Source organism: Stenotrophomonas sp. AS1, assembly GCF_048957655.1.
In the GTDB taxonomy this organism is placed as follows: domain Bacteria; phylum Pseudomonadota; class Gammaproteobacteria; order Xanthomonadales; family Xanthomonadaceae; genus Stenotrophomonas; species Stenotrophomonas bentonitica_A.
In genome coordinates, this window is sequence record NZ_JARVXM010000001.1 from 403,701 (window position 1) to 456,411 (window position 52,711).

Genomic DNA, 52,711 nt, shown 5'->3' on the forward strand with positions numbered 1-52,711 from the left:
AACACCAATGCCGGCCAACGCGGGCCCGCGCCCGGATCGCCATTGAGGGCCACCATGGACTCCGGCGCTACGTGCGGAATCGCGTAGGCCACTGCTTCGAAATCGTTGATCAGCGCCAGCGAAGCCAGCCCCGAATCATGACGGGTCTGCGCGACCGAGACCGGCCACGGCAGATTGGTGTTGACCAGGTGATCGCCGTCCAGCAGGCCGGCAATCGCGACCACCGCATTGTCCGGCGCGGCGGGCAGCGTGGCGATGAAATCGGCCAGGATCGCGGCCAGGCTGGCGTGCTCGGCGCAGGCATAGCGCTGAAGACCGCTCAGCTGTGGCGCTGCACCAGCGCGCACGCTGGCCAACGCGACGCGGGCGAAGGTACCGCCGACGTCGGCCACGATCAGCCTGTCAGGGAGGGAATCCCGCTGCGCCGCGGTCGGCGACACCTCAGGTTGAGCCGGAACCGGTACCGCTGCGCTCACTCGCTTGCCTTGGTTGAATCGATTGAATCCCGGCGATTCTCAGGCATCGCCGGGGGATTGCAAAGCCGCGCCTGCCATACAGCGGCGTACTGAAACGACAACGCCGCGCTCAGGGCTTGGCGGTCTGCAGGCGGTAGCTGGTGCTGGCCGTGGCGGTCGGGCCATCGCCCTGCACCGCACGCACTTCCACCTTGTGCTCCCCCACCGCAAGGTGGGTGGGCAGTGCGCCGCGCCACAGGTGCGGCGACGGCGTGGCTTCGGGCGAGCGGTCGAACCCGCGCAGGCGCTCGGCGGTATCGTCGGCGACGTTTTCCTGCAGCAGGCGCGGGTCCGGCTGCTCGACGCGCTTCATCGGCTGCCAGGCGCCATCGTCCACGCGGTACTCCACCAGCGAATCGGCCTGGCCCATGAACACGTTGGCGTACACGCCCCACGCCGGATACGCGCCCTGGCGCAACACCTTCGGCGCATGCAGGGCGATCTGGTAATCGTCCGGCGCGCGCGCCACGTAATAGCGCAGCCCGTACTCGCCACCGGGCTTGACCGAGAGCACCGCGTAGCCATTCGGGGTGCCATCGCTCATGGTGGCATCAGGTATCCCGCTGCCGTCCTTCACCCCGGACCAGAACGCACCGCAGGCGGCGCCCACGTTGTATTCGTGCAGCGGCTTGCGGCCCTGCCAGCCCTCGGCGGCACCGTGGTAGTAGTGCTGCTGGGTGTGGCTGTGGCCGCTGAGCACCAGCACATTCGGGAAGTCCTTGAGCAGCGCGAACAGGCGCGTGCGGTCCGCATGACGGAACGTCTCACGGCCCGGCGCCGCATCGAACAGCGGGATGTGCATGCCGAGCACGACCAGGCGATCACGCGGCAGGCCCTTGAGGTAGTTGCCGAGGAAGGTGAACTGGTCCGCGCGCAGCCCGCCCACGTAGCTCGGCTTGGCCTTGGGGTCGTAGACCACGTCATCGAGGAACACGAAGCTTGCCCCGCCCTCTTCCACCGCGTAGGTATCCGGCCCGTAGACCGCGCGCCAGCTGTCCAGCGAATGGGCATCGTTGCCGGCGTCCATGTCCAGGTCGTGGTTGCCCGGCACGTGGAACCACGGCACCTGCAGCTGGGCGGTGACCTTGTTGATGTCCGGGTACAGGCTCAGGTCGTCGTTGACGATGTCGCCCAGCGTGGTGCCCAGCCGTGCCGGGTGCTTGCCGATGATCGGCTCGACGATGGCGCGCTGGTAGTAGCCGATGTCCTGGCGGCTGGCGGTCTGCGAATCGGTGAACACCAGCATCTCGAAACCGTTGCGCGCGGCATCGGTGCCCTTGGCCGGCTCCAGCGCGAAATCCCAGTTGCGGGTGGCACCGCTGGTGGCACGGATGCCGTCGTACTTCAGCTTCGGCGACCCCTGCGGCGCATAGTGGCGCCAGTAGGACGGCAGTCCGTTGGCAGCGGCCGGGAAACGGTACTCGTCCGGCTTGATCACGAACACCGTCTGGCCCTCGCGCACCGGCAGGCTGTAGCTGCCGTCGGCGGCGGTGCGCACGATCGTTTCACCGTTGGAAACCTGTACACCGGCCAGGCCGGGATCGGTCGGGCCGCGGCCCGGCTTGCCGTCGCGCTCCTGATACACCTTGCCGGTAACGGTCGTTTCAGCAGCCCAGGCAGGCGAAGTCATCAACAGCAGGCAAGCCAGCCAGGCGGCAGTACGGGTCATCGGGGGTGGTCCGGTCGGGGGTGGGGAATTGTAGAGCCGCACATCATCGCCTGCACCGCGTTTCACCGACGTTAAACGATGTGCAGCCCGGCCTTACCCCGCGTGGCGCGCCGCCAGCACCGCGACCGCATCGTCCAGCGACAGGCCACGCGCGCGCAGCAGCACGGTGAGGTGGAACAGCAGGTCGGCCGACTCGCCGAGCAGCGCCTCGTCATCCTGCGCCACGCCGGCCAGCGCCGTCTCCACCCCCTCCTCCCCCACTTTCTGCGCGATGCGGCGGGTACCGCCGTCGAACAGCGAGGTGGTGTAGCTGCCAGCCGGGCGCTGCTGCTCGCGCTCGCGTACCACGGTATCCAGCCGGCCCAGGAAGTTGCCCGGCGCCTGCGGGAAGCAGCTCTCGCTGCCGGTATGGCAGGTGGGGCCGGCAGGGCGCGCACTGACCAGCACGGTGTCGTTGTCGCAGTCGATCCGCATGGCGGTCACCGCCAGCACGTTGCCGGAGGACTCGCCCTTGGTCCACAGCCGCTGCTTGCTGCGGCTGAAGAAGGTCATCTGGCCCGTGGCCAGGGTCTGCTCCAAGGAGGCCGCATTGGCATAGCCCAGCATCAACACACGCAGCGTGTCCGTGTCCTGCACCACCACCGGCAGCAGGCCATCGCCCTTGCCCCAGTCCAGCTGCGCCAGCGCCTCGCGCGACGGCCGCACGTCGATGGAATTCACCTCAATAGACATCTCGAACCTCGATCTGCTGCTCGCGCAGGAACTGCTTGAGCGCGGGAATGGCGATGGCGCCACTGTGGAAGACGCTGGCAGCCAGCGCGCCATCGACGTCGGCCTGGTCGAACACATCGGCGAAGTGCTGCATCTCGCCAGCACCGCCGGAGGCGATCAGCGGCACCTGGCACAGCGCACGCGCCTGGCGCAGCTGGGCCACGTCGTAGCCGCGGCGCACGCCATCACTGTCCATGCAGTTCAGCACGATCTCGCCGGCGCCGCGGCGCTGCGCCTCCACCAGCCAGTCCAGCGTGCGTACGGCCACCGCCTGGGTCTTGTCCGGATCGCCGCTGAACCGGCGCACCCGCCATTCGCCATCCGGCTCACGTACCGAATCGATACCAACGACAACGCACTGCACACCGAACGCATCGGCCAGTTCCTCAATCAGTTCCGGCCGGCCCAGCGCCGGGGAGTTGATCGAGATCTTGTCGGCACCGGCATGCAGCACGCGCCGCGCGGTCTCCACATCGCTGATGCCGCCAGCCACGCAGAACGGAATGTCGATCAGGCGCGCGATGCGTTCGATCCAGCCCACATCCACCGCGCGCCCTTCCGGGCTGGCGCCGATGTCGTAGAACACGAGTTCGTCCGCGCCCTGGTCGCGGTAGCGCATCGCCAGCTCGGCGATATCGCCCATGTCCACGTGGTCGCGGAAGCGCACGCCCTTGACCACGCGGCCATCGCGCACGTCCAGGCACGGAATCAGGCGGCGGCTCAGCATGCCAGCGCTCCTTCCAGGGTCATGCGCCCTTCCAGCAGCGCCTTACCGAGGATCGCGCCGCCACAGCCGACGGCCTTGGCCTGGGCCACGTCCCGGGCATCGCGCACGCCGCCGGAGGCCTGCACCGCCACGCCGGGCAACAGCCGCGCCAAGTGCTGGTAAAGGTCGATGTTCGGCCCGGACAGCATCCCGTCGCGGGCGATATCGGTGCACAGCAGGTGCTGCATGCCGGCCTCGGCGTAGCGCTGGGCCAACGCCTCCAGCGTGTCCTCGGCGGTCTCGGTCCAGCCATGCACCGGCAACAGCCAGCGGCCGTCCTCGGCCTGGCGGGCATCGAGTGCGATGGTCAGCCGGTCCGGGCCGAACTCGCGCAGCCAGCCGATCACCGTGTCCGGCTCGCGCACCGAGACCGAGCCGACGACCACCCGGGCCGCACCGGCATCAAGAATCCGGGCGACATCATCGCGCGAGCGCACGCCGCCGCCGGTCTGCACCTTCAGGCCGGTCTGCGCCGCGATCGCAGCCAGCAGCGGCGCCAGCGTGTAACCGCCTGCCCGGGCCGCATCCAGGTCCACCAGGTGCATCCAGCTTGCGCCGGCCGCGGCAAAGGCCTGCGCGCGCGGCAGCGGGTCATCGCCGTAGGTGGTCTGCTGCGCGTAATCGCCCTGCAGCAGCCGCACTACACGGCCTTCGCGGATGTCCAGGGCGGGATAGACGATGAAACTCATGTGGGTTCGTTCTCGATGAAGTTGCGCAGGATGCGCGCGCCCGTATCGGCCGAGCGCTCCGGGTGGAACTGGGCGCCACTGTGCCGACCGCGCTGCACGACCGCCGCGAACAGCCCGCCGTGATCGCAGGCCGCCACGGTGTCTTCGCCCAACGGTGCCGCATAGCTGTGCACGAAGTAGGCACTGGCGCGTGCCGGCACACCGGCCAGCAACGGCGACTCGCGCAGTGGCAGCAGCCGGTTCCAGCCCATGTGCGGTACGCGGATGCCGGTGGCCGGGCGCAGGTGACGCACCACCCCGGGCAGCAGGCCCAGGCATTCGACGTGCCCCTCTTCGGAACCGTCGAACAGCAGCTGCATGCCCAGGCAGATGCCGAGCAGCGGCACCTGCAGGTTGCGCAGCGGCTCGACCAGTCCCTGCGCATGCAGGCGCGCCATGCCGTGCGGGGCGGCGCCGACGCCGGGCAGGATCACCCGGCTGACGCCCTCCAGCCCCTGCGCATCGCGCACCAGGCGCACCTGCACGCCCAGCCGCTCCAGCGCATAGCGGACCGAGCCAAGGTTGGCCCCACCCGCATCGATCAGCGCAACCTCCGTCACAGCGCCCCCTTGGTACTCGGCAACGCGGTGCCCTGGCGCGGCAAGGCCTGGCGCAGTGCACGGGCCAGCGCCTTGAAGCAGGCCTCGACCTTGTGGTGGTCGTTGTCACCGCGCACGCTCAGGTGCAGGTTGAGCCCGGCCGCATCGCACAGCGAGCGGAAGAAATGCGGCACCAGCTCGGTCGGCATGTCGCCCACGCGCTCACGCTTGAACTCGCCTTCGAACACGAAATACGGGCGGCCGCTGAAATCCAGCGCGGCACTGGCCAGCGTTTCGTCCATCGGCAGCGTGAACCCATAGCGGCCGATCCCGCGCTTGTCGCCGAGTGCCTCCCGCAGGGCCTGGCCCAGCGCCAGGCCGGTGTCTTCGATCGTGTGGTGCTCATCGATGTGCAGGTCGCCCTCGGCCTGCACGCTCAGCGCGAAACCGCCGTGCTTGCCGATCTGCTCCAGCATGTGATCGAAGAACGGCAGGCCGGTGTGGGTCTGCGGTTCGGCGGTGCGGTCCAGATCGACCTCGACCCGGATCCTGGTCTCCTTGGTGTTGCGCTGCACGCTGGCGCGGCGCGGTGCGTCGGCCAGCTCGTGCGCGATCGAGGTCCAGTCCCAGTCACCGCCGAACTGCTCGGTGCGCAGCTGGAAACCACGGATCTTCATGTTCTCGGCGAACTGGATGTCGGTCAGGCGGTCGCCCACCATGGCCGAGCGGGCCCAGTCGATGTTGCGGTCCTGCAGGTACGGCAGCATCAGCCCTATACCCGGCTTGCGGGTGGGCGCGTTGTCCTGCGGCCAGGTGCCGTCGATCAGCACGTCACGGAAGGTGATGCCCTGGCTGGCGAAGATCTGCAGCATCAGGTCGTTGGGGCCATCGAAGCTGGCCTGAGGGTAGCCGTCGGTTCCGAGCCCGTCCTGGTTGCTGACGATCACGAACTGGTAGCCGGCATCGCGCAGCTTGAGCATCGCCGGGATCACATCGCGCACGAAGCGCAGCTTCTCGTAGGCGTCGATCTGGAAATCGGCGGGCTCTTCGATCAGGGTGCCGTCGCGGTCGACGAACAGAATCGGGATCATGCGGCAGCCCTCCGGGCCATCAGGGCGGCAAGTACACGGTCATTCTGCTCGGGGCTGCCGATGGTGATGCGCAGCGCATCGCCAAGCTGGGGTGCAGCCCGCTGGTCACGCACCACCACACCGGCGGCGAGCAACGCGTCGAAGGCACCCTGTGCATCGGCAAAGCGGGCGAGCAGGTAGTTGCCCTGCGAAGGATAGACGCGCGCGACGCCGGGCAGCGCGGCCAGGCCGGACTGCAGGCGGGCGCGTTCTGCCTTGATCTGCGCGGTGCGCTGGGCGGTGACGGCCAGGCTCTCGGGTGAGAGCGCCGCCAGCGCCAGATCCGCGCAGGGCGCCGGCACCGGATACGGGGCCTGGCAGCGGCGCAGCAACTGGATCAGCGCGGCATCCGCGATCAGGCTGCCGATGCGCGCCGCCGCCAGGGCATGCGCCTTGGACAGCGTCCGCAGCACGGCGATGTTGTCGTAACGGCTCAGCAGCGTCGTTGCGGACGGTTGCTCGGCGTACTCGACGTAGGCCTCATCCACCACCACCAGTGCCCTGCCCTGCAACGCGGCGGCCACCCGCTCGATCTCCGCCAGGGGGATCACGCTGCCAGCGGGATTGGAGGGTGAGCACAGGAACACCAGCTTCGCCTTGCCGGCCAGCGCAGCGGCGATGACCGCGTCGATATCGGCGACCAGTGCATCGCCCTGGTCCACCAGCGGCACCTCGATCAGCGGCGCGTTCTGCAGGCGGGCGCAGACGGCATACATGCCGAACACCGGTGGCGTGGTCACCACTGCATCGCGGCCCGGCTCGCACAGCGCACGGACCAGCAGATCGATGGCCTCGTCACTGCCACGGCCGATCAGCAGTTGTCCGGGGGCGCAGCCGTAGAGGTCCGCCAGGCGATCACGCAGGGCGGCCGGCTGTGGATCCGGATAGCGGCGCGCGCCACCCTCGGCGTCGGCCGGGTTGGCCCAGGCCGATTCGTTGGCGTTGAGCCAGACATCACCGGTCAGCGCACTGCTGCGCGCCGAGGAGTACCCGGCAAAGGCCTGCAGGTCCTCGCGGACCAGGGACAGGACGGAAGCAGTGCTCATGCGGCCGCCTCCATGCGCAGGGTCACTGCGTTCTCATGGGCATCCAGGCCTTCGGCGCGCGCCAGCACACGCGCGCACTGCCCGATCGCGGCGATGCCGGCAGCGGTGGCCGACTGCACGCTGATCAGGTTCTGGAAACTGGCCACGCTGACGCCGCTGTAGGCGCGTGCCGCACCGGCGGTGGGCAGCACGTGGTTGGTGCCACTGCAGTAGTCGCCCAGCGCTTCGGGGGTGTAGTCGCCGAGGAACACCGAACCGGCGGCCTCCACCTTCTCCAACCACGCGCGCGGCTCGCGCAGCGCGAGAATCAGGTGCTCCGGCGCGTACCGGTTGCTGATCGCGAAGGCCTCATCAAGCGAATCCACCAGGATCAGGCGCGAAGACGCCAGCGCCTGCGCGGCGATCTGCGCACGCGACAACTGCGCCAGCTGCGCCTCGACGGCCGCTTCAACCCGATCCACCATCGCCGCGTCATCGGTCAGCAGCAGCACCTGCGAATCCGGGCCGTGCTCGGCCTGCGAGAGCAGATCGGCGGCGACGAACGCCGGATTGGCGCCGGCATCGGCGATCACCAGCACTTCGGACGGGCCGGCCGGCATATCGATGGCCGCCGCGCCGTCCTGGGCCACCTGCTGCTTGGCTTCGGTCACGAAACTGTTGCCCGGGCCATACAGCTTGTCGCAGGCCGGGACGCTGTCGGTGCCATAGGCCATCGCCGCAATGGCCTGGGCGCCGCCCAGCTTGAACACGCGGTGCACGCCGGTCAGGCGCGCGGCCACCAGCACCGCAGGGTCGGCACTGCCGTCCTTTCGCGGCGGCGTGCACAGCACCACCTCGCGGCAGCCGGCCAGCTGCGCGGGCACGCCCAGCATCAAGGCGGTGGATGGCAGCGGTGCACTGCCGGCCGGTACATACAGCCCCACTCGGGCGATCGGACGCACCACGCGCTCGCAGCGCACGCCGGGCGCGGTCTCGACCGCATAGCCCTGGCTCATGCCCGCCTGGTGGAAGGTGCGGATGCGGGCGGCGGCATCGATCATCGCCTGCCGCAGTTCGGCGGAGACGGCCTGCTCGGCGGCGGCGAATTCCGCCTCGCTCACCTCGAAGGTATCCGGCGCCACCCCGTCAAAGCGCAGGGTGATCTCGCGCAGCGCAGCATCGCCGCCTTCGCGCACCGCGGCGATCAGGGCCGCGACCGACTCGCGGGTGCGTGCCGCCACGGCCTGGACCGGGCGTTGCAGCGCCTGCGCCTGGGCGCCGGCATCCAATTGGGACCACGTCAAACGATTCATGCCAGCGACCGCTCCACACTCAATACCATCAAGCCCTGCGCGCCCGCGCGCTCCAGTTCCTCCAACCGCTGCCACGTCAACGCACCGTGGCACATGGTCTGCAAACGCAGGTGGCCGCCATCATCGGGCAGCTGCACCAGCGGGTCGGCGTCGGGCAGCAGGCGGGTCAGCTCGGACACGCGATCCAGCTCGGCGCGGAACATCAGCAGCTTGCTGTCCTGCACCTTCACCACACCATCGAGGCGGCGCAGCAGCATCGCCATCAGGCCGGCACGGGCGTCATCGGGCGTGCGGACCGGGCCGGCCAGCACCGCTTCGCTCTCCAGCAGGGTTTCAACCGGCTTGAGCTGGTTGGCGGCCAACGTCGCGCCACTGGAGACCAGGTCGCAGATCAGATCGGCCGTACCCAGGCGCGGGGCGATTTCGACCGATCCGGACAGCTCGACCACCTGCGCATCCACGCCACGCTCGGCCAGCCAGTCGGCCAGGATCGCGGGGTAACTGGTGGCGATGCGCTTGCCGGCCAGCTGTTCGACGCCGGTCCATTCCCATTCCTCCGGCACCGCCAGCATCAAGCGGCACTGGCCGAAGTTGAGCCCGCGCAGCGCCTGGTAGGCGTCCGGCAGGCCGATCCGGCGGCGCGCGGCCCCCTGCTCGTCCAGCTCGTTGCGGCCGACGATGCCAAAGTCGCATACGCCATCGGCGATCAGGCCGGGGATATCGTCATCGCGGACCAGCAGCAGGTCCACCGGCAGCGATTCGCCATAGCAGAAGAGCTTGTCGCGGCTCTGCCGCCAGCTCAGCCCGCAGGCGGTCAGCAGGCTGCGCGCGGGCTCGGCCAGCCGCCCGTTCTTCTGGATGGCGATACGCAGCCGGTCACGTGCCGGGGCGGTCTGGGTTGCACTCATGGGGAGGTCTCTACTCGGATTCGGGGGAGGACGGCGTGGCGGCGATGGCGGCGGCATAGCCGCCGTGGCCGTGGTCCAGCGAGCGCGCCACGCGCCCGGTGGTGGTCACGCTGACCCCGGTCAACTCATGGATCTCGCGATACGGCACGCCCTGCTGCAGCAACGGCACCACTTTCCAGCGGTCGGACAGCGCCTCCAGCTCGGCAGGCGTGCACAGGTCGCGCAGGAACGCGGTCACTTCCTCCGGATCGGACAGGGCAGCAAACGCACGCGCCAGCGAGGCCAGATCGGCCTGGGCATCTTTTTCGCGGGGGATCGGACGTAGTTTCATCGTATCAATGTAATAGCGTGCTATTACATTAGCGCAAATGACGGCACACGGTCAAACCGCCGCGCAGGCGGAATGGGCCGGTTCAGGGTCTGGAAACGAACAACGCCCGCGTTGGCGGGCGTTGGATGGGTATCCACGGAGAAGCGTGCCGACCAGCGGTCGGCACCTACCGGCAGCGGACCTCGGCACGCAGGGCGCCACTGCGCAGGCACTCGCCAAGCAGGCTGCCCTGGCGGCTCGGGATCGACTCCACCGCCTCCAACGCCCCGGCGCCGCCGGGACATTGGGTGTCGGCCAGCTCACGCAGGTCGCGTTCGAGCCCGTCGTGATCGATCACATGGCAGCGATCGACGACGAGCCGGTAATGCCCGGCGCCGATCCGCTTGCTGCGCAGCTGCGGATCGCTCTGGCAGCCGGCGAGCAGGAGCACCATCAGTGCCCCCGCCCCCAGCCGCTTCATGCCATCGCCTTGGCCTGCTCCAGCTCGACCTGCAGCGCGCTGGCCAATTCGTCGCGGGCGACCTCGAACTGCTGCTCGCGCAGCAGATCCTTGACCGCCACCACACCACGCGCCAGCTCATCCTCACCGGCCAGCACGACGAAACGGATACCCGCCTTGGCCGCGTATTGGAACTGCTTGCCGATCTTCTTCGGCTCCATCTGCACTTCGGCATTGATGCCGCCCACGCGCAGGCGACGGGCGATATCCAGCGACTCCGGCAGGCCGTTGTCGTCCATCAGGGCCACCAGCGCGTGCACGCTGCTGTCCTCGATACCGGCGATCAGGCCGGCCTCGCGCAGCTGCCAGAATAGGCGGGTCAGGCCGATGGAGATGCCCACGCCCGGCAGCTTGGACTTGCTGTAGTGGCTGGCCAGGTCTTCGTAACGGCCGCCCGAGCAGATCGAGCCGATCTGCGGGTGGTCGGTCAGCGTGGTCTCGTAGACCGTGCCGGTGTAGTAGTCCAGGCCGCGCGCGATCGAGAAGTTCAGGCAGTACGCGGTTTCCGGCACGCCCAGCGCCTTGACCAGCTGCAGCACTTCGCGCAGCTCGGCCACGCCCTGCTTGAGCGTCTCGCTGGCGGCCGCATCGGCCAGCAGTGCGTCCAGCTGGGCCAGTGCATCGGCATGGCTGCTCGAGCGCACGGCAACGAAGGCCAGGATGCGCTCGACCTGCTCGGCGGGAATATCAAAGCCCTCGCCCACCAGCGTCTCGCGCACGTAATCGGCGCCACGCTTGTCCAGCTTGTCCACTTCACGCAGCACGGCCAGCTGGCGCTCGCCATCGGCCACGCCCAGGCTTTCGAAGAAGCCGCGCATCAGCTTGCGGTTGTTGAGCTGCACCGAGAAATCACCGATGCGCAGTTCAGCGAACACCGCATGGATCACCGCCAGCACTTCGGCGTCGTAACGGGTGCTCAGCGTGTCCTTGCCGATCACATCGATATCGCACTGGTAGAACTCACGGAAGCGGCCACGCTGGGCACGCTCGCCGCGGTACACGCGCTGCATCTGGTAGCGGCGGAACGGGAAAGTCAGGTCGTGTTCGTGCTCGGCCACGTAGCGCGCCAGCGGCACGGTCAGGTCGAAGCGCAGGGCCAGTTCGGGCAGCGCCTTCTCTTCGGCTTCGGCGGCATTGGCCAGCGCGCCGGTGGACTGCACGAAATACACCTGGCGCTCGGTCTCGCCGCCGGACTTGGTCAGCAGCACATCGGACAGCTCGAACACCGGGGTTTCCACCGGCAGGAACCCGAACCGCTCGTAGTTGCGGCGGATGACGTCCAGCATGCGCTGGAACGCGATCTGCTCACGCGGCAGCAATTCCATGATGCCGGGCGGCGTACGGGGCTTGATCACTTGCGGGACTCCTGCGGAAACGGGGGGATGAGCGAGCGGCATATTCTAGCCGCAGCCAGCGCGACGGGCCGCATCCCGCGTCAGGACCGGGCCAATGGCGGCATGAAGTATCATAGGCAGGCCCCGCTTGCTGACCTGACATGACCCGGCCCCACTCCGGTACCGCGCTTTCCGCTGTTGAAGACCCCGCCGCCCCCGGTTGCTCGCCCCTGCGCGACTGCCTGCATTGCTCGGTACGGCACCTGGCGGTCTGCTCGGCGCTGTCGCCGGATGAAGTACAGGCACTGGAGCGGGTCACCGTCTCGCAGGCGCTGCCGCTGGGTTCTACCCTGGCCCGTGCCGGCGAGCCGCGCCAACATGTCTATACGATTACGGCAGGCGCGCTGCGCCTGGTCCGCACGCTGGCCGACGGGCGCCGCCAGATCAGCGGCTTCGTGTTGCCCGGCGATTTCCTCGGCCTGAGCGGCAGCGACCACCACCGCTACGACATCGAGGCCATCGCCGACAGCCGGGTCTGCCGCGTGGCCCTGCCGCAGATGAAGGACCTGCGCTCGCGCTTCCCCCACCTGGAACGGAAGCTGCTGCAGCGCGCCTGTCAGGAACTGGATGCCGCGCAGGATGCCGCGATGGCGCTGGGCCGGCTGCAGCCGGCCGAGAAGGTCGCCGATTTCCTGCTGCGCCTGGCCGCGCGCGAAGCGTTGCTCGGCGAACCGGGGCTGCGCGTGACCCTGCCGATGGGCCGTGGCGACATCGCCGACCATCTCGGCCTGACCATGGAAACCGTCAGCCGCACCTTCACCAAGCTGCGCCAGCAGGGCCTGATCGCCCTGCCCCATCTGAACACCGTCGAGATCCTCGACGAAGCCGGTCTCCAGAAGCTGTCGGCCGACGAGTCTTACTGACCCCGCATCAGCCGCGCAGCAGCACCTCACGCAGCGCGCCATACGCCGGCGCGCATGCCTCGGCCCGCGCCGGCCGCTCCAGCAACGCGGCCAGGGCCGGCGGCACCGGCAACGGCCGGCCGATCAACGGCTCCACCACCGACTCGAACTTGGCAGGATGCGCGGTGGCCGCCACCGCCCAATGCCCCTGCACGCCGGCAGCACGCAGGTGCTCCAGGCGCGCCACCGCGGTCGCCGTATGCGGGCAGAACACCTCGCCATGCAGGTCATGGCGCCGCTTGATCACTTCACGGATCGCCGCATCATCCACGGCTTCGGCCGTGAACGCGCCCCGCAGGGCCACGTCATCTTCGTTGTACAACCACCGCAGCCGCTCAAAATTGCTGGGCGCGCCCACGTCCATCGCATTGGCGATGGTCGCGACGCTGGTCTGCGCCTGGTAGGCATCGCCCTGGAAATAGCGCGGCAACACATCGTTGGCATTGGTCGCCAGGGCGATCTGCCCCAGCGGCAGCCCCATCGTCCGCGCCAGGATGGCCGCCATCGCGTTGCCCAGGTTGCCGGTCGGAATCACCAGATTGAGCACATGGCCGGTCTGCGCCTGATGTAGCAGTGCGGCGTGTGCGTAGTAACTCATCTGCGGCAGCCAACGGCCCAGGCTGATGCTGTTGGCCGAGCTCAGCGGCACCGCGTCCTGCAGCTCACGATCGCCCAGCGCCTGCTTCACCATCGCCTGGCAATCATCGAAGGAACCGGCCACCCGCAGCGTGTGGATGTTGTCGCCGAAGCAGCCGAGCTGATGCGCCTGGCGCGGCGAGACGCGGCCATCCGGGTACAGCACCACCACGCGGATCCCCGGCTGCCGATGGAAGGCAGCGGCCACCGCCGCGCCGGTATCGCCCGAGGTCGCCACCACGATCGTCAGCGGGCGCTCGCGCCCCTGCTGCAACCGGGCAAGACAGGCCGCAAGGAAGCGCGCACCGAAATCCTTGAACGCCGCCGTGGGGCCATGGAACAGCTCCAGCACATGGTCATCGGCGGTTGCCAGCGCGCGCAGCGGCGCATCGAAATTGAAGGCCTGCGCGCAGAGTTCGGGCAGCACCGTTTCCAAGGCATCGTCCTGGAAGTACGGTGCAAGCACTGCGGCCGCGGTCTGCGCGAAGCTCGCCTGCGCTGACCAGCTCTGCAACTGCGGGCGGTGTTCGGGCACATACAGACCGCCATCCGGGGCAAGGCCTGCGGCAAGCGCCTGGCTGAGCGAGGTGGCGGGAGCAGCGTGACGCGTGGAGACAAACTTCATCGGAGATCCCAAAGTAGAAAGAGTGGAGGCGTCACAGCAGTCGGGCGGCAGGAGCATTCAAGGGCGACACCCAGCTTTGGCTGTCGAAGCCTGCCTCGGCGAACGCCCGCTGGACCGCGGCCTGCGCGGCGAGTGCGGCCTCGCGGTGTTCGAACCAGGCAAACACGCTTGGCCCCGCGCCGGAAATGCTGGCGCCCATCGCCCCGGCGGACAGCGCGGCATCGCGCGCCGCCGCAAACCCGGTGATCAGCCCGGCACGGCGTGGCTCCACCAGCACGTCGCGCAGGCCCGCCCGGACCAGCCCGGCATCGGACGTGTAGCAGCCACTGAGCACCAGTGCCAGGTTCGCGCTCTGCGCGACGAACTCGCTCAGCGCGTAGTGCCCTTGCAGTGCAGCGCGTGCGCGGCGGGTCTCCAGCACCGCATCCGGATGCACCAGCAGGCTGTGCCACGCCGCCGGGACCGGCACCGGCACCAGGCGGTCGGCCGTGCTCAGTACCAGCCCGCCCAGCAGCATCGGCCCGAGGTTGTCGCCGTGGCGGCCGCCACTGGCCACCGCCTCGCCAGTCAACGCGAACGGATACAACGCTTCGCGCGACAACGGCTGCGGCAACAGCGCATTGGCGGCCACCAGCGCCGCCACGCAGGAGGCAGCCGAACCGCCCATGCCCGAGCCCAGGGCGATGCCCTTGTCGATCTCCACCTCAAAGCCGAAGGGCAGATCCAGGGCGGCGCACAGCGCGATCAGCGCAGCACCGGCAGTGTTGTCCTCGGCCACCAGCGGCAGGTCCACCGTGGTGCCGCGGATCGCGTGGATGCGAACCACGGGCTCGTCGATCCGGCGGACCGTGACCGTATCGCCAACGCCTTCGATCGCGTGGCCAAGAATATCGAACCCTACCCCCACGTTGCCGACCGAGGCCGGTGCGAACGCGCGTGCTTCAATGCTGCTGCCGTGACTCACAGGCGCGCTCCTTCGCCCACCGCCACGCGCAGCACATCGGCGAACACGCCCGCGGCGGTCACCTCCGGCCCGGCACCCGGACCCTGCACCACCAGCGGGTTATCGCAGTAGCGGCGCGTGGTGAACTGCACCACGTTGTCGGTCAGGCGCAGGTTGGCGAAGGCATGCGCCGCCGGCAGCGCGACGAGTCCTACTTCAGCGCCGTCGGGGGTCAGGCGTGCCACGTAACGCAGCACCGCACCCTCGGCCCTGGCGACGGCCAGCCGCTCGGCAAACACCGCATCGATCTGCGGCAGGCCGGCCATGAAATCCTCCACGCTGGCCTGGCGCAGCGCTTCGGGCACCAGGCTCTCCACGCGCACCTGCTCCAGGCTGAGTTCACGGCCCGCCTCACGCGCCAGGATCACCAGCTTGCGCGCGACATCCACGCCGGAGAGATCATCGCGCGGGTCCGGCTCGGTGTAGCCCATGCCACGCGCCTGGCTGACCAGATCGGAGAACGGCACCTGGCCGTCGTATTTGTTGAACAGCCACGCCAGAGTGCCGGAGAAGATGCCGTCGATCGCCAGCACCTCATCGCCGGTATCGACCAGGTCGCGCAGCGTGGTGATGACCGGCAGCCCTGCCCCCACCGTGGCCTCGTAACGGAAGCGCGCGCCACTGCCGGCGGCCGCCTCGCGGATTGCGTGATAGCGCTCCAGCGGACCGGCGCCGGCCTGTTTGTTCGGGGTGACCACGTGGATGCCCGCGGCCAGCCAGCCGGCATAGCGGTCGGCCACATCGGCGCTGCCACTGCAATCGATGATCAGCGCGTGCGGCAGGTGGGCAGAGAGCAGATGCTCGGTGAACGCCTCCAGGTCACTCGGCTGCGCTGGGCCGGACAGCGCCGCGCGCCAGTCGCCCTTCAAGCCCCGTTCGTCCAGCACCATGCGGCTGCGCGAGGCCACCGCACGCAGCCGCAGATCCACGTTGGCGCGGCCCAGCAGCTGCACCTGGGTGGCCTGCAACTGATCCAGCAGGGCCGCCCCCACGTTGCCCGGGCCGATCACACCGACCGAGAACGTCTGCGGCGACAGCCAGAAGCCGGCATGCGCCGCACGCAGGGCCTTGGTCGCATGGCGGCTGTCCACCGCCACGGAGATGTTGCGCTCGGACGAGCCCTGCGCGATCGCCAGGATGTTCACCTGCGCGCGGCCCAGCGACTCGAACAGGCGCGCAGCCACGCCGGGCTGCCCGGCCATGCCGTCACCCACCGCCGCCAGCACGCTCACGTTGTCGGTCAGCTGCACGCGCTGCACCTGGCCCAGGCTCAACTCATGCGCGAACGCCTGCAGCAGCGACTCACGCGCACGTACCGCCTCGGCCTGTTTCACCACGCAGCAGATCGAATGCTCGGAAGACCCCTGCGAGATCATCACCACCGACACATGTGCATTGCGCAGCGCCGCGAATACCCGCTCGGCCGTGCCAGGCACGCCGATCAGGCCGGTGCCTTCCAGGTTGATGACCGCCAGGTCCGGGCTCAAGGTCAGGCCCTTGATCGGGCCGGAGGCGGTGCGTTCGGCGGTGATACGTGTTCCCGGATGGTCCGGGTGAAAGGTGTTGCGGATGATGATCGGCAGGCCGCGCTCGATCGCCGGCGACATCGTCTGCGGGTGCACCACCTTGGCGCCGAAATAGGCCAGCTCGCAGGCTTCGTCGTAACTCAGCGCCTCCAGCTGGACCGCCTCGGGCACCACGCGCGGGTCGGCGGAGAGCACGCCGTCCACATCCGTCCAGATATGCAGCTCATCGGCATTGAACAAGGCGGCGAAGATCGCCCCGGAGTAGTCGCTGCCGTTGCGGCCCAGCGTGGTGATGCGGTCCTGGCGGTCGCGGGCGACGAAGCCGGTCGCCACGATGCGCGATTGCGGATGCTGCAGTCGCCAATGCGCAAGGCGTTCAGCGCTGCGCACCCAATCCACGTCCACCCCCAGTTCGCCGCGCTCGATCACCAGCACATCGCGCGCATCCAGCACGGCGCAGTCTTCGCCCAGCATCTGCAGGTACTTGCCCAGCAACTGAGCCGAGTACACCTCGCCCATGCCCTGTACCCGGTCCAGCACTTCGGTGGGCAGGCCACCGATCACCGCCAGCGCGCCCAGCACCTCGGCCAGCTGATCGAAGCGCTGGTCCAGCCATTCCACCGTCGCGCCGGCGTGTTCGCCCAGCAACGCCACTGCGGCGCCACGGTGGCGGGCACGCAGCGCATGCCAATGCTCGCGCCAGGCCGACCCGTCTTCGGCCGCCAGCGTGGCCACGCCGATCAACGCATCTGTGACACCCTTCATCGCCGATACCACGGTGACCTGCATCGCCTCGTCACGCGCCAGCAGCAGCTGCGCCACGTGACGATAGCGCTCGGCATCAGCGACCGAGGTGCCGCCGAACTTGTGGACGACGGTCGCGACCCCGGCACGCGAGGCGACAGAAACGGCAGGCTGGGCGGAGGGTGGAGCGGAAGCGGCGACAGAAGACATGCTGACCTCGATGCGAGGCCCCGCGGCATATCAGGCTTGAGAGTTTCCCCCGCCACCTGATCTGGGTGCGGGGCCGTGGTTTTCGGAAATTACGCGAAGACGACGGGCCGCACCGGGCGAGTGGTGGCGGTGGTAATGATGGTGGTACCGGTCGACACGGTCTGCCCGCCCGCGGAGGCGGGAAGGAGCAGCTGGACGTGGGCGGCGGCGATGACCATGGGCCAAGAAAACTACGCCGCCGCCCTGCTTGTCAAGTGCTGCGCTGCAAAAGATCGCGGCACGTAAACCGCCGCGATCGTCGGCCAAACAGTTGCGATTGTGACCATCCAGATACAGCAAGGGCTGCCCTATCCCACATGCTCGGCCACTGCGGCAGGCGGACGATGTGCATGCGCGCACATCAGCACGCCGGCGATCAGGCAGACGATGGCCAAGGTTTCCATCAGGGTCGGCCAGCGCTGCTGCCAGGCAAACCCGTACAGCAGCGCAAACAGCGTTTCGAACACGATCATCTGGCCGGTCAGGGTCAGCGGCAGGTGGCGGCTGGCACGGTTCCAGCAGGCGTTGCCGAGCACCGAAGCGACCACCGCCACACCCGCACTGATCAGCCAGAAGTTCAGCCACGCGCCGGGCGCATGCACCGTGGTGCTGGTCAGGAAGGCACTGGGCACCAGCACCAGGGCGAGGCCGCCGGTGGTGATGCCTGTAAGCAGCGACCAATCGTGCCCGGACAGGTCCGGCCGGCGGGCCAGCCAGCGGCTGTTGCCGATCGAGTACACCGCCCAGGACAGCAGCGCGCCGATCGCGCACAGCAGGCCCAGCAGGCGGCGCCCGGCAGAGCCCTGTGCATGCTCGGCCATCAAGGCCTCATAGCCCACCAGCGCCACGCCAAGCAGGCACAGCAGCAGCGCCGGCGCCAACCGCCGCAGTGGCACGGCGCCCTCCTCGCGCACGCCGGCGAGGGTCACCACCACCGGGATCAACCCCACGATCAGTGATGCGGCCGCGCCGCCGGCCCACTGCACGGCGTTGGCCAGCAGCAGGAAGTACACCAGGTTGCCGGCCAGGCTCAGCCACAGCAGGCCGCGCCACTCGGGCCAGGCCAGCCGGTCCTTGAGCTGCCGCCAACGCGGTGCCAGCAGCAGCACGGCAATCAGGCCGTACACCAGGTAGCGGCCGGCCGAGAGCTGCACCGCATTGAAGCTGTGCAGCATCGCCGGGGCCAGGAACACCACGCCCCATAGCGCGCCGGCGGCGATGCCGTTGGCGATGCCCACTCCCATCGATCGATTCATTGCGGCTCACGCATGTGCATTGGCCGCGCAGTGTAGAAGCCGCGCCCGGCGGCGTCTTGACCCAGGCTACTGCCGCCGGAAGGCCTGCGGCGTCAGCCCGGTCTCCCGCCGCAGGGCGCGGGTCAGCGCGCTGTGCTCGGAGTAGCCGGCATCGAGCGCGATCGTGGCGATGCTGTCGGCACTGGTCAGCAAGCGGTGCTTGGCCCAGCGCAGCCGGCAGGCACTGAGCCAGGCGTGCGGCGGCACGCCGAACTCCTGCACGAACGCTGCATGCAGGCGGCTGCCACTGATGCCGACCAGCGCGGCCATGCGGGCCACGTTCCAGTCCGCGCCAGGGTTGGCGGACAAGCGGGTGCACAAGGCATGCAGACGCGCCGCGCTGCCGGCGGGGGCGTACTGCTCCAGCAGTGTGGCCAGCAGCGCATCGCTGCCCTGCGGAAGCGTGCCGGACAGCCCCTGCCGCAATCGCTTCGGCAGGGCCAGCCAACGCTGCCGGCGCAGATGTTCCAGGGTGTCGTCATCGATCAGCCCCGCCGGGCAATCCACGATCAGCATCAGATGCTCGCCATCACCGGTCTGCGCATGCCCCTCGCCGGGCGCCACGAAGGCCCCCTGCAGCACATCCAGCCGGCCGCCGAAGGCGTCGACTTCAAAATCCAGATCACCGCGCAGCGGCAGCACCCATTGCGCAAAGTCATGCCGGTCCACATCGCTGGACGTTCCGTAACACCGCAGGTGGCAGGCGCTGGCAAGCATGGCGATAGTCTGCGCGCAGGGCGAAGGGCGCTGCAAGCCACCGCATCCGCGTACCATGGCGGCCGACCCGTACAACATGGAGCGTTCACCGTGGCCTGCAGCATCGTTCCCCTCAGTGACCGCCCCGACCTGCTACCCGTGCTGGCCCAGTGGTATTTCCAGGAGTGGGGAAGCCACGTACCGGGCCTGACCCTGCTCGATGAACAGCAGCGGCTGGAAGTCTTCCTTCAGGACGACGAGTTGCCCCTGCTGCTGATCGCCCTGGACGACGGGGTTCCGGTCGCCGCGGCGCAGCTCAAGTTCCATGAACGTACCGAACGCCCCGAACGCCTGCACTGGCTGGGGGGCGTCTACGTGCATCCGGCGCACCGCGGGCGCGGCCTCGCCGAGAAGGTCATCAGGGAATTGCTGGCACGCGGCCGTGCGCTCGGGGTACGAGATGTCTACCTGCAGACCGAAGCCGATGATGGCGGGCTGTATCGCCGCTTGGGCTGGGCACCGCTGGAATCGCTGCAGCATGCCGCCGGCATGCCGGTCCGGATCATGGTGCGCAGCGCCGCCGCCGACCGCATCGACTGAACGCGCGGCCGCGGCAGCCCGGTGGGGTAGTGAATCAATGCGTGGCCGATGAACGCGTCAGCGGAAGCGCACCGGCTGCGGCGCCGGACGGTCGGCCAGCGAGCCGAGCGTGAACGTGTACCCGGCCTCCTCCAGCAGCTTGCGCATGCGCAGCTCGGCACGCTTTGGGTAGGCGAGCGAGGTGGGGGCATGCAGCGCGTAGGAGGTCGATTTCCCGGGCAGCGTTTCGCGGGTCACCGAAGACTGATTGGTCTCGCACGCGTTGGCCCACAGGTCCATCAGCACCTTCGGGCCGATGGATTGATTGTTGCTGAGACGAAGCGTCAGCCAACGCATGTGTTCCATGACAAATCCAAGCGGCTCTTTGTCCCGAGTATGCACCAATTCCCCTGCTACCGTTCGGGGCCGTCCGGTGCGCTGGCGGCCACCGGCGGTGTCGGGCAAAAACGAACAGCCCCGGCAGGGCCGGGGCTGTTCGGGTACCGCTTCAGGAAGCGGGCCACTGGCGACCATGGGGCATCGCCAGCGCACCGCCTGTCTGAAACTCAGTGCTTCATGGCGTGCTTGCGGTCGCGCATCACGGCATGGCATTCCTGCACCTGCGGCAGCAGGCGCTGGACTTCCTGGCGCGCGGCCGGCGAGGTGTCGGCGTCGGTCAGGGTGTCCTTGAACGCCTTCAGCAGGCGATCTTCGGACTCTTCCAGCTCGGCCACGTAGCCGTACTGCTTGTCGCCCAGGGTGGCGCGCACCTTGCCGTAGAACTGCTGCATGGAACCGACGAAGGTGCCATGGTCGGCCGGCTTGCCGCCGGCGGCGACAACGGTGGCGCTCAGCGAGCGGACGATCTCATTCTTGACACCGGCGATACGGGTGAAGAGCGCCGCCAACTCGGCATCTTCGACCTTGCCTGCGGCCTCGGTGTAGAACTCCTGGCCATCGCGGGCGATTTCGATCAGGTCGTTCAAGTTATGCGCGGTCTTCGATTCGGTATTCACTGCGATGTACTCCTGTTGGTCCGGTTTGACCCGTGTGTTGTTGTCGGGGTGAGTCGACTTTTCCGCATTGGCCATGAAGTCGGCGTGACACTGAAATGCGAGTGTTCAGCGAGCTCAACGCACTGCGCGATGAATGTGCACGGCGCGTCGTCGAGGCGCGAAATGCGTGTTACTTCCCTGCCCGCCTGCGCTTGATCCAGGACAGACATTGCCCGGCAATGGCGGTGAGCAGAATCAGGGAATTGGTCACAACGAAGACGAGCGATCCGGTTGCCGCGCTGTAGGCGATGAACAACACCGAGGCCGTGATCTGACCGACGAACAACCACGTCGATACCGCTTCGGGATCGTCAGCCGTCCACTGCTTCCAGATCTGCCGCCACAACGTGGCGATCAGCACGGCCGTCGCCGCCCAGCCGAGCAGGTCAATGGTTTCCATCAACGCGCCAGCAACGACAGCGGCGCCGCGTCGCCCACAACCACCTCGTCCGTCGCCAAGCCAACACGCTGTTCCAGCCGACGCAGGAACTCGCTGAAACCATGCGGTGCACGGGCGTGCCGACGTGCGCTGGTCATCACCCGCGGGCTGGCCAGGCGCGCCACCTGCATGCCGGCACCATGCATGGCCTGGATCAGCGCGACGTCCTCGCCGGTCGTCAGCGGCGCAAAACCGCCGCATTGCCGATACGCCACCGCGCTGAAGCCCATGTTCGCGCCGTGGACGTGCGGATGCCCGTCCACCGCATGCTCGCCCTGCAGGAACTGCTCGCGCACGGCCTGCGGATAGTCCAGCCAGTCACCCACGGCCACCACGCCACAGAACGCGCTCGCACCGCATTGCAGCTGGCGTGCAAGCCAGTCCGGCGGGACCACGCTGTCGGCATCGGTGCAGCCGATCCAGCGGGCGCCCAAGGCCAGGGCGCGCTCGCTCGCCGCCGCGCGCGCGACGCCGACACAGCCGGCATCCACCGTGATCACCTCTACTCCGAAGCGCTCGCAGATCCACCCGGTGGCGTCGCTGCAACGATCCAGCGCCACCACGATCACCACCTGCTCGTCGCGCAGGGCAGGATGCAGCGCAGCCACCTTGAGCGACTGCAGGCAGGCTGCGATCAATTGTTCTTCGTTGTGCGCAGGAAGGGTCACCGCGATCATCGCAGGCCCTCCCGCTCCGCCACCGAGGTGGTATCGGCCGACCAGCCTTCCAGCAGCATGTCCTCGTCACGATAGGAAAACAGCCGTGGCAGGCCGTCATCCAGCTGGGCATGCACGAAGCTGGCGCTGCAGCGTGCCTGCTCGAACGGCACACGCCAATGACAGGCGATCACCACGCCCTGCGGCGTGAGTGACCGTACCACCTGCGCGGCCGTTTGCTGCATGTCCTCCGGCGACAGGTAGTAACCCATCTCACCAAGCACAATCAGATCGAAGCGCCCCGCTGGCCAGTCCTGTGGATGACGCGCCTGCTCGATGCTGACATGCGCATGGCGCCGCGTCATCGCGCGCGCGGCCAGGACCGCGCCGTCGCTCAGGTCGGTCGCGAGCAGTTGATCGCAGCGCTCGGCCAGGGCGGCGGTAAGCACTCCGTTGGAACAGCCCAGCTCCCAGCCACGGGCGAAGCGCTCCCGCGGCAGGCTGGCCAGGGTGAGCGCGCGCTTGCGCTGCTCATACCAGCGGGTGCGGTACTGGAAGGGATCGTCCTTCTCGTACAGCGCGTTGAAGTAGGCGATATCACTCATCCGATCAGTACCTCGTAGTTCCGTTCGAAGCGCTGCAGCACGGCGGCCGGCAGGATGGGGTCGCAGTCCAGCCCCTCCACCGCGCCGGTCTGGGTCACGAATTGCTGGATGGCATCGCGCTTGCGGTCCAGCAGGGCGTCATCCAGCGCAACGCGCGTGGCCGACGCCCAGGCCGTCGGCGCCGCCTGCGGGTCCAGCCAGTGCCAGCCCCACACGGGATACTCCTTCAGGTCGGCACCGCGCTCACTGCATGCCTGGAGGCAGGCACGCGCCACGGCTTCATGGTCCGGATGGCCATCGAACCGCCACGGCGCCAGCACCAGATCGTCCCGCTGAAGCACGGCCGCCAACTGCGCGGCGATCCATGCCTCATTGGCCGTTACTTCGCCATCGCCGATGTGCCAGGAAATCCGCTCAACACCTGACAAGCCAAGGCAATGGAGCGCGTCATCCAGCTCTGCCGCACGGGCGATTCGCAACCGCTCGGGCGACCATGCCGGTTGGTCGGGATAGCAGGCCTCGCCATCGGTGACCGAGACCACCATGACCCGCAGCCCGGACTGGTGTGCCAGCGCCATCAGGCCGCCGCAGGCCAGCACTTCATCGTCCGGGTGCGGGGACACCACCACCAGGCGCTGCGCATCGCCGAACAGCGCGGTAGCGGATGCACGCGGCAGCGTCTGCAGCCAGGGCGATGCCGCCCATTGGGCTTCGGTGACGCCGCCGCCTTCAATCTGTCGATTCACAGCGTCCACGTGCGGCCCTCGCGATGCATCAGGTTGCCAAGGTGCTGCCAATCGCGGTCGGCGTGGCTCTGGCGGATGAAGACCGTCAGGTCGGCCCAGCGCCGGGCGTGTGCCGGGTCCATGCACATCGGCCCTGGCCCCAACGCCCTGCCTACACGGTCCAGAGTCAGCGAGGCAGCTCGCTCCACCGCGCTGCGTGCCCGCACGATCTCGCGCTGATGCGGCAGCCCGGGTTGTGCATCGATCAACGCGGCCAGTTCGCGCAGCAATGACGCACAGGGCGAGAGCGCCAGATCGATTTCGCCGAGCAGGCCGGATGCCGTACCCGGCTCATCGGCCCGTGCGCTGCGCAGCAACGGCTCGGCCAATGCACTGGCGCCACCGAACCAGCACGCCGCGATGCCTGCGCCGCCGTGCCAGAAACCTGGTCGCTGCAGATAGGCATCCGCCGCCCCGACCTCCACGGCCGGCACGTGGTCAAAGCGCGCCGTGCCACTGGGAACGCGCCCCATGCCGGTGGCCTGCCACGTCTGTGGCAGGAAGCTCACATTGGCGCGGCGCACGGACACCAGGAACAGACGCGAGCGACCGTCATCGCGCACCGTCACAAGGGCATGGTCGACCCAGCCGGCGCCGGAGCACCACGGCTTGTCACCGGACAGCGTGCCGCTGGCCCGATCAAAGCGCAGGGTGGCCGCCGGTCCTTCGGCCGCCCACACGGCGCCCAACCGATCCCGGTCCGGGGCGGTTGCGCCCAGTTCTTCCAGGATCGCCTGCGCGTCATAGTGCGCTTCAAGCACTTTGGCCAGACATAGATCGCGGGCGGCGATATGCGCCAGCGCCTGCCAGCGCACCAACGTATCGCCGCTGCCGGGACGCGGCAGCGACGGCTGGTGCTCGATCCACGCGCGGGCCTGGGCCTGCAGGTCATCGCCATCGGTCACCGGTTGCGGAGACCCCGGCGGCATAAGAGAAGCCACGGCATTCATATCAGGGCGTCAGGATCACCTTGCGGCAATCCTCCTCTTTGCGGTCGAAGATCTCGTAGCCACGCACGGCGTCTTCGAGCGACAGGCGATGGGTCACGATCACGCCCGGATCCAGGCGGCCTTCGCCAATATGGTCGAGCAATTCGGGCATCAACTTCTGCACATGGGTCTGGCCCATCTTGAAGGTGAGGCCCTTGTCGAACGCATCGCCAAGCAGGAAGCCGTGAATGAAGCCGGCATACACACCCGGGATGCTCACCGTGCCACCGCGACGCGTCGCCGCGATGCACTGACGGATCGCCACGCCGCTGCTGCCTTCCACCTTGAGGGTGGTCAATGCCGATTCCAGCGCACTGCCCTCGGCTTCAAAGCCGACCGCCTCGATCGTGGCATCCACGCCGCGGCCATTGGTCTGGGTGATGATGTACTCCGCCGGGTCCTCGACCTGGGTGAAGTCGATGGGGGTCACGCCGTAGGTCTGCTGCGCGAAGGCCAGGCGATACGGCAGATGGTCGACCATGAAGATCGTTTCCGCCCCCAGCAGGCGGCAGCACGCCGCACTCATCAGCCCGACCGGGCCCGCACCGAAGATCGCGACCGTGGAACCGGGCTTCACCCCGGCGTTGATGGCGGCTTGGTAGCCGGTCGGCAGGATGTCGGAGAGGAACAGCACCTGCTCATCGGCAAGCGCATCCGGAATGCGCAGCGGCCCGACATTGGCCTTGGGCACGCGCACGAACTCCGCCTGCCCGCCCGACACGCCACCATACAGATGGCTGTAGCCAAACAACGCCGCCGGGGGGCGGATGCCCTTCTGGTTCACCGCCGCGCCCTTGCCGGTGTTGGTCGTCTCGCAGGCCGCGAACTCGGCGAGACGGCAATGGAAGCATTCACCACACGCGATCACGAACGGGATCACCACGCGATCGCCCGGGCGCAGATCCATCACCCCGGCGCCCACCTCCTCCACCACGCCCATGAACTCATGACCCAGCACGTCGCCGGTGTGCAGATCCGGGATCTTGCCGCGGTACAGATGCAGGTCCGAGCCGCAGATCGCCGTGGCGGTGACTCGCAGGATGATGTCGTCGGGGGCGGCCAGCGCCGGATCCGGCACGGTATCGACCCGTACATCCTTGCTGCCGTGGTAAGTCAGTGCGCGCATAGCAAACTCCGTTGTCCAAGTACCTCTGTGGTACGTGGTACGGCGTGGCAGCGTCGTGACCGCCCCGTGTGCGGCGTGTCTACCCCGCCAGAGGGGCCGCGCTGCAGCTCCGGCACGCGGGGCGCTCGCCAGTGCGCGAGGACTGAATCATTCATTCTGCTGCGGCGGCAGGCGCCGCTCGCGCTGGTCGTTACTCAGCCGGCGGCGCCGAGGGTGTTTCCGGATCCGGCGGCAACTCCTGCGGCGGCGAGGCAGGCGCGGGATCACCCTCCGGTGGAATTTCCTGCGGCGGTTCCTGGGCAGGCGGATCACCACGGCCGGGCGCTTCCACTGGCGGCGTGGGTGGCATCGGGTCCGGCGTGGCGTCCGGCACCTGGGCGATCACGCTCTCCAGTGAAGAGGTGGATCCACTGCGTACTGTCGTGTCCATCGCGCATGTTCCTTCTGAAGGGCTGAGCTCGACGCTACGCGGCGCGCCGTCAACATCCAGCGACGGCGCCGCTGCCGGGCGAACGCCTCGGCTCAGTCATCGCCTTCGGAACGGCGCTTGTTCACCGTGATCTCGCCGGAGGTTTCCAGCACCGCCAGGTCCACCTGCCCGAAGCCCTCGCAGCCGTTGGCGCGCATCGCCACCTCCAGATCGGCCGGGCTGACATTGCAGCGTTTCACCTGGTCCCAGTAGATCGTGCCGTGCCGCGCCAGCACCACCGGCACCCCTTCCACGATCTCGTTGAGGCGCTTGCTGCGCGCGCCCAGAAAGCCGACGAACCAGTTCAGCCCGATCAGGGTGGCAGCCAGGATGAGCCCGCCGGGCAGCGAGGTGTCCTCACCGATCAACGAGTTCTGCACGGCCGTGCCCAGCAGCACGATCACCAGGATGTCGAACGGGGTGGATTGCCCCATTGAGCGCTTGCCGCTCATGCGGGTCAGCAACAGCACCACCACGTACACCGCAACCGCGCGGACGACGAACTCCCACCATTCCATTCCCAGCTCGAACATCGCATGCATGGCAGCAGCCTCCGTGTGGCGAGGTCTGGACGATAGGAACTCCCGGGTGAAGCCCATGGGAGCACCCGCCCTTCACAGGACACCTGCCGCTGCGTAACAGCGGCAGGGCTAGCGTCGGGGCATCACCGCCCTACCCGTTTGCGCAGGAGATATGCCATGCAGCACGACAAAACCCCGCCCGCCTCCACCGAAGACGCCCATGCCACCCACAACTGCCCTCCAGCGGACGGCAAGGTCGACAAGCAGCGCACCTCGGAGAACCACGACGAAGCGCTCGAAGAGACCTTCCCTGCGAGCGATCCGATCTCCCCGTTCGTCGCGGCCAAGCCGCCGAAGGATGACAAGGACGAAAAAGATCCGGATGCCGACCGCCTGAAGGCCGAGAACGACGGCTACAACCAGCACGGCCACGGCAAGGGCGGCAAAGCCGGTGAAGGTGAGCCGGACGGCGTGCGCGAGGACGATGGGATCACCCAGCCGAATTTCGGCCAGGGTGGGACGGCCGGCAAGCAGACGCTGGATCACTGATCAACGAGGACATGTCATGAACACGACACCGCGAGCCCCGGCCACGAAAGAAGATGACCAGCAGAAGAGCCACACGCCGGACAAGTTGAGGAACGATGACGCCCGGTGGAAGGACAAAGACATGCCGGAGGCGGAGCATGGGGCCAAGCCTGAGGATTATGAGCGGCCCGGGAAGGTGTAAATGCACCATTTGCTCAGCTACCATTCGCTCCCTAATTCAAGGAGGAATGGGTATGAAGAAGTGCGCACTGTTGGCTGCGATGGTGTTGACGGTTGCGGGGTGCGGCCCGACGGATCACGAAAAGCAGATCGCACGGGTGGAAGCTGGGCTCAAGGAGCACCTCAAGGACCCCGACTCCGCCAAGATCGTCGTCACGGACGTCTTCCCGATGTTCGACGGAGAGGTTGCCTGTGGGACCGTGAACTCCAAAAACAGTTTCGGTGGTTACACGGGGGAGATGACGTTCATCCTTCCGATGGCCGCGAAGGGAACGATGTGGAGTCCAAGCATCGCCGACAGCGAACTGCTTTCGTCAATGCTTCCGGATGACTGCGCCTTCATGAAGGCGTACGCCCAGCGGCCAGGCATGGTCGGCGTACCGGCCGGATTGGAGCAGCTGACGGCATTCTCGAAGGAATACAAGGCGTTTGCTGCCAAGAGTGTGAGCGAGGCATTGGAAAAGCAGCGCCGGGAATGATCATCAGGATCAGGGGGCGCACTCATGACCGGGGCGCTCTTTCGATCACACCCTTGCTCACCTGAAGGGCCCGGGATCCGGTAACTCCGCAGGGGCCATGAGCTGGGGCGCGGATACGCTACGACTATGGTTGGTGACCCCGGCCCGATTCGAACGGGCGACCTTCCCCTTAGGAGGGGGGCGACCCGCCTATATGGGTCAAGGGGTTCACTTCACCTTGTGCCAAAGCTGTGCCAGAACGGGGGGTCGAGGACCCTCCCTTCAGCCCTGCCGATCAGCAGCTTGGGAAGCTGGCGAGCAAATCAATTAATTCAATCGCTTACCCATCGTTTCCGCTCCGCAATCGGCTGCGGAAAGGGTCTGTTTTTGTCGGGTATTTCCGCCTGCGATCAGTGATTGCGGAGCGGATTCTACGCCCCGTGCTTTCGGTTCATGACCAAGCCGGAGCAAGCAAGACGAACCAGAAGGCCACAACGCATGCAGCCGCCATCAAAGCCGACAGACCGCTAAACATAAGTCGTCGCATCACCACCCTTCCTTGCGGCTGGGAACGCTGGGGAAAGCGAGAAAGCGGCCAGGGTTTGGCTCGTTGCACTGCAGCCAAGAACGCTGCGGCGTTAGGAAGCAACTCTCCTGCGGCTGCGGCCTCGCGCTGAATCCTTCGGGATTCAGCCGCCGCTCCAGCCATGGTGCAGATCAGGCTCCCAAAGAACTTAGAAATCAGCACTAACAGCAGCGCCACGCCAAGCCAAGGGGTGGCGGACTTGATGGCTGACATTGAAATCAGGCCCTGTAGCTTTGGCAAGTTTGCCGCAGCCAGACCAAGAGCTGCGGCCGTTCCGGCTGTGAACCAGGTAACGAATACGTCGAGCGAGCGAAAGCCCTGGTCTGCGGCAGCCACAAACACTTGACCCACATGGTGATCGGCAACCCCGGCGTCGTTCACGAGGTTAGGCCTTCTAGCTTGTTCGCTCATGACTTTCCCCGTTGGGGGCCCATAGCCCCAGCAATTTTTGTCGCACGATGGCCCCAGCCCCCTACCATGTCAAGGTCGCGGAAGATCAACAAAAACAACGACTAAGCCGATCACCCGCGATCATTGGTGGCCTACGGAAATCAACGACTTACCAGTGGCCTGGGGTCAGTTTGGGGTCAGTCCATCAGGCGGCCTGGTCGTCGTCCAAGGGCTGGAGCCGGTTGGCGATGCCGTCGAAGCGGGCGGCCTCGGCGCGGAGGCGGCCGGCGCCGCGGCGGCGTGTCGCCCTCGCCCGCCAGTCGCCGCTGTGATTGCTCTCCAGGTCGTCGGCCTGCTGCCATAGCGAAGCCGCCCTCGCGCGCGCCCAGCGCGCCTTGCCGATGCTCTTCTGATCCATGCAGCCACTGTCGCCGCCGGCGATCGCACGCGCCGATACGGAGGCAACGCCGGCTGACTGCCACGGCTACAGCTTCGGGTTGGGGATCGCGTTCAGCCGTCTCTGTTGCTGCATCTCGATGCGGGAGAGCTTGCGGGCCGGCTCATCCTTCGCTACCAGCTGCGCCACGGCATCTTTCAGCGGCACTCCCTCCAGCAGACGCGCCGCGCACCAGCGCTCGGCATAGCGTTTGCCCTGGGCGATGGTGGCCGCCCCGACCTCCTTGTCCTGCCACAGCTTCCTGCAGGCCAAGACGACCCGGACGCCCTTGGCACTAGGCTGCACACAGGCGATTTGGCGCTTCCCCCACCACAGCCCCCAGTGCTCGCCATGCTGCACCCAGCCCGTGGGGCGAGGTGCGGTCACAAAGCCGGTGGAGTTGCAGGGCGGGAGCATGGGCGCAGGATACGGACCGGGGTCTCAGATTCCGCGACGGCACGTCAGGGCCATGCAAAGGCGTTGGCCAAGCCAGTCAGACGGCGCCAAGATCCCGCACAATCGCCTCACCCCGCTGCAGGAAGGCGGCGATGATCCGCCCGCCGGCTACGTGCCGCCCCTCTTCAGCATTCACATACTCGGCTTGCCGGCGCCCAGCGGCCAGGATCGCGTCGGGATGGAAGCTATCGGGGAGATCCCGCAGCGGCTGACCTGGCGCAGCAATCCCGCCCACCAGCGCAGCGACACGTGCGTGGTGCTCGACATCTGACTTCGCGTACGCGCTGCCGACAATCCGGCCTTGGGCCTTGGACCAACCGACCACCACGATTTCCGCCTGCAGCTGATCGAGATCCATCTCGGCGTCTAGGGCTGCCTGAACGTAGTTGGGCCACAGCTGATCCATAACCGGCCCGACCTCCCGCATGATCTGTTCAATGCTGAAAGCTTTCCGGAAGCTGGCCTCAAGACACAGTTGATAGATGCGGAGGAAGAACTGCCCGGATCCCCGCCCAGCAACGACGATGTTGTGCTGGGGGATCAGCAGCAGCTTGGCCCCCTCTGAGACCTCCCCGCTTACCGCATCTTGAGCAAGGGTATCGACGGCCACGAATGCTCGCTCCGGCGTCATCAGGACATTGAGGATGCTCATGGGCGGCCGTAAGGAGTAGGTCTCGCAACTATCGCCTGCGGCCGGCAGAACTGTCCAACTGGGCTGGCGAGATCAGGCCGTGTGGAGGCGGTCGGAGGCTCGTTCGGCATGGACACGGGCCAAGCACATGCCCGGCACCGACCAGCGGCCTTCATCATCGCGTTCCACGTCCCAATGCGGGCCGGCCAGCGTCTCATCCAGCCGATGAGGCCTTCGCGCCGTGCGATAGATGGCGTCGGCAACCGCTTCCATTTCGGAGCCGAACCACCGGTAGCCATTGACGCAGATCGCCACGGGGTGATCGGAGGGATGGGGATAGCTGGGCACCAACTCCTGCAGCTGCCGCGCGGCCTCTCGGACGGTAATCTGGCGAAAATCCGGGGCGGCCGCCCAATGGTCGAGAATTCTCTCGGCGCCGGGCGTCATGGCGATCTCCTTCACTGGCCGGGCATCGGATAATCACGCGGGACCGGTCAAAGTGATGCGAAAGAAGCGTCCCTGACTGGGGCACGGGATCACACAATGTGCGGCCGATTCGTCCAGACCCCCATCCGGAACGCTGACACCCTGGGCTTCCCCCAGCTGGTCGGCGACCTGATGTCGATCCCCGAAAGCTACAACCTGGCGCCGACACAGCGCGCCTCCGTGATCCTCGATCGCGGCACCGGCCTGCAGGTCACCCGGCTGTCCTGGGGCCTGCTCCCCTTCTGGGCCAAGGCCAAGAAGCTGCAGGGCTCGACGATCAATGCCCGCATCGAGACAGTGGCCACCAAGCCGGCCTTCCGGTCGGCGTTCAAGAAGCGCCGATGCCTGATCCCCATGGCCGGCTACTACGAGTGGTCGGTCAACGCCGAGGACGGCAAGAAGGATCCATGGTTCATCCACGCGACCGGGCCGCTGCTGGCGGCCGGCCTGTGGGAAGACACCAGCCCTCTGCTAGACCCGGAAAACCTGGGCACGTTCACCGTGATAACCGGTGACAGCAGTGGCGTGTCGGCCGATATCCACGACCGCATGCCGGTTTGGCTGACGGCCGGCCAAGCAGATGAGTGGCTGGCGGCCGAGCCCGACGACGCGATGGCGATGCTGCTGGCCAGCGAGCCGCCGGCGATGGAGGCCTATCGCGTGAGCCGGGCGGTGAACACACCCAGGAACAACCGAGCGGAGCTGCTGGAGGGTACAGCCTGAAGCAAGTGCTGGCGCCCCCGCTGGCTTTCTCAATCAATCCACGCTGCCGCAGCTTTACCCATCGCAGCGTGCTCACGAATTCCCGGATGATTCGTGAAGTTGGCTCCGCAGTTGTCCAGCCGATGGATGCCGATGACATTGTACGCATCGTCAAAGAGACCCACGGTATCGATGAAGGCGGCGGACTTGCCCGTCTCAGGGGAGACGTACTCTGCAGCACGTCGTAGCGCGCGGTTGGTGTAGCGCCACTGATCATCCGTGTATCCCACGTCGATGAGGTTGCGTCGAGCCACCCCGGCAACAATGGCATCCCCACCAGCGGCATACACCGCGTCCAGGATCTGACGGACGTTTGCCTCAGTAGTAGCCACGCCAACCTCGTTCATACCGAAGTTGATCAGCACGAATGGCTTGGAGCCGCCCGATACTGCAGCCTGAATCAGCCCCGTGAGGGCAGCAAGGCGGACGGGATCAAGTCCGTTGGACGCGGCAGAATCCGATCGGGTTCCCCCGATGCCGAGGTTCTGAACGCTTACCTCCTGCCCATAGGCATCCTCAATCGCGGCAACCATGGCGCGCGCAAAACCCCATTTCGTGTGCACCGCCCCCGCCCCGTCGCCGAAGTCATACAAGGGGATCGCATCCGTCAGAGGCTGAATGGAGATGTAGCCGCCGCTGCTGGTCGCACGGTCCCGCGGGACGCCGTTGGGGACCGTAGTAGACGGTGTCGCATTCTGCATGGCTACGATGCTGTCTCCATAGAAGATCCCCACAACGGGCTTCCCGCTGCGCAGCGCTCCAAGAGTGGATCGCATTGCCGTAGCGTTGCGCCGGCGGTCCATTTCCCACTGCGCGGAGATATCCCTGTGCAGATAGCCGTCCTTCACCGCCCACACCGGGTGGACAGTCATCGACGCCCCCACTACCCGGAGGTAGGCGAGCGGGATTCGGGATGACACGCCGATCCCCGGCGCAAATTCCGCGGCGAACCGGGCCTTCTCGATTCCGTCGACGACGCCGAGCTGGAGGGTATTGGCATCCAAGTAGACCAAGCTGTAGCGGCTATTTGCCCAGTTGTATGCGACTTTCACGGGGACGTCCGCCCCTGCACTCGCGCGCATTACCGCTCCGAGAGGACCGTTGACCTGATAGTCAGATCCAAGGCTCAGGACAGCGCCGTCAGACTGTCGGGTCACCACCACGCCGCCCACATTCGCGTTGGTCAGCCGTCCGACCACAGGCGCATAGGCGAACGCCACGTAGTTGTTGAGCGACGCAGCCAGAATGCGCGATTCACCGGTGACGAGCCCAGTGCTCGCAGGAGTAATCCCCACTGCACCCGTTACGGCCAAGTCGGCACCGCCGCGACCCAGCCGCAGGCGGACAGCCAGCGACAGGCCGGTGACCTCGAACTCAGCAGAAGTCACAAGGTCGATGCTCCAGTGTCCAGTGGAATCCGGAAGCGCTTCCGGCCGTACAACAAGTTTGCGGCTAAGGAGAGACCAGCACAGCGAGAAGGCGCTATTGAGGGGCCCGAAGCCCGCACCGGGTGTGGTTTTGTACCAGCCGCGGCGACCTGCACTATCGCTTCCAGCAGCACGGTAGCCCTGCGAAGAGACTGCTACCTGGTCAGAGTCGGTGTACGCAATCCAGTCGAAGATGATGTTGCGATCGTCGACGCGGTACTCGGTCGGGAAAACGAAGGTGATGTCGCGGGCAACACCATCGCCCGCAGTACCTGCTTCGGCGACCGTGTAGGTTTTACGGAGCACCAACGTATCACTGGGATCGCCCCCCGGAACCAGAGCTTCATTTCCGCTAGCAGCACGCGTGCGAACGCTCAGGATGAGGTGCGTTGCACCCACAGCCAGTCGAGCCCTGGGAATGACCAGAGCAGAGAGCACCGAACCGACTTCAATGTCCATCCCCGACTTGATCATGGCCGCCCAGCCAGCATCGTCGGAAAGCCCAAAGTCAGCGGTGGCGACCTTGGCCGCCACTTCCTTCTGCAGGGTATCGAAAGCGGCACCAATCCCCTCTAGCTCCGTGCTGTTAGCCGTGACCACGCTGGACAGCTGCGGGATGCTGATCAGTTGTGCCCGGCCCAAGTTGATCGCCAGCGCGTTCGGAGCGTTGACGTTCGACCAGAAATTAGAGGAAGTGGAATTTCGATAGTAGCCGCGCCGCTCCTGCGTCCATGCACTGGCTACGAGATTGCGAACCGCCATCGGCTGCCGCTGCCCAGCATTGTCCACAGCGTCCAGTTCAACGAGGTAGGAGGTGCCAACTTCGACCTCGCGATAGTTGAGTGGGAGCGTCGCATCGACCAAGTCGGTCGCTCCAGGCACTATTCCGAGCTCTGAAGCCGCGATGTAACTGTCTTCAAGCAAAAGGTCGCCAGGCGCTCCAGGCCCGGAACCCGATCCCCCTGCCCCTGGAATAGCGCGAGACCAAAGTCGTACCCGGATTCGCGTGGCGGCGCTGCCAATCCCAATGGGTGCGGACACGCTGTCGAAGTAAGTACCGACAGCCATGTCCTCGCCAGCGTGGAAGGCGACGGACCAGTTCGCAAGCGCCAGCTGCAGGCCGAAAACACCAGTGGGCACTCGCGAGGAAATGGGGATAACTGAACCGCTGGACAGGGCTTGGCTTACTGCATCGGCGTAGCTGTTGAACACAGGAAGGTTCACTTTCGTTTCGAGTTCGACGCGGTCAGCCTTTTGAGATAGAACGTCGGCCGCAGCCCATTGCAGGCCCGAGGACACCATCACATAGCGGCCACTATTGGGGACAGTCGCTCCTGAGACCGGGTCGACGTGCGTGCCTTCGTCACCTACGACAGCCGCCTGGCGGTTCTGCGGAATCTGGCCTGCCTCTGCGGCGGCAGCCGCGGCCGCCCACGTCGGAAACTCGATCGTGCTCCCATCGGCAAGGAACTTCTGGAAATCAAACTCGATCCCAACCCAGCTCTTCCGCGTTGCGCCCTTTCGGTCAACCCAGGTATGCCCTGGGCCATTGATGCCGGCATCAAGGTTCTCGGCGTTGTCGTACAAATCCAGGGGCGAGCTCGAGCCCACCGGATTGCCGGTGTTGTATTTGGTCATCTGGGTGCGTCTCCGGTGGTGCTACGGCGCGGTCGCGTCGTCGTATTGGTAGAAGGCAGGGTCGTACTGCAGGGCGGCCAGCTCGACGGAGCCGTCTTCGCCTGGCGTGAGCTCGGCCAGCACGGCGTCATATCCAGCGCGCGTGCTGTCGCAGAAGATCAGCTCTGGGGGATCGATGGTCGGGTCGTCCATGATCCAGGTGTTGAAGGCGTGCTCGCCCGGCAGCGCCGAGGCGGCGATGGTGAGGCGGTGGTCGTCGACCCGGGTGGGCACGATCACGCTGGAGAGCGTCCCGTCCTGGAACCGAATCAGGCACCGCGGTGCCGCCAAGGTCCAGTCCAGATACTCGCCCACCTCGATCAGCACCCGGGTGCCGTCCAGGCGCGCCGATTCGATCATGGCGCTGGTGGTGCTGGATCCGGGAATATCGTCGAACAGCTTCACGCGGTCGCCGTACTGGTAGACCAGGCCCATCATCTCGGTCTTGGTCGTGTAGGTAAGCCGCTGGCCCTGGTGCTTCATGAGACGCCGCATGCCGATCCGGTAGGCGCGATCGCGCGTGCCCACGCCCTGCAGCTCGAAGGTCTCCACCTTCCACGGGGTGTCGCCGCCCGGAAGCCGGCATTCCACCGTCTCGGCCGCCCACGTCACCTCGTCGATGTAGGTCACGTCCACGCCGTCGAAGTCATCCGGCCCCGGTGAGGTGAACGCCGTGGTCAACGGCTCCAGCTGCCGTTGCGGTGAGATGCCACCGCGCCAGGCCTTGATTCCCTCGCGGCCGGCCGAGCACATGGAGTCGATCAGCAGGAAGTACCCCATGCCCGCCTGGGCAGCCATCTGCAGCAGGTCGAGGGCGCTGGTGCCCGACTTCTCCGCGCTGAAGTCGAAGAACTCCCCGCGCGGCGTCCAGTAGGTGTTCTCCAGGTGGGTCAGCGTATCGGTGTCGATCTGGTCGGCCGGCAGACCCAGCGAGCGCATCACGTGGGTCATCGCCCCGCTGATACTGCGCGCGGTGCCATCGTCATACAGCCGGGTCGCCTCGACGTTGAACCTGCGGTCCGTCTGCGCCGCCAGCTTGGTGCCGGTGGTCACCGTCAGGCCGATGGTCGTCAGGTCGTCGTAGCGCGTGGGCCGCTGTGGCAGTCGGGCGCGCAGGCCCTGCCAGAAGCAGGCATCGCGCGCCGAGTTGCCGCCGCGCTCGGTCACCCGTCGCACGCGCACTTCGATCTGTCCCGGCGTGCCCAGCGTGATGCGCTCGGTGAAGCCCAGCGAATCCTCGGAGGTGGCCGTGTAGCTGTGGGTACGCACTGACCATGGATCGCCCGACCCGTAGACACGCCACGCCACCCGCACGGTCACGGTGAAGGTGCGCTTGTTGCCCTTGTCGGTGTACCAGATCAGGCCGCCCGGGAAGTTGAAGTCGTACTCGAAGGCGTCGGTAGTCTCTCCGTTAGGGCATACCAGGAACGGCCCAAGCCATTCTTCGCTCTCCTGCAGACCCGTCGCCCGGTAGTCGGTTGCGGTCCGTGAGGTCCAGCCCGGCCAGCTGTTATCGACCACGCCGCCCTCGGTCAGCCGCTGGACCACCAGGGTGAGGCCGGAAACGGCAATGATGCGGTATTCGCTCTGGCCGCGCGACATGGCCAGCGAGACGCTGCCCGGGGGCAGCCCGCCGAAGGCAGTGCCGCCCGGGCCGTCATAGGCCAGCGTCACGCGGGGCAACGTGGCCGGGGTGCCACCGGTGGTGGCCACGCCCGCCGTGGCCGCCGGGCTGGGGCCGAACACCCCCGCCGGCAGTCGGCTGAAGCTGATGCTTCCGCCGGCATACGGGCTGGCCGCCTCGGCGATGGTGACCACCCCGCCCGACTGCGTCGCCACCAGGCCGCTGTCCACCAGCTGATCGTTGATCGCGGTGAGCAGCACGCCCAGGGTGATGTAGTTGGCCACCAGCGCCACGCTGTAGCTGGTGCCACGCCAGCCGATGCCGAAGGTGACCGGCGTGCCGCTGAAGTCGAAGCCAGTGGCCGCAGCCGAGCCAGTGAGCCGCGCGGGGCTCCCGCCTACACCTGGCACGGCCGGCGAACCGGGCGCATAGCTCGCCACGAACAAGCCATAGTCGGCGCCGTTGTAGGTCAGCAGCACCGGCATGCCCACATACGGGGCCAGCTCGGCTACCGCGCCACCGGCGATGACGGAATAGAGGCCGCTGGTGGTCGCGGTAAAGGTCGCCGCCACCTTCAGCGTCAGCACAGCGCCGACGGTCCAGGACGCCGGCACAGACGTGGCCGGCCGCTCCTTGCCGTTCGCATCGGTGACCGTCGCGTTGTTCAGCGTCAGCACGTTGCCCGACACGGTCACCGAATCAGCATTGAGGCTGGTGGCCACGTCCGCCGTGTCGCTCAGGTCCAGGCCGGCCGTGCCGGAGGCGGTGGCGCCGACCTCGGTCGAGTTGACCCAATTCTCGGAGCGCACGTCGCCGCCCACGTCGGCGCCCGGCGGGTAGATGGTCATCTCCACGTCGCTGCCGAAGGAACTGATCGGGGTGTTGCCCAGCCGCGCGGAGCCGAACGGGATCACATGCCTCCCTTTGCCCACGCACACGAACATCTGCGTGCGGTAGGTCTTGCCGCCGACGAAGCGCGACACCGGCTGCACCAGATAGTCGGCCCAGACCCGGCACCGCCCCAGGACCTCCCGTACGGGGCTGCCAAGGCGCGCGGAGTTCGCCCGTGCGGTATCCAGGCTGAGCGTGTCGCCCTGCCCGTACCGGCTACCCGAGGGCATGGTGGCCACCATGTAGATCGCGTAGGCAGCCATGACGGCCACCACGACCCAGTAAACGACCGCGTAGGCGCCTTCGTAGTAGGGGATCGGGTAGATCCGCACGTCGCTATCGGCTTCGATCCACGTAGAAGCCCACGCGTCCGCCGGCACTGCAGCGCCGCACACCTCGACCTCGATCGGGTGGGGCCCCTCGCTCGCGTAGCTCGGCACGTTGGAGCGCAGCCACCCATCGATCGTGGTCCTGCCGTGGCGATGGGTCTCCAGCGGCTCGCCCGGCATGCGTGAGGGGAAAATCCGGATCACGCGTAGTACTCCACCCGATTGAAACGGCACTCGAAGCGGGCGACCGGCAGCACGGTGACGTTTCGGCCGTCGTTGCACTCCAGCGCGCACATGCGGCCCTCGACCTCCACCAGCACCGCCACGTGGGTGACCACGCTGCCCTGATAGCAGAACGCCACCGCGCCCTCCACGAGGTCACTGCCGGCGTGCTGCAGGGCAGCCTCGTTCGCCAGTTCAGCCAGGTCAGCGCGCGTCGCACCCGGGTACTCGTCCCATGGCGCGAGGCCAAGGTCACGCCGCACCTCGTTGACGACGCCGTAGCAATCCAGCTCCGGGAACGTGCGGCCGCCGCTGACCCAGACCACGTCCAGGTACTTTTCCAGATCGATTTTCATGTGATGTAGCGCAGCCCCGGGTGCTTGGTGAGGTTGAAGCGGTCGCGCGGCCAGGCCGTGTCGAGGATGTTCATGAAGCCGGCTGTCACCTGGACCTCCGTTGCAGTCCACTGCCCGCCCTTGATCACCATCGACAACGGCTTCTTGGCCGGCGCCAGCAGGTCGTTGCTCAGGTAGATCCGTAGGGTGACGGTCATTTCGAGCCGGGCCGCCAGCGCCGCCCGGATCTCGGTGCTCACCACCCCATCGATGTTGGTCAGTGCGAAGCGGAGGTCTTGGACCCCGTCAGCGTTGCGTGTGGGCTTGGCCACATCCATGCCGCAGGCCTTGAAAGTCACGGTCTGCCCTGTCTCCAGCACCGCGGTGATGTCCTCCCAGCCCTTGGTGAGATAGTGGGTCTTGCTACCGACCGCGATCGCCAGGGTTTCGTGCTCCACCTCCGCGCCGCCGGAGGCGTACAGCCGTTCAAGAATGCTCATGGCCTGGGCCACTCCCTGTTTGCAGCCAAGTCGATGACGTTGGCCTGCAGGATTCCTTCGGGATACTCAGACCAGCCGTCTGCCAGCAGCGGCCGGGCGTAGATCTCCAGCGGTGCCGTGATCAGCCACAGGTTGCTGTTGGTCAGCGTCGGGCCGTCGTAGATATCGGTGAACCGGCTCTTGTAATAGTCCATCCCCAGCGGGCTGCGTAGCCGGCACGCGAACCACGCGACACCGTCGTTCAGTCCTTCCTGAAACCACTTCTCGAACAGTGCGGCTTGCCCGTCGTTCAACAGCCAGCGGACCTCGACGTTTGTCGGCGTGGCCGTATAGGCGCGGCGCGGCATGGATCGACCACTGACGAACGTGGACCGCTTCATCGGCGAGACGTGGCGCAGGCCGTAGCCTTCGCGCAGCGGCTCGGGCAGCCACTGCGGTTGCATGATCAGCGCCATTACCCGACCTTCCTTCTGACGTTCCAGTTTGAGCGCATGGCCCGGGACTGCGGCCCAGTGCCAGACGTGGTATCGGCTACGCGGTCCTTCCGCGCCAAGGTCACCGCCCGGGTGACGGTCTGCTCTAGCATCAGTCGCTCCCGCTCACTGATCGAGCCGTTGACGTTGAAGTTGAACTCGTTGTTATCGCCAGCACCGCCGCCGGTGCTGGTATCGCGGGCCACCCGCTCCAGGGTCGCATCCAGCTTCGCGCTGGTCGCGGCGGTCGTGACCCGCTCGCCCTTCTGCAGCAACCAAGTGCCGGTCTCGGGCACGCTATCGATGCCGTCGTGCGCCATGCCAACTGCCGAGATGCTCGAGATGATCCCGGCGGTGGCTGCGGCAACCGATGCGATCGCGGCCAGATTCGCCGGCCACGGATTTTTCGCCGCCTCCGCCATGCCCGCTTGGATCGCCAATGTTGCCTGTGCGATCGCGGCCGCCTTCTGCGCCACGAAGGCGACCTTGTACAGCGCAGACTGCTCGCCGAAGCTGTTTCGCATGATGTCTGTGACGCTGCCGAGGCCCTGCTGTGCAGCGGTCAACGTGACCTGCCAGCGGGAGTCTTCCAAGGATTGCAGACGTTTCTGGTGCTCGGCCCTCATCTGCTCTTCCTGAGCATCCCATTCGCTTTCGAGATCCGCACGCGCCTGCCGGTACTCATTCAGCGCTTCCAGCTGCGCCTCATACCTCGCGTTTTCCTGCTCCATCGCCTTGTCGATCTTGGAGAACTCTCCGGCCGCGCCGCCATACAGCGCATCAGGCCCAGCGAATCCGTCTGCACCCGTTCCACCCACCTGGTCCAGCGCGCGTCGAGCCGTCGCCGCGTAATCCGAATCATTCGCCGCGCCGGCGGCCGCCGCCGCCTGGATCACCTTTAGCCGCTCGCGTGCCAGATCGACGCCCAGGCTGTCCTCTCGGTTCAGCTCCTTGCGCAGCTTGGCGAATTCGTCCGTGGCCTTGGCGGCCTGCTCGTTGGCGTCCCTGACCGCGTTGAGTCGATCAAGCTCAATGGCACCGAGGCGCAGCGACTCCTGCTGCTCCGCATTGAAGCCACGGAGAGAGCCGGCCGCCAACTCGAAGTTGAGCTTCTGCAGCTCTGTAGCCTTGGATGACTTGTCAGCGCTCGTATCAAACAGCGCAATCTGTCGGCGCAGCTGGAGGTCAGTACCTTCGAACAGTCGCTGCAGCTGCTGCTGTGCGGCCAAACGCTTCTTTGCGTTCTCTGCATCGGCCGCTGCTGCCTCTGCAGCTTTTCGAGCAGCCGCTGCTGCTGCCTCAGCCGTCTCCGCAGTGGTATCGACCGTAGCAGTAACGCCTTTAAAGTTATCCGCCAGCTCAGCATCGCGATAGCGCTGCGTCAGCTCTCGCTGAATATCCAAACGCTGCCTGGTGAGAGCGTTTATGCGCTTGATGCGGTCTTCTTCGATCGCATAGGTCATTGCCTGGCCGCGAGGGGCAATGGATCGCTTCTTCTCCTCGTTAATCTGGCGAGTTAGGTCAGCAATCCTGTCATCCAAGGCCGACTCACTGACGCTTGAAATGGCGCCGCCAGCGTCCAGCCGCCTCAGCTCGCTCGCTTTTGAGATGAATTCAGCAATCGAGCCGGTGAGCCGGAAAAAGTCGGCCGCGGACTCTGCGGCAAAGGTGATTAATGTGTCAAAACCCTTCTTAGTTTCTGGAGAATTCAGAGTTTCGACAAGGCTGTTGACCGCACTGGCAGCTTCTTTCAGGCTCCCATCCTTGCCGGTGGTTACATCGTTGAGAGTGTTACTCAGTGCTTTCAGCGCACCACTGAAGGTATCGCGGGCCGCCTGCGCCGCGCCACCGTAGGACTCTTCGAGGATCTCCAGAATCATCACCTGGGCCTCGCCTTCCTTGCCGGCCTTCACCAGCTCATCAATGGTGCCCCGCACCTCCTTGGTGAATGCAGCGCCGAACCCCTGCTGCGCAAGTGCTGCTGCCGCCTTGCTAGGTGATTCCAGAGCTCGGCCAATGGTCTCAGCGGACTGGCTCACGCTTATGCCTAAGCGGGCCGACTGGTCGATGATGGCTTGCATCGCGCGGGTGATGTTGGTCCCCAAGATGCCCGAGTAGGAAAGCAGTCGCGTCTGGGCCTCAACTATCTCACCACCACTGAAAGTGGACTTCGACGACAAGGTGTCTGCCATGTCCAGCAACTGCTGGCGGGTGTAACCGGCAGCGCCACCGGTGGACTTGATAATTGCATCGAGCTGCGCAACCTCGCGCTCCGCCGCGGAACTGTTGGCGATAACTTTGGCTATCCCGGCGGTGAGCAGGGTCACCCCCCCGGCTATTGCCGTGCCCAGAGCGACGCCTGCCAGTTTCGCCTGCTTCTCTACGTTCTTGCGCCACTTCTCCGTCTGGCGTTCGGACTTGTCCAGGCCGGACGCAAAGCCGCCGATCTCGGCAATGACGTCGATGGTCAGCGTGCCGAGAGAACGTCGTGACATGTGCAGTTATCCCCAGCTCGCCATCGCCTCATCAAGGCCGATCGGCTCCGCTTTCTGGTATCGAAGGAAGTCAGTTACTTGGAATGCCGGGGCGGACGGCTTGCGCTTGCTGTTGGCGAACAGGCTGGCCAGAAGGCCAGCGTTCCAGTCGGCGCGCATCATCGGGTTCAAGCCTCCGTGGCGTTCCCGGTATGCAGCCCAGAGCCTCACCTCGCGAGCGCTGAGGCGTTCCTTCGCCACAGCAATGGTTTCGCCGCCGATGCCGTTAAGCACCAGCTCGCACCAGAACTCGTCTTCCGGTGTTAGCTCGTAGCTTTTCCCAGCGAGTTCACCTCGCCGATGGCGCTCAGCAGCGCCAGTGTCAGGGCGCCGTCCAGCGCGCCACGGTCCGCATCGGACGCGCCGGTGATGTCACCGACGGTGAAGACGGGCTTGCCGTCCTCATCGCAGATGGAGGCTGCGATACGGCCGGCCACGCTGTCCTCGCGTCCGCCGGCGGCGAGCACGTCGGAGATTGCGGACTGGAAACCCAGCGGCCGCACGAACACCGTGGCGGTGAACTCCTGCTCGCCCTGGCGCCAGCTGATCTCCTTCTCGACCGGGCGGCCGGTGAAGGCGCCGGCCTGCAGCAGGCCAGCGATCGAAAGGGATACCGCCTTGCTCTTCGGGACAGACGCCGGCGGCGCCCCCCGCTTCCGGCCCTGGGGCTTCGCTGCGGTCACGGGGTCACCACCTTACGGACCCAGACGCCGGCGCCAGAGCGCTGCAGGCTCGCAGCGGTGGAAACCACAGCGTTGGCCTGGAAGTCGAAGGGGAAGTCGGCGACGTAGCCGAGGAACGTGTACCAGGTCCTACCCTCGGGCAGCACCATCTCCGGCTCGCTGTTGCGCTGGGCTGTTGCCGCCGCACCGGTGCCGGCACCGCCATTGAAGGCCACCGTCGGCACACTCGTGTAGCCGGTGCCCGGATTGGTGATGGAGACCCCGATCACCGAGCCGCTGTCCACGATGGCGGTTGCCGTGGCGCCGCTGCCGCCGCCGCCCGTCAGGGTCACGGTCGGCGCGCTGGTATAGCCAGTGCCGCCGCTGGTGACGTTGACGCCGCTGATGGAGCCGCCCGGCGCCAGCGTGGGGGCGATGTCCACTCCATCAGACCAGCCGATAGCCCACTGGATCTTCTCGTCGGAATCGTCCTCACCGAGCTGCCACATCAGGTAGTGACTCTCGTTGCGCGGGTCTGCGTTGATCGTGACCGAAGCCTGCCCAGGCGTGCGCAGGCCCTTCTTGTAGGACCGTGCCTTGGTCTCGGACAGGCAGGTGTCTTCGATCTGGTCCGCCGGGTTCGCGCCGGGGTTGAAGTTGGTGATGCACTCGATCTCGCGGATCTGGCCATTGATCAGGCCGTACAGCTGGGTGCCTTGCGTCAGCATGCTCATGAATGTCTCCCTGCGGGCATAAAGAAACCCCGCAGTGCGGGGTGTGGGTGGGTGAAACGGACGAACGTCTTCAGCGCGGCACGAGCCAGTCCACGTCAAACGAGTAGCGGTACAGCTTGGTTTCGGGGTCCATCACCTGGTCGCCCCAACGCGTCACGTATGCCTGCCCCTCGATCGCGTCGCGGATCGCTCGGGCCGCGGTCTGCAGCGACACGGGGTCGTTGTGGTAGACGTCGATCTGCAGCGAGTACCCATCCACATCTGGGCGGTCCCGGAGGTACTGGGCGGACTCCCCGCCGATGGTCTGCCAGACGACGTAGGGCCGCGCGGGCGGCTTCTCCACCAGTCCGAAGGGATAGACCCGCGTGGGGTTGGTGCCGAACAGAGCCAACACCGCCGCGCTGGCCGTGCAGGCCTCGAAGATGGGGGCGATCACTTCTTTGCTCCCTTCGCCTGCTTCGCAAGTGCGCGATCGAGCGCGCGATTGAACTCGAGCGCGAAGGTGTCCACTGCCTTCTGCCCGGCCTGCTCGGCCACCGGCCGCAGGAACGGACGGGCCGCCACCTTGGCCGTGCCCAGCTCGACATGGCGCCAGTACCAGGTGTCGCCACCGGGATTACTGGAGCTGCCATCCGTGGCATACGTCTGACCTGTGCGGCGCTTACGGCGATTCTCGCGGGTTCTGCCGTACTGCTTGGCACCGCCGAGCACACCCAGCCGGAATGCCAGCTGGCCGTCACGCTTGAACGCCCGGGCGTCCCAGCGCTGATCGATGTTCTTCCAGATGGCCTCGCCGGTCTCGTAGTCGTCCACGCGGCGTGCGTTGCTCTGCGCCTGAGCGCGGAGGACGGCGGTCGCCTTCCGCAGCGCGGCGCGACCGCCCTTGGCGTTGGCCTCGTTCTTCAGCTGGGCCATCTTCGCCTTAACGCCGTCCAGGCCGCTCACGTCGAACCGGATGTTGTCAGCCATCGTTGACGCCCTCGCTGCATGGCAGCGTCATGTATTCCAGCCCGCTGACCGGATCGGCCAGCACGCCATGGACGTTGTAGACCTGCCCCCGGTGGATGATGCGGCTCTTGTCGGTGACGCCCGCCCGATGCCGAATGGTGATGCGGGCGGTCACCTCGCTGTCGATCGCCTGGGCGGCCACGAACTCGCGGACGGACGCCGGCACCACTTCGGCGAACACCGTGGCCAGATCGACCCAGGTCGTGATCGGCGCGCCGGATCCGGGATCTTGGCTTTCCACAGGGTTCTGGATCAGGACCCTGTGGCGTAATCTGCCGGCGGCGATCATCGCGGCTTCCCGCTCATGTAGGTGCCGGCCTCCGGATCAGTCTCCACGTCCTCGCTCTGGCAGACGTAGTCCATCAGCCGGTTGGTCGCCTCTGCGCTCTCCGCCAGCGCCTGGGCCACCGCCATCATCGCCTGAGCCTGCGCCAGCTGGGCCGCCGCTGACGCCGCCAGCGCCGCTGCCAGTTCGTTCTGATCGTTCATGCGCAACCCCCATCCATTTCAACAGCCAGGCCCGACGGCGCAGGCAACCTTGGCAGGCCACATCAAACCCCGAGCCCGACCCGGTAGGGCCAGAGCAGGCTACGGGTGCCTTCCTTCATATCCGACACGATGGTGCCGGTGATCACGTTTTCGCGGTTCGCGTACAAGTGTCCGAGGGTGAGTAGCACGGCCGCCCGGATCGCGTCGTTGACGACGATCGGGTCACAGCCCGCGGTGCCGGCCAGCACCGCTGCAGCGAGGGCGTCCTCATCCTCGTAAACCCGCCGATTCAGGAAATCTTGAGCGGCGTCCTCTGCCGCTCCGCCGTAGAGCGTCAGCATTTGGTCGTCGTCGCTATCGACCCGGCAATGCTGCCGGGCCTGTTCGATGGTCACCAGGCGCATGTCAGTCCGCCTTCAACGCCGCTTCCAGCGCTTCGACAACGGTCTTGCGGTCCTTACCGGCCTTCTCCGCATCGAGAGCGGACTGCAGCAAGACCTTGTCCTGCAGCCCAGCCAGCGACGCGATGACGTCCGGAGCGTTGCCATCGACCAGCAGCTCGCCCGGCGTCGACCTGGTGCTGGCGGTGGTGCCGCCTTCCCCCGTACCGCTGCCGGGGCCGGGGCCGGTGCCGGCTTTCGTGCTGGCGCTGGTGCTGTTCACCTCGGGCGCGCCGCCCAGAACTTCCACGAGGCCCTTCTTCTCCAGCTCTTCGGCCTGCCGTTGGTTTCCCACGGTGAACCGTTCGCCCACCTTGCGGGAGCCGTGGTGGTCAAAGCTGGCAATCGCTCGTACTTCGTACATGTCCTGTCTCCAGATAAAGGAAAGGGCGGCCAAGCCGCCCTCTCGGTGGACCGTGACGCCCCCCCCTTACGGGGTGTCGAGGTCGGTCATGGTGCCCTTCACGAAGGCTTCCGGACGGTAGACCGTCAGCGCCAGACGCTCTTCCATCAGGATCTTCACCATGTTCTTGACGAAGTCGCGGTCGTCTTGCGTGGCCACCATGACATTGACGTCCTCGCGATCATGCAGCTCGGCCGCGATGCCGCCGCCGAACGCACCCACGAGGAACTCGCCGCCACCCATCGACTGGGTCGGCACCACGTTGCGGCCCCACAGCGCCGGTGTGGTGATGCCACGCGGGTTGGCGAACAGGTAGGCGTTGTCGTCAGTCTTCTGCAGCTCGATCGCCGCCCAGTCCAGCGGGCTGATGACGATGCCGTCGGCCCAGGCTTCGGCCAGCTCGACCTGCAGGAGCGCCAGACGCAGGCGGTCGATGCGGGTTTCGTTCTGGACGGTCACGCCCGGGTTGGCGTATGCGCGCGCCTGGGTGTAAAGACCATCGATATTCAGGCCCACGCCCGAACCCTTGAGCAGCTGGGTTTCTTCCTTGAGCTTCAGACCGTAGCGCAGGCGACCGTCAATGTAGCCGCGAAGCGTCGGGATATCGGCCAGCACCTGGCGGGAGGCGTGGATCCAGTGGGCGATGGTGGTCACCGCCGCCTGATCAGCTTCGAACGTCAGGTTGGATTCTGGCTTCAGGCCGGTCGGGTTTTCGGCCACCACGTCCGCGTTGTTGGTGTAGCCGGTCTCGCGCACGTACTGGATGGCGTTGGAGGTGGTCGGCACCACGTTCAGCAGATCGCGGATGGTCAGGCGGCGCAGGCCCGGGGCGATGATGCCCTCCCGGCGCTGCGGAACGATCAGGTCACCGGCCGATGCGCCGTCGCTGGTCACGACAGCCTTCACATCCATGTTGAACTTGCTGCCGCCGCCGCTGGCCGCGCGCGCGGCCCACGCCTGGAAGTCCTCGTTGGAGGCCAGCTGCTCGCCCATGGACTGCGGCGCGGCGTACTGGCCACCGCCCTGCTCGAGCTTGGCCACCAGCTGCTCGGCCGACTGCAACCGCGCCTGCAGCGCACCCTGTTCGGTCAGCAGCTTGTCGACGTTGGCACGGGTTTCATCGGTGAGCCTTGCGTGCGCCTTGATTTCCTTCTCGGCGGTCTCCGCCTGCGACTTGATCTGGTCACTGATCTTTTCCAGCTCTGCCTTGATCGCGTCAGGCAGCGCGGCCGCCATCACTGGCGCCATGAGTGCACCTTCGGGGCTGGTGAACAGGGTGGACAGCAAGTGGGTGCCGGCGACCGCGTCTGCGGAAATGACCAGCAACGCCAGCGTGGTGACAATGGCGGCCAGGATGTACTTGTTCTTCATTGGGTGTACCTCAGCGGTTGGGGATGGAAAACGACTTGAGCGCGGCCAGGTAGTCGGCCTCGGTTGGTGCAACGACAGGGGTTTCCTGGCCGTGATCGGTGGGATCGCCCGCACCGCCGCCAGCGGGATCGCCCGCGCTGGACTTGAGTTCACTGATCAGCTGCATGGCTTCCGACTTCGGCATGCCGGACGCGCGCAGCGCCGACTCAATCCGCCGCACCGCAGAAGCGCTTGTCTTGCCCGCGCCGCGCTCGACTTGGTCGGTCGGCAGCAGCTCGTCGGCGAAGCCGCCCTCAATCGCGTCGCTACCTGCGATCCAGGTCTCGGCGTCCATCAGCTTCGCCATCGCCTTCTGGTCCTGGCCGGTACGCGCTGCGTATATGTCGGCCATGGCCCGGTCGAAGGGCTCCAGCGTCTCGGCGTATTCGCGCAGGTCATTGCGGTTACCGGCGGCGACCACCCATGCGTTGTGGATCATCAGGAAGCCAGCCCGGGCAATCTGCACGGTATCGCCGGCCATGGCGATCACAGACGCCGCGGACGCCGCAAGGCCCAGCACCTTCACGGTTACCTCGCCGTCGTGCTCGCGTAGCAGGTTGTAGATGGCCAGGCCCTCGAACATGTCACCGCCCGGGCTGTTGACGTTCACGGTGACCGGCCCCTTGCCGAGGTTGCGCAACGCGCCGGCGATGCGTTTAGCGGTCACGCCCTCCCCGGTCCAATAGTCCTGGCCGATCACGTCGTACACGCTGATCGAGCGATCGGCTTCGTCATTTGCGGCGGCGCGCACGCCCGGGTGCCAGCGGTCCAGCGCGCGGGGCAGGATCTGGCTGCTAACACCCGCGCACACCCTGCCCTCCGGAGCGCCCGGCAGCTTCTTGATCGTCATGCGGTCAGTCCTTCTCTGGCTCGTCTTTGAATCCCAGGAACGCGCGAATCGCGGCCCGGGCTTGGTTGGCGTCGGACGCCTGCCCGAGGCTGTCCAGCGTGGTCATGGCGCTCTGCACCGTCAGCACCGCGGCGTTGCCGCCCATCGGCTCCCGGTCCTCGAGCTCTCGCACTTCGTCTCGAGTCAACACGCCGTTGTTGACCATCGCGGTGTAGAACGCCGCGCGGCCGGCGCTATCGGCGCGCAAAAGGCCCTCCACGGAAAACTTCGGGTAGAAGCGCGACCGGTCGGTTGGCGTCATCAGATCCTTGCTGATCGCCTGCTCAACGCGCTTCAGCCACGGTGCCAACGTGAACGTGAGGAACCCGATCATCTGCTGCTCGATGCCGGTGCCCCAGCTGCTCGACTTCTCGGTGTGCCCGACCATCCAAGGCGGCACGCGGAACCAACGGCAGACCTCTTCGACGCTGAACCCCCGCGACTCCAGCAGCTGGGAGTCGGATGGCTTGATGCCAAGGCTCCCGACATCGCTCCCGCCTTCCAGCAGCGGTGTCTCGCCACGCTCGACCGAACCAAGCACGTTCTTGTGGAACTCGGCTCGCTGGTTGGGTTTCAGGAAGGCCGCGATCTTGTAGTAGATCGTCTGCAACATTCCGTTACTGAAAGTACGCGCTGCGGCACGGTCGGCCGCTATGGCGCCGCCGAACACGTGAGCCCCATAGGCGATCACCGAAACACCGTTCTTTCCGTCCAGGGTGAACCCCGGGATCTCCCAGATCCGCTCACGGGGAATTACACGCTGCCGGCCATCCTCTTCCGTATAGCGCCATTGCTTCTTCCCATCAGCACCACGCGAGGGATACAGCCGATCTGGGTTGAGGAACTGCAACCCCACCAGGCGACCGCCAATCAAAAGTTTCTCGGCGCGCCCAGCGCCGCGCAGCAGCATGGCTGCGACCATTGCTTCCCAGAACACCGACGCCGAAGAGTCGACGTTCGGCTGGTCACGGATGAGCAAGTGCAGCGGGTGTTGTGGCGCGGGCCTCTTACCATTCTTTGCACGCTCGTACATGCCCAGAGGCAGGGTAGCGATAGTTTCGGAGATCAGGCGCACGCAGGCCCATACTGCAGAGACTTGCATCGCAGTGGCGGGGGTGACAGACACGCCAGCAGGCCCGCGCCCGCTGGCGAAACTGCTCCACCCCGCCTCATCGGTAAGCGACAAGGGAAGCCCTAACCAGTCGCGGACAGCGGCGGCGATGCGGCCGGGCTGCTTCAGTGCCCCGGCCGTCACGCCTGGCCCCTGATCGGCGATGACAGGAATCCGTCCATGTCGCCTTCGTCCTCGCCTGTCGGCATCGACAGACCGATACCCATGAGCAGTGCCGCCATGTCATCGATCTTGTCCGGCGACCGTTTCTTGTCGGGCTTCATGTTCAGGTTTCCATCTTTCAACGCGATGAGGTTGGACGCGCACCAGTTCAGGACCGGGTCGTTTCCGTGTTGGATCTTCTTACCGATGTAGGCCTGCTCGAGCTCCTTCATCGCGGGGTGATAGTTCTTCGTGGTCTGGTTGAATTCGACCAACGGGTGCCCATCCGCCAAGAGACGCTGTGAAATTTCAGCTGCGTTCCAGCGGTCATATCCGATCGCCTGGGGACCGAAGCGGGCGATGTCCTCGCGGATCCTTGCCTCCACCACGCTGTAGTCGGTGACCTCCCCTTCGGTCGCCTCAATCAAACCAGCCGCCACCCAGCCGGCATACGGAACCACCCCGCGCTCAGTGCGCGCCCGCACCGCGTCTGCCGGAACGAACCGCCGGCCCCAGGTGTAGTAGACGCCGTCAACTTTCCATACCAGGCGCCAGGACGTCATATCCAGCGTACTTGCCAGATCGAACGCGCCCCAGCACGGCTGCCCTTCGAGCCAGCCCAGATCGACCGCGCCACCGCACCTCTGCCACTTCGTCAGGTCCACCCAGCCGGTGGCAGAAGACGCCGGCCGGTTGAGCCGCTTGATCTTGAACTCGGCAAGCTTCGAGGGCATCTGCCGCGCCTCGACGGCCTCCTTGCGGATGGCCTTCAACAGGTGCGGGTTGGCGTCCATCAGCGGGTTGGCTTTCGGCCACGCTGATTCATCGAATTCATCGTCGTCATCGTCGACGGCGAAGAACACCACCAGGAAGTGGTCGGCCGAATCGCCCAGGATGCCCTGTAGCACCTGCTTGGCGAACTGCCGTATTTCTCCCCACGGCCCCGGGTTGGTATATCCCTCAGTCGTGGTGTACAGCCATAGCGGGTTGCTGCGAGCGCCAGCAGCTGACGTCAGCACGTTCAAGAGGTCCGCCGACTTGTGGGCGTGGATCTCGTCCAGGCCTACATGCGACGGGTTGAGGCCGTCCTGCGTACTGGCCTTGGAGTTGATCGGCTTGAACGTGGCCCCCGTCTCCACCCGGCTGATCGCGTTGGCCCAGCACGCCAGACCGAACGCCTCCTGCAGGTCGGGCGTCTTCTCCGTCATGCGCTTAGCGACGTTGAAGATGATCCGCGCCTGGCTGCCGGTCGTGGCCGCCGAAATGATTTGGGCGCCCTCTTCCTCTTCGCAGCACTGGCAGTAGAGCAGGATCGCCGCAGCCAACGTCGACTTGGCGTTCTTGCGGGCAACCGCGAACAGCGCCGAGGTGAAGCGCCGGCTGCCATCGAGGTTGCGGAAGCCGAACAGCTGCACCACGAAAAACACGTGGGACCGGTGCAGCTCGATCTCCGGCCGTGCCCACTTTCCTTCAACGTGCGGAAGCTTCTCGATGAAGTCGCATGGGTCGCATGCGTGCCACTCATCGAACAGGAACGGCGGCCGCTTCCGCTTGGCGCGCTTGAGGTCCGCCAGGAATCGCTTGCCGGCCAGCCGAATCCACTTGCCGAACTTCTTGCCCTTCTTGTCGGCTACCGCCTCTTCGGCATACGCCGTGCCGATACCAACGTAATCACGCACGGGTCTTCCGCTTCGCACCGTTGTTGGCGAAGGCGTTCCCGGTCTTCTCGACATCGCCGGACGGCCGGACCTTGCCCTGGGCAACTGGCGTCAGCCCGAAGTCATTCATCAGGCCGCGCAGCTGCGACACCATCGACGCCACCGGAGCCAGGCCGGCGGCATAGAGCTGCACGGTGTTGCCGTGCAACGCGCACAGCTGGCCGAACGCGGATAGGCCGGCCTCGGTCAGCAGCTTGTTCGCGTGCAGAATCGGTGCCAGCCGGTCCCATTCCTTGATGGCGTGGGCATTCGGCAGCCAGTCCGGAGCAGGCGGCACGTCGGACACCAGCGGCAGCTCGGCGGCCGGCGCCGGCGGCGCGCGGTCAGGGCGATCCGTGCCGGCCACCACTTTCAGCGATGTCGGTTTGCGGGGGTTCGCCATATTCGTTCCGAGGGCGGTCGTTTGACCGCGAAAAAATGGTTTTTCTCAACTGACGGTGCAGATAAACAGCTGGGCGCACGGTCAGGAGCGCGGACGACCTGAACTTTCGACCCGCCCCTCCCCCTCCGGGCTTCCCCGGGGGCGTGGGCGCGGATTTTCGTTCAGGTTCGTTCGCTGGTCGGCCGTGCCCCGCGAGGACGGTTGCCGAAGCCGCCGTCCTCGCCTGCCGTCTTCACGTCGTGGCAGCGCTTGCAGAGGGGCTGCCAGTTCGACGTGTCCCAGAACAGATCCTGGTCACCTCGATGCGGTATCACGTGGTCGACGATGCGAGCGAGGGTCACGCGCCCGCATCGCCGACACTCAGCACAGAGCGGATCACGCTTGAGGAACGTCTCGCGGGCCTTCTGCCATCGACCGCCGTAGCCGCGCTGCGCGGTGGTGAGGCGAACGGCCTCGGCCGGGACGTGCGCCACGGCATCGGCCTTGTGCGGCCGGTGCTTGGGCGGTCGGGCGGGCATCAGCGGCCTTCCCTGAGCGTGATGGCGCGGCGCGCCCAGTGCTCAACCTTGTCCATGTCCGGAGGTCGGTTGGTCAGATAGCTCGCGAGGGCAACGCTTCCCACATACCAGCGCCACCACCACGCGACTGATACGGCGATGCGAATGCTGCGCATGGCCATCAGAGGAACTCCACCTCGACCTTGCCGTGCTTGGTGCGCTGGATGGCGCGCTTGCCGTGCTTGTGGACCCGGACAGGCGTGTCGTAGTGGCGGACCACTCCCTTGCGGGTGTCGGCATACACCACCTTCTCCACCACCTGGCCATCCAGCAGAACACGGCGACGACCACGGCCGTCGTCGACGGTGTGGATATGGCCAGAACGCCGCAGGCCGAGAAGGCTCACGGCCTCACCTCGGCACGGTCTGCGGCGATGACTGCCTGACAGGCCCTGAGCTGGTCGTCGGCGTCTCGACCGATTCGAACAACTCGGCCCGCAAACTCTTCTCGGCGCTGGGTGGCCGCATCACGTTCGAGGGTGCCGGCTGCGGCTTGGGACAGGAGGCCGGTGTGGCACGCGGCGAGGTCGTTGCGCAGGCGGAGAGCACCAGAGCGCAGGTCAGCCACAACAGCATCAGCGACGGCCGGGGCCGCAGCGCGGTCATCTTCATGCTTCGCTCCGATAGTGGCCATGGTGTCGGCCTGGCTATGCTCGATTGCCCGAGCTTCGTTCACTTGATCGACAACCGCCTCTGCGCCTTTCGCCCGCTGGTCAGATTCGGCCACGTTCGCGCGGTCACCGCGCCAGGACCAACCCGCCCAGAAGGACAAGGCGATCGCCGTGGCGGCAAGCAAGGCGTAAAGACGGATCATCACGGCATCTCCGGCGGGATCACCGCGCCTACCTGGCGCATGGCCGACTCCAGCGACATAACCCGCAGCCTCAGTCGGTGAGCCTCTTCCTGCGCGGTCATGCGAAGCTTGATTTCCTCGGCCAGCTGCAGCGTGGTCGCCGCCTGTGATTCCTCCAGCGACTTCACGCGCTGCACCAAGCCGTTCAACAGGTCGACGTTGGCGTCCGTCTCGGTCCGTTCTTTGCGGCGGGAGAGCAACGCCCCCCAAGTTTCCCTTGCCACCCAGAACGCGGCGAGGCCGCCGGCCATCCACCACGGGACGGTTTCCTCGGTCATGACACGACCACGCCACCGGCTTTGCGGTAGGCCGCCAGCAGGTCATCCAGCTTTCGCTCGTGCTGCCCGTACCCGGCGCCCGGCAGGCTCGCCCAGATGTTGCGGACGAAGCCGATCGCCTTGACGACATGGCCAGCCTTGAT

64 protein-coding genes and 1 tRNA gene (2 of these 65 only partly in view) are annotated in these 52,711 nt (G+C 66.5%); 5 read left to right on the forward strand and 60 right to left on the reverse strand.

The window, feature by feature from the left end; all coding sequences use genetic code 11:
• The 13 genes from PV764_RS01715 to hisS all read right to left on the reverse strand — a co-directional run.
• Positions 1-440, reverse strand: partial view of a glucokinase gene (locus PV764_RS01715; RefSeq protein ID WP_046273465.1) — the 5' portion only. The gene continues 562 nt to the left of window position 1, outside the view; the window shows 440 of its 1,002 coding nt (coding positions 1-440); the start codon lies at positions 438-440; its stop codon lies beyond the left edge, outside the window.
• A gap of 145 nt (positions 441-585) precedes the next feature.
• Positions 586-2,184: a calcineurin-like phosphoesterase family protein gene (locus PV764_RS01720; protein WP_046273466.1), complete on the reverse strand. Its 1,599-nt coding sequence runs from the start codon at positions 2,182-2,184 to the stop codon at positions 586-588.
• A gap of 93 nt (positions 2,185-2,277) precedes the next feature.
• Positions 2,278-2,916: a bifunctional phosphoribosyl-AMP cyclohydrolase/phosphoribosyl-ATP diphosphatase HisIE gene (gene hisIE / locus PV764_RS01725; RefSeq protein ID WP_421116052.1), complete on the reverse strand. Its 639-nt coding sequence runs from the start codon at positions 2,914-2,916 to the stop codon at positions 2,278-2,280.
• The gene (gene hisF, locus PV764_RS01730; protein ID WP_019183001.1) at positions 2,906-3,682 is read right to left on the reverse strand and encodes an imidazole glycerol phosphate synthase subunit HisF; all 777 of its coding nucleotides are present in this window, start codon (positions 3,680-3,682) and stop codon (positions 2,906-2,908) included. Before hisF ends, hisIE begins: the two co-directional genes overlap by 11 nt.
• A complete protein-coding gene (gene hisA, locus PV764_RS01735; protein ID WP_046273468.1) occupies positions 3,676-4,410 on the reverse strand; it encodes a 1-(5-phosphoribosyl)-5-[(5-phosphoribosylamino)methylideneamino]imidazole-4-carboxamide isomerase in 735 nt (244 codons plus the stop codon). Before hisA ends, hisF begins: the two co-directional genes overlap by 7 nt.
• Positions 4,407-5,009: an imidazole glycerol phosphate synthase subunit HisH gene (hisH, locus tag PV764_RS01740; protein ID WP_019183003.1), complete on the reverse strand. Its 603-nt coding sequence runs from the start codon at positions 5,007-5,009 to the stop codon at positions 4,407-4,409. The genes hisA and hisH overlap by 4 nt, the downstream gene beginning before the upstream one ends.
• Positions 5,006-6,079: a bifunctional histidinol-phosphatase/imidazoleglycerol-phosphate dehydratase HisB gene (hisB, locus tag PV764_RS01745; protein WP_046273469.1), complete on the reverse strand. Its 1,074-nt coding sequence runs from the start codon at positions 6,077-6,079 to the stop codon at positions 5,006-5,008. Before hisB ends, hisH begins: the two co-directional genes overlap by 4 nt.
• On the reverse strand, positions 6,076-7,164 hold the full coding sequence (gene hisC, locus PV764_RS01750; protein WP_019183005.1) for a histidinol-phosphate transaminase: 1,089 nt from the start codon (positions 7,162-7,164) through the stop codon (positions 6,076-6,078). The genes hisB and hisC overlap by 4 nt, the downstream gene beginning before the upstream one ends.
• Positions 7,161-8,456 carry a histidinol dehydrogenase gene (hisD, locus tag PV764_RS01755; RefSeq protein ID WP_019183006.1) on the reverse strand — a complete coding sequence of 432 codons (1,296 nt, stop codon included), beginning with the start codon at positions 8,454-8,456 and terminating at the stop codon, positions 7,161-7,163. The genes hisC and hisD overlap by 4 nt, the downstream gene beginning before the upstream one ends.
• Complete coding sequence (hisG, locus tag PV764_RS01760) at positions 8,453-9,364, reverse strand: ATP phosphoribosyltransferase (protein ID WP_019183007.1); 912 nt, start codon at positions 9,362-9,364, stop codon at positions 8,453-8,455. The genes hisD and hisG overlap by 4 nt, the downstream gene beginning before the upstream one ends.
• A 10-nt stretch (positions 9,365-9,374) precedes the next feature.
• Positions 9,375-9,695: a YerC/YecD family TrpR-related protein gene (locus PV764_RS01765; RefSeq protein WP_343312011.1), complete on the reverse strand. Its 321-nt coding sequence runs from the start codon at positions 9,693-9,695 to the stop codon at positions 9,375-9,377.
• A 166-nt stretch (positions 9,696-9,861) separates the two neighbouring features.
• Positions 9,862-10,155: a hypothetical protein gene (locus PV764_RS01770; RefSeq protein WP_046273472.1), complete on the reverse strand. Its 294-nt coding sequence runs from the start codon at positions 10,153-10,155 to the stop codon at positions 9,862-9,864.
• Entirely contained in the window at positions 10,152-11,549 is a 1,398-nt protein-coding gene (gene hisS / locus PV764_RS01775) for a histidine--tRNA ligase (RefSeq protein WP_019183010.1), read from the reverse strand. Before hisS ends, PV764_RS01770 begins: the two co-directional genes overlap by 4 nt.
• Before the next feature lie 140 nt (positions 11,550-11,689).
• On the opposite strand from hisS, the gene PV764_RS01780 reads away from it, so the two are divergent.
• On the forward strand, positions 11,690-12,451 hold the full coding sequence (locus tag PV764_RS01780) for a Crp/Fnr family transcriptional regulator (protein WP_019183011.1): 762 nt from the start codon (positions 11,690-11,692) through the stop codon (positions 12,449-12,451).
• A 7-nt stretch (positions 12,452-12,458) separates the two neighbouring features.
• On the opposite strand, the gene thrC is transcribed toward PV764_RS01780, so the two are convergent.
• The 5 genes from thrC to PV764_RS01805 form a co-directional block, all read right to left on the reverse strand.
• Positions 12,459-13,751, reverse strand: coding sequence for a threonine synthase (gene thrC / locus PV764_RS01785; RefSeq protein WP_019183012.1), 1,293 nt, complete (start codon positions 13,749-13,751; stop codon positions 12,459-12,461).
• A 31-nt stretch (positions 13,752-13,782) separates the two neighbouring features.
• On the reverse strand, positions 13,783-14,697 hold the full coding sequence (locus PV764_RS01790; protein WP_026069748.1) for a homoserine kinase: 915 nt from the start codon (positions 14,695-14,697) through the stop codon (positions 13,783-13,785).
• Positions 14,698-14,711: 14 nt separating this feature from the next.
• On the reverse strand, positions 14,712-17,234 hold the full coding sequence (thrA, locus tag PV764_RS01795; RefSeq protein WP_343312013.1) for a bifunctional aspartate kinase/homoserine dehydrogenase I: 2,523 nt from the start codon (positions 17,232-17,234) through the stop codon (positions 14,712-14,714).
• 347 nt (positions 17,235-17,581) lie between these two features.
• Positions 17,582-18,529 carry a DMT family transporter gene (locus PV764_RS01800; RefSeq protein ID WP_026069750.1) on the reverse strand — a complete coding sequence of 316 codons (948 nt, stop codon included), beginning with the start codon at positions 18,527-18,529 and terminating at the stop codon, positions 17,582-17,584.
• 66 nt (positions 18,530-18,595) lie between these two features.
• Positions 18,596-19,285: a helix-turn-helix domain-containing protein gene (locus PV764_RS01805; RefSeq protein ID WP_019183017.1), complete on the reverse strand. Its 690-nt coding sequence runs from the start codon at positions 19,283-19,285 to the stop codon at positions 18,596-18,598.
• 90 nt (positions 19,286-19,375) lie between these two features.
• Between PV764_RS01805 and PV764_RS01810 the strand changes: the two genes are divergently transcribed.
• Complete coding sequence (locus tag PV764_RS01810) at positions 19,376-19,864, forward strand: GNAT family N-acetyltransferase (protein ID WP_046272600.1); 489 nt, start codon at positions 19,376-19,378, stop codon at positions 19,862-19,864.
• Positions 19,865-19,921: 57 nt separating this feature from the next.
• On the opposite strand, the gene PV764_RS01815 is transcribed toward PV764_RS01810, so the two are convergent.
• The 10 genes from PV764_RS01815 to PV764_RS01860 form a co-directional block, all read right to left on the reverse strand.
• Positions 19,922-20,209, reverse strand: coding sequence for a hypothetical protein (locus tag PV764_RS01815; protein ID WP_046272599.1), 288 nt, complete (start codon positions 20,207-20,209; stop codon positions 19,922-19,924).
• 200 nt (positions 20,210-20,409) lie between these two features.
• Positions 20,410-20,859, reverse strand: a complete 450-nt coding sequence (locus tag PV764_RS01820; protein WP_019183020.1) for a PA2169 family four-helix-bundle protein — start codon at positions 20,857-20,859, stop codon at positions 20,410-20,412.
• A gap of 169 nt (positions 20,860-21,028) precedes the next feature.
• Positions 21,029-21,298 (reverse strand): PQ-loop domain-containing transporter, encoded by a 270-nt coding sequence (locus PV764_RS01825; RefSeq protein WP_046272598.1) that lies wholly within the window; start codon positions 21,296-21,298, stop codon positions 21,029-21,031.
• Positions 21,298-22,014 (reverse strand): glycosyltransferase, encoded by a 717-nt coding sequence (locus PV764_RS01830; protein WP_046272597.1) that lies wholly within the window; start codon positions 22,012-22,014, stop codon positions 21,298-21,300. The genes PV764_RS01825 and PV764_RS01830 overlap by 1 nt, the downstream gene beginning before the upstream one ends.
• The gene (locus PV764_RS01835; RefSeq protein WP_046272596.1) at positions 22,011-22,598 is read right to left on the reverse strand and encodes a class I SAM-dependent DNA methyltransferase; all 588 of its coding nucleotides are present in this window, start codon (positions 22,596-22,598) and stop codon (positions 22,011-22,013) included. Before PV764_RS01835 ends, PV764_RS01830 begins: the two co-directional genes overlap by 4 nt.
• Positions 22,595-23,344 (reverse strand): PIG-L deacetylase family protein, encoded by a 750-nt coding sequence (locus PV764_RS01840; protein WP_421116053.1) that lies wholly within the window; start codon positions 23,342-23,344, stop codon positions 22,595-22,597. The genes PV764_RS01835 and PV764_RS01840 overlap by 4 nt, the downstream gene beginning before the upstream one ends.
• Entirely contained in the window at positions 23,341-24,333 is a 993-nt protein-coding gene (locus PV764_RS01845; RefSeq protein ID WP_421116054.1) for an acyl-CoA dehydrogenase, read from the reverse strand. The genes PV764_RS01840 and PV764_RS01845 overlap by 4 nt, the downstream gene beginning before the upstream one ends.
• A 1-nt stretch (position 24,334) precedes the next feature.
• On the reverse strand, positions 24,335-25,498 hold the full coding sequence (locus tag PV764_RS01850; protein ID WP_019183026.1) for a zinc-dependent alcohol dehydrogenase: 1,164 nt from the start codon (positions 25,496-25,498) through the stop codon (positions 24,335-24,337).
• Between the two features lie 190 nt (positions 25,499-25,688).
• The gene (locus PV764_RS01855) at positions 25,689-25,928 is read right to left on the reverse strand and encodes a hypothetical protein (protein ID WP_421116055.1); all 240 of its coding nucleotides are present in this window, start codon (positions 25,926-25,928) and stop codon (positions 25,689-25,691) included.
• A gap of 92 nt (positions 25,929-26,020) precedes the next feature.
• Entirely contained in the window at positions 26,021-26,509 is a 489-nt protein-coding gene (locus PV764_RS01860; protein ID WP_070473017.1) for a DUF421 domain-containing protein, read from the reverse strand.
• A gap of 156 nt (positions 26,510-26,665) precedes the next feature.
• Between PV764_RS01860 and PV764_RS01865 the strand changes: the two genes are divergently transcribed.
• Both PV764_RS01865 and PV764_RS01870 read left to right on the forward strand, forming a co-directional pair.
• Positions 26,666-27,037 (forward strand): hypothetical protein, encoded by a 372-nt coding sequence (locus PV764_RS01865; RefSeq protein WP_421116056.1) that lies wholly within the window; start codon positions 26,666-26,668, stop codon positions 27,035-27,037.
• A gap of 233 nt (positions 27,038-27,270) precedes the next feature.
• Positions 27,271-27,735 carry a hypothetical protein gene (locus PV764_RS01870; RefSeq protein WP_421116057.1) on the forward strand — a complete coding sequence of 155 codons (465 nt, stop codon included), beginning with the start codon at positions 27,271-27,273 and terminating at the stop codon, positions 27,733-27,735.
• A 131-nt stretch (positions 27,736-27,866) separates the two neighbouring features.
• On the opposite strand, the gene PV764_RS01875 is transcribed toward PV764_RS01870, so the two are convergent.
• The 6 genes from PV764_RS01875 to PV764_RS01900 all read right to left on the reverse strand — a co-directional run bounded on the left by PV764_RS01875 (position 27,867) and on the right by PV764_RS01900 (position 30,660).
• Positions 27,867-27,944: transfer RNA gene (locus tag PV764_RS01875), tRNA-Arg, on the reverse strand.
• A 221-nt stretch (positions 27,945-28,165) separates the two neighbouring features.
• Positions 28,166-28,711: a hypothetical protein gene (locus tag PV764_RS01880; RefSeq protein WP_421116058.1), complete on the reverse strand. Its 546-nt coding sequence runs from the start codon at positions 28,709-28,711 to the stop codon at positions 28,166-28,168.
• Positions 28,712-28,895: 184 nt separating this feature from the next.
• On the reverse strand, positions 28,896-29,108 hold the full coding sequence (locus PV764_RS01885) for a hypothetical protein (protein WP_421116059.1): 213 nt from the start codon (positions 29,106-29,108) through the stop codon (positions 28,896-28,898).
• A gap of 66 nt (positions 29,109-29,174) precedes the next feature.
• Complete coding sequence (locus tag PV764_RS01890; protein WP_421116060.1) at positions 29,175-29,543, reverse strand: hypothetical protein; 369 nt, start codon at positions 29,541-29,543, stop codon at positions 29,175-29,177.
• Positions 29,544-29,619: 76 nt separating this feature from the next.
• Complete coding sequence (locus tag PV764_RS01895) at positions 29,620-30,234, reverse strand: hypothetical protein (protein WP_421116061.1); 615 nt, start codon at positions 30,232-30,234, stop codon at positions 29,620-29,622.
• 72 nt (positions 30,235-30,306) lie between these two features.
• Positions 30,307-30,660 (reverse strand): hypothetical protein, encoded by a 354-nt coding sequence (locus tag PV764_RS01900; RefSeq protein WP_421116062.1) that lies wholly within the window; start codon positions 30,658-30,660, stop codon positions 30,307-30,309.
• Between the two features lie 96 nt (positions 30,661-30,756).
• Here PV764_RS01900 and PV764_RS01905 point away from each other — a divergent pair, with 96 nt between their 5' ends.
• Positions 30,757-31,422: an SOS response-associated peptidase gene (locus tag PV764_RS01905; RefSeq protein WP_421116063.1), complete on the forward strand. Its 666-nt coding sequence runs from the start codon at positions 30,757-30,759 to the stop codon at positions 31,420-31,422.
• A gap of 29 nt (positions 31,423-31,451) precedes the next feature.
• Here PV764_RS01905 and PV764_RS01910 read toward each other — a convergent pair whose 3' ends face one another.
• From PV764_RS01910 to PV764_RS02035, 26 genes are all read right to left on the reverse strand, one after another.
• A complete protein-coding gene (locus PV764_RS01910; RefSeq protein ID WP_421116064.1) occupies positions 31,452-34,526 on the reverse strand; it encodes an SGNH/GDSL hydrolase family protein in 3,075 nt (1,024 codons plus the stop codon).
• 21 nt (positions 34,527-34,547) lie between these two features.
• Positions 34,548-37,613: a host specificity factor TipJ family phage tail protein gene (locus tag PV764_RS01915; protein WP_421116065.1), complete on the reverse strand. Its 3,066-nt coding sequence runs from the start codon at positions 37,611-37,613 to the stop codon at positions 34,548-34,550.
• On the reverse strand, positions 37,610-37,987 hold the full coding sequence (locus PV764_RS01920) for a hypothetical protein (protein WP_421116066.1): 378 nt from the start codon (positions 37,985-37,987) through the stop codon (positions 37,610-37,612). The genes PV764_RS01915 and PV764_RS01920 overlap by 4 nt, the downstream gene beginning before the upstream one ends.
• Positions 37,984-38,466, reverse strand: coding sequence for a DUF1833 family protein (locus PV764_RS01925; protein ID WP_266084471.1), 483 nt, complete (start codon positions 38,464-38,466; stop codon positions 37,984-37,986). The genes PV764_RS01920 and PV764_RS01925 overlap by 4 nt, the downstream gene beginning before the upstream one ends.
• Entirely contained in the window at positions 38,463-38,921 is a 459-nt protein-coding gene (locus tag PV764_RS01930) for a hypothetical protein (protein ID WP_421116067.1), read from the reverse strand. The genes PV764_RS01925 and PV764_RS01930 overlap by 4 nt, the downstream gene beginning before the upstream one ends.
• Positions 38,921-41,434 carry a phage tail length tape measure family protein gene (locus tag PV764_RS01935; protein WP_421116068.1) on the reverse strand — a complete coding sequence of 838 codons (2,514 nt, stop codon included), beginning with the start codon at positions 41,432-41,434 and terminating at the stop codon, positions 38,921-38,923. The genes PV764_RS01930 and PV764_RS01935 overlap by 1 nt, the downstream gene beginning before the upstream one ends.
• A gap of 6 nt (positions 41,435-41,440) precedes the next feature.
• The gene (locus PV764_RS01940; RefSeq protein WP_266084474.1) at positions 41,441-41,707 is read right to left on the reverse strand and encodes a phage tail assembly protein T; all 267 of its coding nucleotides are present in this window, start codon (positions 41,705-41,707) and stop codon (positions 41,441-41,443) included.
• A gap of 29 nt (positions 41,708-41,736) precedes the next feature.
• Positions 41,737-42,156: a phage tail assembly chaperone family protein, TAC gene (locus tag PV764_RS01945; RefSeq protein WP_421116069.1), complete on the reverse strand. Its 420-nt coding sequence runs from the start codon at positions 42,154-42,156 to the stop codon at positions 41,737-41,739.
• Positions 42,153-42,869, reverse strand: a complete 717-nt coding sequence (locus PV764_RS01950) for a phage tail tube protein (RefSeq protein ID WP_346481241.1) — start codon at positions 42,867-42,869, stop codon at positions 42,153-42,155. The genes PV764_RS01945 and PV764_RS01950 overlap by 4 nt, the downstream gene beginning before the upstream one ends.
• A gap of 70 nt (positions 42,870-42,939) precedes the next feature.
• Entirely contained in the window at positions 42,940-43,305 is a 366-nt protein-coding gene (gene gp17 / locus PV764_RS01955; RefSeq protein WP_421116070.1) for a tail completion protein gp17, read from the reverse strand.
• On the reverse strand, positions 43,302-43,838 hold the full coding sequence (locus tag PV764_RS01960) for an HK97-gp10 family putative phage morphogenesis protein (RefSeq protein ID WP_421116071.1): 537 nt from the start codon (positions 43,836-43,838) through the stop codon (positions 43,302-43,304). Before PV764_RS01960 ends, gp17 begins: the two co-directional genes overlap by 4 nt.
• The gene (locus PV764_RS01965) at positions 43,831-44,166 is read right to left on the reverse strand and encodes a phage head closure protein (RefSeq protein WP_421116072.1); all 336 of its coding nucleotides are present in this window, start codon (positions 44,164-44,166) and stop codon (positions 43,831-43,833) included. The genes PV764_RS01960 and PV764_RS01965 overlap by 8 nt, the downstream gene beginning before the upstream one ends.
• Positions 44,163-44,366, reverse strand: a complete 204-nt coding sequence (locus PV764_RS01970; protein WP_421116073.1) for a hypothetical protein — start codon at positions 44,364-44,366, stop codon at positions 44,163-44,165. Before PV764_RS01970 ends, PV764_RS01965 begins: the two co-directional genes overlap by 4 nt.
• 62 nt (positions 44,367-44,428) lie before the next feature.
• Complete coding sequence (locus PV764_RS01975; protein ID WP_346483009.1) at positions 44,429-44,770, reverse strand: head-tail connector protein; 342 nt, start codon at positions 44,768-44,770, stop codon at positions 44,429-44,431.
• A gap of 1 nt (position 44,771) precedes the next feature.
• Positions 44,772-45,170, reverse strand: coding sequence for a hypothetical protein (locus PV764_RS01980; protein ID WP_421116074.1), 399 nt, complete (start codon positions 45,168-45,170; stop codon positions 44,772-44,774).
• A 66-nt stretch (positions 45,171-45,236) separates the two neighbouring features.
• Positions 45,237-46,580, reverse strand: a complete 1,344-nt coding sequence (locus PV764_RS01985; RefSeq protein ID WP_346483007.1) for a phage major capsid protein — start codon at positions 46,578-46,580, stop codon at positions 45,237-45,239.
• A gap of 10 nt (positions 46,581-46,590) precedes the next feature.
• Complete coding sequence (locus PV764_RS01990) at positions 46,591-47,469, reverse strand: head maturation protease, ClpP-related (RefSeq protein WP_421116075.1); 879 nt, start codon at positions 47,467-47,469, stop codon at positions 46,591-46,593.
• A gap of 4 nt (positions 47,470-47,473) precedes the next feature.
• Positions 47,474-48,763 carry a phage portal protein gene (locus tag PV764_RS01995; RefSeq protein ID WP_421116076.1) on the reverse strand — a complete coding sequence of 430 codons (1,290 nt, stop codon included), beginning with the start codon at positions 48,761-48,763 and terminating at the stop codon, positions 47,474-47,476.
• Positions 48,760-50,460, reverse strand: coding sequence for a terminase large subunit (locus PV764_RS02000; protein ID WP_421116077.1), 1,701 nt, complete (start codon positions 50,458-50,460; stop codon positions 48,760-48,762). Before PV764_RS02000 ends, PV764_RS01995 begins: the two co-directional genes overlap by 4 nt.
• On the reverse strand, positions 50,453-50,881 hold the full coding sequence (locus PV764_RS02005; RefSeq protein WP_070427050.1) for a hypothetical protein: 429 nt from the start codon (positions 50,879-50,881) through the stop codon (positions 50,453-50,455). The genes PV764_RS02000 and PV764_RS02005 overlap by 8 nt, the downstream gene beginning before the upstream one ends.
• Positions 50,882-51,042: 161 nt before the next feature.
• A complete protein-coding gene (locus PV764_RS02010; protein ID WP_421116078.1) occupies positions 51,043-51,399 on the reverse strand; it encodes an HNH endonuclease in 357 nt (118 codons plus the stop codon).
• A complete protein-coding gene (locus tag PV764_RS02015) occupies positions 51,399-51,560 on the reverse strand; it encodes a hypothetical protein (RefSeq protein WP_421116079.1) in 162 nt (53 codons plus the stop codon). The genes PV764_RS02010 and PV764_RS02015 overlap by 1 nt, the downstream gene beginning before the upstream one ends.
• The gene (locus tag PV764_RS02020) at positions 51,560-51,784 is read right to left on the reverse strand and encodes a hypothetical protein (protein ID WP_421116080.1); all 225 of its coding nucleotides are present in this window, start codon (positions 51,782-51,784) and stop codon (positions 51,560-51,562) included. Before PV764_RS02020 ends, PV764_RS02015 begins: the two co-directional genes overlap by 1 nt.
• A complete protein-coding gene (locus PV764_RS02025; RefSeq protein WP_421116081.1) occupies positions 51,781-52,251 on the reverse strand; it encodes a lysis system i-spanin subunit Rz in 471 nt (156 codons plus the stop codon). The genes PV764_RS02020 and PV764_RS02025 overlap by 4 nt, the downstream gene beginning before the upstream one ends.
• Complete coding sequence (locus PV764_RS02030; RefSeq protein ID WP_070427046.1) at positions 52,251-52,568, reverse strand: hypothetical protein; 318 nt, start codon at positions 52,566-52,568, stop codon at positions 52,251-52,253. Before PV764_RS02030 ends, PV764_RS02025 begins: the two co-directional genes overlap by 1 nt.
• A protein-coding gene (locus PV764_RS02035; protein WP_346483003.1) for a glycoside hydrolase family 104 protein crosses the window boundary here: on the reverse strand, positions 52,565-52,711 show its 3' end. The gene runs 342 nt beyond the window's last position; 147 of the gene's 489 nt are visible here — the last part of the coding sequence; its start codon lies beyond the right edge, outside the window; its stop codon occupies positions 52,565-52,567. Before PV764_RS02035 ends, PV764_RS02030 begins: the two co-directional genes overlap by 4 nt.

What these genes read in the sequence shown, in the direction of transcription:
- PV764_RS01720 (WP_046273466.1), bottom strand. Translation starts at nt 2,184, where the DNA reads ATGACCCGTACTGCCGCCTGGCTGGCTTGCCTGCTGTTGATGACTTCG.
- hisIE (WP_421116052.1), bottom strand. Translation starts at nt 2,916, where the DNA reads ATGTCTATTGAGGTGAATTCCATCGACGTGCGGCCGTCGCGCGAGGCG.
- hisF (WP_019183001.1), bottom strand. Translation starts at nt 3,682, where the DNA reads ATGCTGAGCCGCCGCCTGATTCCGTGCCTGGACGTGCGCGATGGCCGC.
- hisA (WP_046273468.1), bottom strand. Translation starts at nt 4,410, where the DNA reads ATGAGTTTCATCGTCTATCCCGCCCTGGACATCCGCGAAGGCCGTGTA.
- hisB (WP_046273469.1), bottom strand. Translation starts at nt 6,079, where the DNA reads ATGATCCCGATTCTGTTCGTCGACCGCGACGGCACCCTGATCGAAGAG.
- hisC (WP_019183005.1), bottom strand. Translation starts at nt 7,164, where the DNA reads ATGAGCACTGCTTCCGTCCTGTCCCTGGTCCGCGAGGACCTGCAGGCC.
- hisD (WP_019183006.1), bottom strand. Translation starts at nt 8,456, where the DNA reads ATGAATCGTTTGACGTGGTCCCAATTGGATGCCGGCGCCCAGGCGCAG.
- hisG (WP_019183007.1), bottom strand. Translation starts at nt 9,364, where the DNA reads ATGAGTGCAACCCAGACCGCCCCGGCACGTGACCGGCTGCGTATCGCC.
- PV764_RS01765 (WP_343312011.1), bottom strand. Translation starts at nt 9,695, where the DNA reads ATGAAACTACGTCCGATCCCCCGCGAAAAAGATGCCCAGGCCGATCTG.
- PV764_RS01770 (WP_046273472.1), bottom strand. Translation starts at nt 10,155, where the DNA reads ATGAAGCGGCTGGGGGCGGGGGCACTGATGGTGCTCCTGCTCGCCGGC.
- PV764_RS01780 (WP_019183011.1), top strand. Translation starts at nt 11,690, where the DNA reads ATGACCCGGCCCCACTCCGGTACCGCGCTTTCCGCTGTTGAAGACCCC.
- thrC (WP_019183012.1), bottom strand. Translation starts at nt 13,751, where the DNA reads ATGAAGTTTGTCTCCACGCGTCACGCTGCTCCCGCCACCTCGCTCAGC.
- thrA (WP_343312013.1), bottom strand. Translation starts at nt 17,234, where the DNA reads ATGTCTTCTGTCGCCGCTTCCGCTCCACCCTCCGCCCAGCCTGCCGTT.
- PV764_RS01800 (WP_026069750.1), bottom strand. Translation starts at nt 18,529, where the DNA reads ATGAATCGATCGATGGGAGTGGGCATCGCCAACGGCATCGCCGCCGGC.
- PV764_RS01805 (WP_019183017.1), bottom strand. Translation starts at nt 19,285, where the DNA reads ATGCTTGCCAGCGCCTGCCACCTGCGGTGTTACGGAACGTCCAGCGAT.
- PV764_RS01815 (WP_046272599.1), bottom strand. Translation starts at nt 20,209, where the DNA reads ATGGAACACATGCGTTGGCTGACGCTTCGTCTCAGCAACAATCAATCC.
- PV764_RS01825 (WP_046272598.1), bottom strand. Translation starts at nt 21,298, where the DNA reads ATGGAAACCATTGACCTGCTCGGCTGGGCGGCGACGGCCGTGCTGATC.
- PV764_RS01830 (WP_046272597.1), bottom strand. Translation starts at nt 22,014, where the DNA reads ATGATCGCGGTGACCCTTCCTGCGCACAACGAAGAACAATTGATCGCA.
- PV764_RS01835 (WP_046272596.1), bottom strand. Translation starts at nt 22,598, where the DNA reads ATGAGTGATATCGCCTACTTCAACGCGCTGTACGAGAAGGACGATCCC.
- PV764_RS01845 (WP_421116054.1), bottom strand. Translation starts at nt 24,333, where the DNA reads ATGAATGCCGTGGCTTCTCTTATGCCGCCGGGGTCTCCGCAACCGGTG.
- PV764_RS01850 (WP_019183026.1), bottom strand. Translation starts at nt 25,498, where the DNA reads ATGCGCGCACTGACTTACCACGGCAGCAAGGATGTACGGGTCGATACC.
- PV764_RS01855 (WP_421116055.1), bottom strand. Translation starts at nt 25,928, where the DNA reads ATGGACACGACAGTACGCAGTGGATCCACCTCTTCACTGGAGAGCGTG.
- PV764_RS01860 (WP_070473017.1), bottom strand. Translation starts at nt 26,509, where the DNA reads ATGCATGCGATGTTCGAGCTGGGAATGGAATGGTGGGAGTTCGTCGTC.
- PV764_RS01865 (WP_421116056.1), top strand. Translation starts at nt 26,666, where the DNA reads ATGCAGCACGACAAAACCCCGCCCGCCTCCACCGAAGACGCCCATGCC.
- PV764_RS01870 (WP_421116057.1), top strand. Translation starts at nt 27,271, where the DNA reads ATGAAGAAGTGCGCACTGTTGGCTGCGATGGTGTTGACGGTTGCGGGG.
- PV764_RS01880 (WP_421116058.1), bottom strand. Translation starts at nt 28,711, where the DNA reads ATGAGCGAACAAGCTAGAAGGCCTAACCTCGTGAACGACGCCGGGGTT.
- PV764_RS01885 (WP_421116059.1), bottom strand. Translation starts at nt 29,108, where the DNA reads ATGGATCAGAAGAGCATCGGCAAGGCGCGCTGGGCGCGCGCGAGGGCG.
- PV764_RS01890 (WP_421116060.1), bottom strand. Translation starts at nt 29,543, where the DNA reads ATGCTCCCGCCCTGCAACTCCACCGGCTTTGTGACCGCACCTCGCCCC.
- PV764_RS01895 (WP_421116061.1), bottom strand. Translation starts at nt 30,234, where the DNA reads ATGAGCATCCTCAATGTCCTGATGACGCCGGAGCGAGCATTCGTGGCC.
- PV764_RS01900 (WP_421116062.1), bottom strand. Translation starts at nt 30,660, where the DNA reads ATGACGCCCGGCGCCGAGAGAATTCTCGACCATTGGGCGGCCGCCCCG.
- PV764_RS01905 (WP_421116063.1), top strand. Translation starts at nt 30,757, where the DNA reads ATGTGCGGCCGATTCGTCCAGACCCCCATCCGGAACGCTGACACCCTG.
- PV764_RS01910 (WP_421116064.1), bottom strand. Translation starts at nt 34,526, where the DNA reads ATGACCAAATACAACACCGGCAATCCGGTGGGCTCGAGCTCGCCCCTG.
- PV764_RS01920 (WP_421116066.1), bottom strand. Translation starts at nt 37,987, where the DNA reads ATGAAAATCGATCTGGAAAAGTACCTGGACGTGGTCTGGGTCAGCGGC.
- PV764_RS01925 (WP_266084471.1), bottom strand. Translation starts at nt 38,466, where the DNA reads ATGAGCATTCTTGAACGGCTGTACGCCTCCGGCGGCGCGGAGGTGGAG.
- PV764_RS01930 (WP_421116067.1), bottom strand. Translation starts at nt 38,921, where the DNA reads ATGGCGCTGATCATGCAACCGCAGTGGCTGCCCGAGCCGCTGCGCGAA.
- PV764_RS01935 (WP_421116068.1), bottom strand. Translation starts at nt 41,434, where the DNA reads ATGTCACGACGTTCTCTCGGCACGCTGACCATCGACGTCATTGCCGAG.
- PV764_RS01950 (WP_346481241.1), bottom strand. Translation starts at nt 42,869, where the DNA reads ATGAGCATGCTGACGCAAGGCACCCAGCTGTACGGCCTGATCAATGGC.
- PV764_RS01960 (WP_421116071.1), bottom strand. Translation starts at nt 43,838, where the DNA reads ATGGCTGACAACATCCGGTTCGACGTGAGCGGCCTGGACGGCGTTAAG.
- PV764_RS01965 (WP_421116072.1), bottom strand. Translation starts at nt 44,166, where the DNA reads ATGATCGCCGCCGGCAGATTACGCCACAGGGTCCTGATCCAGAACCCT.
- PV764_RS01970 (WP_421116073.1), bottom strand. Translation starts at nt 44,366, where the DNA reads ATGAACGATCAGAACGAACTGGCAGCGGCGCTGGCGGCGTCAGCGGCG.
- PV764_RS01975 (WP_346483009.1), bottom strand. Translation starts at nt 44,770, where the DNA reads ATGCGCCTGGTGACCATCGAACAGGCCCGGCAGCATTGCCGGGTCGAT.
- PV764_RS01980 (WP_421116074.1), bottom strand. Translation starts at nt 45,170, where the DNA reads ATGTACGAAGTACGAGCGATTGCCAGCTTTGACCACCACGGCTCCCGC.
- PV764_RS01985 (WP_346483007.1), bottom strand. Translation starts at nt 46,580, where the DNA reads ATGAAGAACAAGTACATCCTGGCCGCCATTGTCACCACGCTGGCGTTG.
- PV764_RS01990 (WP_421116075.1), bottom strand. Translation starts at nt 47,469, where the DNA reads ATGACGATCAAGAAGCTGCCGGGCGCTCCGGAGGGCAGGGTGTGCGCG.
- PV764_RS02005 (WP_070427050.1), bottom strand. Translation starts at nt 50,881, where the DNA reads ATGGCGAACCCCCGCAAACCGACATCGCTGAAAGTGGTGGCCGGCACG.
- PV764_RS02010 (WP_421116078.1), bottom strand. Translation starts at nt 51,399, where the DNA reads ATGCCCGCCCGACCGCCCAAGCACCGGCCGCACAAGGCCGATGCCGTG.
- PV764_RS02015 (WP_421116079.1), bottom strand. Translation starts at nt 51,560, where the DNA reads ATGGCCATGCGCAGCATTCGCATCGCCGTATCAGTCGCGTGGTGGTGG.
- PV764_RS02025 (WP_421116081.1), bottom strand. Translation starts at nt 52,251, where the DNA reads ATGATCCGTCTTTACGCCTTGCTTGCCGCCACGGCGATCGCCTTGTCC.
- PV764_RS02030 (WP_070427046.1), bottom strand. Translation starts at nt 52,568, where the DNA reads ATGACCGAGGAAACCGTCCCGTGGTGGATGGCCGGCGGCCTCGCCGCG.